The 43,764-nt window shown below is 42.1% G+C and carries 49 protein-coding genes, 1 tRNA gene and 1 riboswitch; of the genes, 41 read left to right on the top strand and 9 right to left on the bottom strand.

What is annotated here, in order from left to right:
- The 4 genes from QSJ46_RS19160 to QSJ46_RS19145 all read left to right on the top strand — a co-directional run.
- The coding region (locus QSJ46_RS19160; RefSeq protein ID WP_285605181.1) for a YwqJ-related putative deaminase at positions 1–611 on the top strand (611 nt) is incomplete at its 5' end.
- Positions 601–1,047, top strand: a complete 447-nt coding sequence (locus tag QSJ46_RS19155) for a toxin-antitoxin system YwqK family antitoxin (RefSeq protein WP_285605180.1) — start codon at positions 601–603, stop codon at positions 1,045–1,047. The genes QSJ46_RS19160 and QSJ46_RS19155, both read left to right, overlap by 11 nt.
- Positions 1,048–1,060: 13 nt before the next feature.
- The gene (locus tag QSJ46_RS19150; protein WP_059376074.1) at positions 1,061–1,762 is read left to right on the top strand and encodes an endonuclease V; all 702 of its coding nucleotides are present in this window, start codon (positions 1,061–1,063) and stop codon (positions 1,760–1,762) included.
- Positions 1,763–1,844: 82 nt separating this feature from the next.
- A complete protein-coding gene (locus QSJ46_RS19145) occupies positions 1,845–2,069 on the top strand; it encodes a hypothetical protein (protein ID WP_047201988.1) in 225 nt (74 codons plus the stop codon).
- 41 nt (positions 2,070–2,110) lie between these two features.
- Here QSJ46_RS19145 and QSJ46_RS19140 read toward each other — a convergent pair whose 3' ends face one another.
- The 4 genes from QSJ46_RS19140 to QSJ46_RS19125 all read right to left on the bottom strand — a co-directional run bounded on the left by QSJ46_RS19140 (position 2,111) and on the right by QSJ46_RS19125 (position 4,875).
- Positions 2,111–2,374: a hypothetical protein gene (locus QSJ46_RS19140; protein ID WP_047201989.1), complete on the bottom strand. Its 264-nt coding sequence runs from the start codon at positions 2,372–2,374 to the stop codon at positions 2,111–2,113.
- A 98-nt stretch (positions 2,375–2,472) separates the two neighbouring features.
- Positions 2,473–3,042, bottom strand: a complete 570-nt coding sequence (locus QSJ46_RS19135) for a GNAT family N-acetyltransferase (protein ID WP_047201990.1) — start codon at positions 3,040–3,042, stop codon at positions 2,473–2,475.
- A 71-nt stretch (positions 3,043–3,113) separates the two neighbouring features.
- Positions 3,114–4,391 (bottom strand): Nramp family divalent metal transporter, encoded by a 1,278-nt coding sequence (locus QSJ46_RS19130; protein ID WP_047201991.1) that lies wholly within the window; start codon positions 4,389–4,391, stop codon positions 3,114–3,116.
- Positions 4,392–4,614: 223 nt separating this feature from the next.
- Positions 4,615–4,875, bottom strand: coding sequence for a GlsB/YeaQ/YmgE family stress response membrane protein (locus QSJ46_RS19125; RefSeq protein ID WP_039176683.1), 261 nt, complete (start codon positions 4,873–4,875; stop codon positions 4,615–4,617).
- A gap of 156 nt (positions 4,876–5,031) precedes the next feature.
- Between QSJ46_RS19125 and QSJ46_RS19120 the strand changes: the two genes are divergently transcribed.
- Positions 5,032–5,862, top strand: coding sequence for an EcsC family protein (locus tag QSJ46_RS19120; protein ID WP_285605179.1), 831 nt, complete (start codon positions 5,032–5,034; stop codon positions 5,860–5,862).
- A 26-nt stretch (positions 5,863–5,888) separates the two neighbouring features.
- On the opposite strand, the gene QSJ46_RS19115 is transcribed toward QSJ46_RS19120, so the two are convergent.
- Positions 5,889–6,986 carry a TRAP transporter substrate-binding protein gene (locus QSJ46_RS19115; RefSeq protein WP_212040535.1) on the bottom strand — a complete coding sequence of 366 codons (1,098 nt, stop codon included), beginning with the start codon at positions 6,984–6,986 and terminating at the stop codon, positions 5,889–5,891.
- Positions 6,987–7,053: 67 nt separating this feature from the next.
- Here QSJ46_RS19115 and QSJ46_RS19110 point away from each other — a divergent pair, with 67 nt between their 5' ends.
- The 8 genes from QSJ46_RS19110 (at position 7,054) to QSJ46_RS19075 (ending at position 15,735) form a co-directional block, all read left to right on the top strand.
- The gene (locus QSJ46_RS19110; protein ID WP_047202032.1) at positions 7,054–8,673 is read left to right on the top strand and encodes an ATP-binding protein; all 1,620 of its coding nucleotides are present in this window, start codon (positions 7,054–7,056) and stop codon (positions 8,671–8,673) included.
- Complete coding sequence (locus QSJ46_RS19105; RefSeq protein ID WP_008361849.1) at positions 8,670–9,353, top strand: response regulator; 684 nt, start codon at positions 8,670–8,672, stop codon at positions 9,351–9,353. Before QSJ46_RS19110 ends, QSJ46_RS19105 begins: the two co-directional genes overlap by 4 nt.
- A 124-nt stretch (positions 9,354–9,477) precedes the next feature.
- Positions 9,478–10,746: a C4-dicarboxylate transporter DctP gene (dctP, locus tag QSJ46_RS19100; protein ID WP_039176689.1), complete on the top strand. Its 1,269-nt coding sequence runs from the start codon at positions 9,478–9,480 to the stop codon at positions 10,744–10,746.
- 199 nt (positions 10,747–10,945) lie between these two features.
- On the top strand, positions 10,946–11,968 hold the full coding sequence (locus QSJ46_RS19095) for an AI-2E family transporter (protein ID WP_285605178.1): 1,023 nt from the start codon (positions 10,946–10,948) through the stop codon (positions 11,966–11,968).
- Between the two features lie 63 nt (positions 11,969–12,031).
- A riboswitch (cyclic di-AMP (ydaO/yuaA leader) is annotated at positions 12,032–12,165 on the top strand.
- 76 nt (positions 12,166–12,241) lie between these two features.
- The gene (locus tag QSJ46_RS19090; RefSeq protein WP_285605177.1) at positions 12,242–13,483 is read left to right on the top strand and encodes a dicarboxylate/amino acid:cation symporter; all 1,242 of its coding nucleotides are present in this window, start codon (positions 12,242–12,244) and stop codon (positions 13,481–13,483) included.
- A gap of 127 nt (positions 13,484–13,610) precedes the next feature.
- Positions 13,611–14,537, top strand: coding sequence for an ABC transporter ATP-binding protein (locus tag QSJ46_RS19085; protein ID WP_285605176.1), 927 nt, complete (start codon positions 13,611–13,613; stop codon positions 14,535–14,537).
- The gene (locus QSJ46_RS19080) at positions 14,515–15,282 is read left to right on the top strand and encodes an ABC transporter permease (protein ID WP_285605175.1); all 768 of its coding nucleotides are present in this window, start codon (positions 14,515–14,517) and stop codon (positions 15,280–15,282) included. Before QSJ46_RS19085 ends, QSJ46_RS19080 begins: the two co-directional genes overlap by 23 nt.
- 117 nt (positions 15,283–15,399) lie before the next feature.
- Positions 15,400–15,735 (top strand): hypothetical protein, encoded by a 336-nt coding sequence (locus tag QSJ46_RS19075; RefSeq protein WP_008359528.1) that lies wholly within the window; start codon positions 15,400–15,402, stop codon positions 15,733–15,735.
- 97 nt (positions 15,736–15,832) lie between these two features.
- Here the strand turns inward: QSJ46_RS19075 and fbpB are convergent, their stop codons facing one another.
- Both fbpB and QSJ46_RS19065 read right to left on the bottom strand, forming a co-directional pair.
- Positions 15,833–15,982: a Fur-regulated basic protein FbpB gene (gene fbpB / locus QSJ46_RS19070; protein WP_065215285.1), complete on the bottom strand. Its 150-nt coding sequence runs from the start codon at positions 15,980–15,982 to the stop codon at positions 15,833–15,835.
- Positions 15,983–16,290: 308 nt separating this feature from the next.
- Entirely contained in the window at positions 16,291–16,611 is a 321-nt protein-coding gene (locus QSJ46_RS19065) for a thioredoxin family protein (protein ID WP_012008983.1), read from the bottom strand.
- A gap of 184 nt (positions 16,612–16,795) precedes the next feature.
- On the opposite strand from QSJ46_RS19065, the gene QSJ46_RS19060 reads away from it, so the two are divergent.
- The 7 genes from QSJ46_RS19060 to QSJ46_RS19030 all read left to right on the top strand — a co-directional run bounded on the left by QSJ46_RS19060 (position 16,796) and on the right by QSJ46_RS19030 (position 24,245).
- Positions 16,796–17,878 (top strand): D-alanine--D-alanine ligase, encoded by a 1,083-nt coding sequence (locus QSJ46_RS19060; protein WP_047201999.1) that lies wholly within the window; start codon positions 16,796–16,798, stop codon positions 17,876–17,878.
- Positions 17,879–17,958: 80 nt separating this feature from the next.
- Entirely contained in the window at positions 17,959–19,323 is a 1,365-nt protein-coding gene (locus tag QSJ46_RS19055) for a UDP-N-acetylmuramoyl-tripeptide--D-alanyl-D-alanine ligase (RefSeq protein ID WP_269773352.1), read from the top strand.
- A gap of 18 nt (positions 19,324–19,341) precedes the next feature.
- Positions 19,342–20,034: an alpha/beta hydrolase gene (locus tag QSJ46_RS19050; protein WP_099662927.1), complete on the top strand. Its 693-nt coding sequence runs from the start codon at positions 19,342–19,344 to the stop codon at positions 20,032–20,034.
- A gap of 127 nt (positions 20,035–20,161) precedes the next feature.
- Positions 20,162–20,500 (top strand): avidin-fold protein, encoded by a 339-nt coding sequence (locus QSJ46_RS19045; RefSeq protein WP_107164171.1) that lies wholly within the window; start codon positions 20,162–20,164, stop codon positions 20,498–20,500.
- A gap of 165 nt (positions 20,501–20,665) precedes the next feature.
- Positions 20,666–22,165 carry a degradosome RNA helicase CshA gene (cshA, locus tag QSJ46_RS19040; RefSeq protein WP_249117798.1) on the top strand — a complete coding sequence of 500 codons (1,500 nt, stop codon included), beginning with the start codon at positions 20,666–20,668 and terminating at the stop codon, positions 22,163–22,165.
- Between the two features lie 114 nt (positions 22,166–22,279).
- Positions 22,280–22,759 carry a PH domain-containing protein gene (locus QSJ46_RS19035; protein ID WP_024425383.1) on the top strand — a complete coding sequence of 160 codons (480 nt, stop codon included), beginning with the start codon at positions 22,280–22,282 and terminating at the stop codon, positions 22,757–22,759.
- On the top strand, positions 22,749–24,245 hold the full coding sequence (locus tag QSJ46_RS19030; protein WP_047202004.1) for a PH domain-containing protein: 1,497 nt from the start codon (positions 22,749–22,751) through the stop codon (positions 24,243–24,245). The genes QSJ46_RS19035 and QSJ46_RS19030 overlap by 11 nt, the downstream gene beginning before the upstream one ends.
- A 54-nt stretch (positions 24,246–24,299) precedes the next feature.
- On the opposite strand, the gene QSJ46_RS19025 is transcribed toward QSJ46_RS19030, so the two are convergent.
- Entirely contained in the window at positions 24,300–24,905 is a 606-nt protein-coding gene (locus QSJ46_RS19025) for a rhomboid family intramembrane serine protease (protein WP_041089200.1), read from the bottom strand.
- A gap of 95 nt (positions 24,906–25,000) precedes the next feature.
- On the opposite strand from QSJ46_RS19025, the gene acpS reads away from it, so the two are divergent.
- From acpS to QSJ46_RS18955, 14 genes are all read left to right on the top strand, one after another.
- Positions 25,001–25,360, top strand: a complete 360-nt coding sequence (acpS, locus tag QSJ46_RS19020) for a holo-ACP synthase (protein ID WP_285605174.1) — start codon at positions 25,001–25,003, stop codon at positions 25,358–25,360.
- A 160-nt stretch (positions 25,361–25,520) separates the two neighbouring features.
- Positions 25,521–26,537: an outer membrane lipoprotein-sorting protein gene (locus QSJ46_RS19015; RefSeq protein WP_087975235.1), complete on the top strand. Its 1,017-nt coding sequence runs from the start codon at positions 25,521–25,523 to the stop codon at positions 26,535–26,537.
- A gap of 140 nt (positions 26,538–26,677) precedes the next feature.
- Positions 26,678–27,859 carry an alanine racemase gene (gene alr / locus QSJ46_RS19010; RefSeq protein WP_064498172.1) on the top strand — a complete coding sequence of 394 codons (1,182 nt, stop codon included), beginning with the start codon at positions 26,678–26,680 and terminating at the stop codon, positions 27,857–27,859.
- 294 nt (positions 27,860–28,153) lie between these two features.
- Complete coding sequence (locus tag QSJ46_RS19005) at positions 28,154–28,435, top strand: hypothetical protein (protein ID WP_003214273.1); 282 nt, start codon at positions 28,154–28,156, stop codon at positions 28,433–28,435.
- 4 nt (positions 28,436–28,439) lie between these two features.
- Complete coding sequence (gene ndoA / locus QSJ46_RS19000) at positions 28,440–28,790, top strand: type II toxin-antitoxin system endoribonuclease NdoA (RefSeq protein WP_024425388.1); 351 nt, start codon at positions 28,440–28,442, stop codon at positions 28,788–28,790.
- 116 nt (positions 28,791–28,906) lie between these two features.
- A complete protein-coding gene (locus QSJ46_RS18995; protein ID WP_041089206.1) occupies positions 28,907–29,737 on the top strand; it encodes an RsbT co-antagonist protein RsbRA in 831 nt (276 codons plus the stop codon).
- Between the two features lie 4 nt (positions 29,738–29,741).
- Positions 29,742–30,110 carry an RsbT antagonist protein RsbS gene (gene rsbS / locus QSJ46_RS18990; RefSeq protein ID WP_003214235.1) on the top strand — a complete coding sequence of 123 codons (369 nt, stop codon included), beginning with the start codon at positions 29,742–29,744 and terminating at the stop codon, positions 30,108–30,110.
- 2 nt (positions 30,111–30,112) lie between these two features.
- Positions 30,113–30,514, top strand: coding sequence for an anti-sigma regulatory factor (locus QSJ46_RS18985; protein ID WP_024425390.1), 402 nt, complete (start codon positions 30,113–30,115; stop codon positions 30,512–30,514).
- A gap of 10 nt (positions 30,515–30,524) precedes the next feature.
- Positions 30,525–31,532: a PP2C family protein-serine/threonine phosphatase gene (locus QSJ46_RS18980; RefSeq protein WP_047202007.1), complete on the top strand. Its 1,008-nt coding sequence runs from the start codon at positions 30,525–30,527 to the stop codon at positions 31,530–31,532.
- A 59-nt stretch (positions 31,533–31,591) separates the two neighbouring features.
- Positions 31,592–31,921: an anti-sigma factor antagonist gene (locus tag QSJ46_RS18975; protein ID WP_017358393.1), complete on the top strand. Its 330-nt coding sequence runs from the start codon at positions 31,592–31,594 to the stop codon at positions 31,919–31,921.
- The gene (gene rsbW / locus QSJ46_RS18970; protein ID WP_003214356.1) at positions 31,918–32,406 is read left to right on the top strand and encodes an anti-sigma B factor RsbW; all 489 of its coding nucleotides are present in this window, start codon (positions 31,918–31,920) and stop codon (positions 32,404–32,406) included. Before QSJ46_RS18975 ends, rsbW begins: the two co-directional genes overlap by 4 nt.
- Positions 32,372–33,160: an RNA polymerase sigma factor SigB gene (gene sigB / locus QSJ46_RS18965; RefSeq protein ID WP_024427378.1), complete on the top strand. Its 789-nt coding sequence runs from the start codon at positions 32,372–32,374 to the stop codon at positions 33,158–33,160. The genes rsbW and sigB overlap by 35 nt, the downstream gene beginning before the upstream one ends.
- Positions 33,160–33,759 (top strand): PP2C family serine/threonine-protein phosphatase, encoded by a 600-nt coding sequence (locus QSJ46_RS18960; RefSeq protein WP_039176718.1) that lies wholly within the window; start codon positions 33,160–33,162, stop codon positions 33,757–33,759. Before sigB ends, QSJ46_RS18960 begins: the two co-directional genes overlap by 1 nt.
- A 76-nt stretch (positions 33,760–33,835) precedes the next feature.
- A complete protein-coding gene (locus tag QSJ46_RS18955; RefSeq protein ID WP_285605173.1) occupies positions 33,836–35,995 on the top strand; it encodes a Tex family protein in 2,160 nt (719 codons plus the stop codon).
- A 19-nt stretch (positions 35,996–36,014) separates the two neighbouring features.
- Here QSJ46_RS18955 and cmpA read toward each other — a convergent pair whose 3' ends face one another.
- Positions 36,015–36,149, bottom strand: coding sequence for a cortex morphogenetic protein CmpA (gene cmpA / locus QSJ46_RS18950; protein ID WP_008346893.1), 135 nt, complete (start codon positions 36,147–36,149; stop codon positions 36,015–36,017).
- Between the two features lie 99 nt (positions 36,150–36,248).
- On the opposite strand from cmpA, the gene QSJ46_RS18945 reads away from it, so the two are divergent.
- The 7 genes from QSJ46_RS18945 to QSJ46_RS18915 all read left to right on the top strand — a co-directional run bounded on the left by QSJ46_RS18945 (position 36,249) and on the right by QSJ46_RS18915 (position 43,764).
- Complete coding sequence (locus QSJ46_RS18945) at positions 36,249–36,722, top strand: SprT family protein (protein ID WP_285605172.1); 474 nt, start codon at positions 36,249–36,251, stop codon at positions 36,720–36,722.
- 200 nt (positions 36,723–36,922) lie between these two features.
- Positions 36,923–37,900: a thiamine pyrophosphate-dependent dehydrogenase E1 component subunit alpha gene (locus tag QSJ46_RS18940; protein ID WP_107164177.1), complete on the top strand. Its 978-nt coding sequence runs from the start codon at positions 36,923–36,925 to the stop codon at positions 37,898–37,900.
- Positions 37,901–37,920: 20 nt separating this feature from the next.
- Positions 37,921–38,958, top strand: coding sequence for an alpha-ketoacid dehydrogenase subunit beta (locus QSJ46_RS18935; RefSeq protein WP_008346887.1), 1,038 nt, complete (start codon positions 37,921–37,923; stop codon positions 38,956–38,958).
- A gap of 17 nt (positions 38,959–38,975) precedes the next feature.
- Positions 38,976–40,115 carry a dihydrolipoamide acetyltransferase family protein gene (locus QSJ46_RS18930; RefSeq protein ID WP_106025671.1) on the top strand — a complete coding sequence of 380 codons (1,140 nt, stop codon included), beginning with the start codon at positions 38,976–38,978 and terminating at the stop codon, positions 40,113–40,115.
- Positions 40,116–40,133: 18 nt separating this feature from the next.
- Positions 40,134–41,513, top strand: coding sequence for a dihydrolipoyl dehydrogenase (gene lpdA, locus QSJ46_RS18925; RefSeq protein ID WP_285605182.1), 1,380 nt, complete (start codon positions 40,134–40,136; stop codon positions 41,511–41,513).
- A 105-nt stretch (positions 41,514–41,618) separates the two neighbouring features.
- Positions 41,619–43,466 carry a sigma-54-dependent Fis family transcriptional regulator gene (locus QSJ46_RS18920; protein ID WP_285605171.1) on the top strand — a complete coding sequence of 616 codons (1,848 nt, stop codon included), beginning with the start codon at positions 41,619–41,621 and terminating at the stop codon, positions 43,464–43,466.
- A gap of 223 nt (positions 43,467–43,689) precedes the next feature.
- Positions 43,690–43,764, top strand: a tRNA-Asn gene (locus QSJ46_RS18915).

The raw sequence follows: 43,764 nt of genomic DNA, 5'->3' as shown, positions 1-43,764 counted from the left end.
AGATCTCAAAAGAACAGCAGGAAGCAAGTATGAATGCGGCGCTTGGAATGCTTTTGCCGTTTGGGGCGAAAGGGTTTCATGGGAAGATGGGGGTTAAAGAGAACACGAAAAGTCGAATTGATTATTTGAGAAATAAATATGGAAAGATCGATTCAAAAGAATTAAATGAAAGAATTAATTTACGCGGAGAAACGGTGAAAGAACTAAGTAAATTAAAAGAAACTGGCATTAGCAAGAAGAAAATGGGTCCTGCCTTTGCTGGAGTTTATGATAAGCAGACTGGAAAATATTCGTATGCAATAAATGATTATGATGGAAAGTTACCAGATTTCCATCCCTTAATAAATGCCAAATATGATAGAATGCCAAAAGAGGTTATAGATTCATATACATTTACAAAAGGTGCGGGGTCACATGCAGAAGTGATCGCCTTGAATAAGGCCTTAAAGGCTAATCCAGGTGCTAGTTTGGATAATTTTATTTTGAATGTTGTTAGGACAGGTCAGAGTAGAGTGAAACCGGCTGGAATGATGTTTCCAAGGTGTCCTCATTGTGCTTATCTTACAGATGGATCTAAAATTATCACGGAGGTTCCTAAAAATGTTAAATGATATATTGCAAAAAGATTTTATTTTAGAGAATGGCACTGAGTTTGAAGAATGTTTAGAATATGGAGGCCCTTACGAACTAGCAATAGTGGAAATTACCGAGGATGGTAAAGAAGAGCTGTTTACGGGATTAGCATATGATATATATGAAAATGGGAATATTGAGAGTTATTTCTATGTTGAACAAGGGGTTAAACAAGGTAAGTATGTTGAATTCTATTCAAATGGAAATGTTAAGAAAATAGGTCATATGAGTAAAAATGCAGCCAACGGCTATCAAGTTGAGTTTTTTGAAAATGGAAATAAAAAGTATGAATCTGAATGTGTTGCTGGTCGAGAGATGACTTATATAAAGTATGATGAAAGTGGAAATATTGTAGAGAAAAAGGCAGAACCTAATGAATCCGATTTGAAATATGCCGAAAAATTCAACAGCTAATCGTGTGGATCTTATGAATAATGATGAAATAAATGATTTATTAGAAAAATTTAAAAGTGAACAAAAAGCGCTCTTGCCTAAAGTGCAATTGAAAAATAATTTTCAACTTGAGAACATAAGGTTTATTGCAGGTGTAGATGTAGCTTATTTTGATATGCATGGAAAAACGAGCGGTGTTTGTTGTATCGTCGTTTATGATTTGATAGAAAAAAAAATCATAGAAAAAGTGCATAGCCATGGAGAAATAAGGATTCCTTATATAGCAGGTTTTCTTGCTTTTCGTGAAATGCCATTAATTAAAGATGCAGTAAAAAAACTGACGAAACAAGTAGACGTCTATATGTTTGATGGAAATGGTTATTTACATTATAGACACATGGGCATTGCTACACAGGCGTCTTTCTTCTTAAATAAACCTACCATTGGAGTCGCAAAAAGTTATTTGAAAATTAATGGTATAGATTTTACCATGCCCCAAAATAAAACAAATGCATACACAGATATTATTATAAATAACGAAATATATGGAAGAGCTCTCAGAACCAGAGTGAATGTTAAGCCTATTTTTATTTCATGTGGGAATTGGATTGATTTAGATACAACTACAAAAATTATTATGAAACTTATTGATAAAAACAGTAGATTACCAATACCCGTAAGGTTTGCAGATATTGAGACGCATGCTATTCGAAAAGAGTTATTAACAAAAGAATAGGGGAAGTGTAACATAGCACATTTTTTAGCTGTATTGAAAAGGGCTAACGACATCCAATCAAATAATAAAAGGAGTTAAAACCATGCTATGGATTTTCACACAAAACCAGCAAAGTTTCGTTCATGTCCACGAAGTCTCAGTAACCGGCAAAAAGATTGAAGGAATGATCGCAGGAAGCGATACTTGGGTAAAGACTCTCGGCAAGTATGACTCAAACGATCGTGCAGCAGAGATCCTACAAGACATTGTGAAAACAATTGAAGCCAATCAAGATGCCACCGTGACTTACAGAATGCCAAATCAATAAAAAAGAAACCACCTTTTCCATTGCAAAAAGGTGGTTTTTGTTTATGATGGTGTTTTTGTAAAGGCTAAAAATAAAGGGATGCTTGTGCCGACAAGGGTTGTGGCAAATAGGAACATACCGCAAATGAATAGAAAATGGCTGGCTGAAAAGACAAGTGCCAGAATGAGAAAAACGATGCTGAGTCCTGCCATGCTATATGATGGGACAAAGCGGCGTTTGTAGGTGACTTTCTTTGTTAAGAATGAGAAGAAAATACCAAATAATAAAGGGACTATCCATAAGTAAAATAAAATAATAAGAGACATACTTCATACCTCGATTTTTCCTTCTATTTTATCAGATGCTGATCGCAACGGATACCACAAAGCTTCACTTTGTAAAATAATTCATGCAATCGACACAATTAAGTGGATTGATTCATATAATGCGCTTTTTCTTTCATATATTCAGGCTGCAACAGGGCGTATACACAATGATCCGTAAAGCGGTCGCCCAGCCATTCACATTCTCTCAAAATGCCTTCAAGCGAAAAGGATAATCGCTCTGCGATGCGTCTGCTCTTTTGGTTATCGACAGCAGCCCTGATTTCAATGCGGTGCAGTCCACATTCTTCAAATAAATATTGAATGACTGCTTTGCATGCTTTTGTCATGAGGCCTTTTCCTTGATAGCCTTCTCCGAGCCAATAGCCAATTGAAACAGTCCTGTCGATCCAATGAATTTGGTGGGTGCCGATGATCCCGACAAGTTCTCCATGTGACCAGATGCCCGCTTGAAAACCGTTGTTCTGCATGGCTTGCTGCATTGCGCCTTGAATGAACGCCATGCTGTCTTCCTCTGTTTTCGTTGAATCCACCCAAAGCATCCATTCACGTAAATGCTTTCTTGACCGCTGGATGAGCAAATATAGACTTCTTGCGTCTCTTGGCTCAAGCAGCCGCATGGCTATCTCTTGATCCTGATAAAAAAACATGTGCCCACATCCTCTCAGGGGAATTTTACCATAACCATATGGAAAGAAAAAGACAGCATCACGACTGTCTTTTACATAAACGTATCCACAATTAAAAAGAGATTGAGTGCGACAACAAGAGCTGCTATCACCCAAGATATTCCTGTCACCCAGCGGGCATTCGTCAATTCGCCCATAATCCTTTTTTTACTTGTAAATAAAATGAGCGGAATTAAAGCAAAGGCAATACCAAATGATAAGACCACTTGGCTCATCACAAGTGCGGATGTCGGATTCACCCCAGATGCAATGATCACAATAGGAGGAATCATGGTAATCAGCCGGCGGACATACAGTGGAATGCGGTATTGAATAAAACCCTGCATAATGATATCGCCTGACAATGTACCGACAGAAGAGCTGGATAGTCCGGCTACAAGCAGGCCTACACCAAATAAGATAGCTGATACAGGACCTGCAAGTGTGCCAAAATGCTGGAACGCAACATCCAGATCTTCAACAAAGAGACCATTTTTATAAAATAGAGCGGCTGCCACAATCAACATACTGGCATTGATGGCTCCAGCAACTAACATCGCAATAAGGATATCGAAAAACTCAAAGCGAAAAATCTGTTTTTTCTCCTTTTCTGTTCTGCCGACGACTCTTCTTTGTGTTAATGCTGAATGTAAATAGATCGCGTGCGGCATCACAGTGGCACCTAAAATTCCAGCTGCAAGCAGTACACTATCTGTGCCATCAAATTTTGGAATGAAAAGCCCGCCTGCGACACTTGCCATATCAGGCTTGGCGACAAAGGTTTGCACAGCGAAAGCGATCACGACAACGAACAGCATGCCGGTAATGCCGGCTTCTAATGCGCGATATCCCCGTCTTTGCAATTCTAAAATCGCAAATGATCCAATAGCTGCAATAATAGATGCTTCAAGCAAAGGAATCCGAAAGAGCAAGTATAAACCAAGTGCTGCTCCAATAAACTCAGCTAAATCTGTGGCAATAATGACGAGTTCGCCCTGAATCCATAAACCGATGGAGACGGGTTTTGGAAACTCTTCACGTGCGATTTCAGGTAAGTTTTTACCTGTCGCTATTCCAAGCTTTGCGGACAAGGATTGGATGAGCAAAGCCATAAGATTTGATATGAGAATGACCCATAAGAGGAGATATCCATATTTGGAGCCAGCGGCAATGTTGGTGGCAAAATTCCCTGGATCAATATATGCAATGGCAGCGATAAAAGCAGGGCCTAGAAAAGGCAGAAGCCTTCTAAATCCTTTGACCTTTCCTTCAAGTGCACGCTCAGCTGCCGCTGACATGTGTGCTTGTGCCTCGATGTATTTGTTTGTCATATGTCATCACCTAGATTCTACAAAGTTTTGCTTGGGCACAAAAAGTTTCCTTCGTGCAATTTTTAATCATCATATGCCCATCTTCATGAAAAGTCAACTATCTGAACTAATAGGTTTGTTTATCATATGTAAGTGAAAAAAATAGATACCTTGTCAACGCACCAACATAAAAAACACCGTCCCTTAGACGGTGTCCCTACTGCTTCCTCTGCTATTCGTTTTTTTAAGATACCCTTGATCCTACGCTGCGGAAGATCAGGCTTAAAATAATGACAAAGATTGCTGCTCCTAAGATCGCTGGAATGATCGCAAAGCCTGCCAGACTAGGACCCCACGTTCCAAGTAATCCATGACCAATCCAAGCGCCTACAAGTCCGGCAATCATTGAACCGATCCATCCTCCTGGTACACTGCCTCCAGCGAGTGCACTCCCAATGAGACCGATGACAATCGCCACAACCAATGAAATTAGAAATCCTAACATGTTGATCACTCCTCTTTTGTTTGTTTATTAAGCAATAACCGTTTTGAAAAAGATTAAAACCTTTCGGAACCGCTTCAATGTTCTATACGTATGATGGACAAGGATTGTGTATAATAACAGACAAATACTTCAGCGGCATCTAAGGAGGCATATGACATGGAGGAAAGAGAATGGCTAAAGGCACAATTAAAGGAGATTGAAAAGTGGGAGAAAGACCAGCAAAAGGTATGGTTTTGGGAGAAACTCAGCCGTCTTCCATTTCAAATGCTGGACAAGCTGACGCCTGCTTTTATTCAGAAAAAAATCGGTGTACTGCTAGACGAAATGGGCCATTACATTCAATCCGGTGGTGCCTATTTGACGTCGGAAAAAGGCATCATTCATCAATTTCAAAAGAAGTGTGCCGATGAATCCATTCAGCGCATAGAGGATATTGGAAAGGCTCCGATTGAAATGATGGATGCCATTAGTGAGCATATGGGGAAAAACAGAACAAATCTCGCGACGGTACAAGGGGCGACAACTGGTGTTGGCGGAATGTTTACACTAGCCGCTGATATTCCTGCGGTACTCGGTCTCTCTCTGAAAACATTACAGGATATTGCCGTCACCTATGGTTATGATCCTAAAAACAAAGAGGAGCGGGTCTTCATCATTAAATGCTTGCAGTTGAACTCTGCAGATGTCGTTGGAAAGAATTCGATTCTAAAAGAGCTGAAAAGCTATCATGCATCTGAAGGGAAGCATGAAAACATGATTTCCCAAATCCAAGGGTGGCGTGAGGTCGTCTATAATTACCGGGATTCGTTTGGCTGGAAGAAGCTGTTTCAGCTTGTGCCCATAGCTGGGATTTTGTTTGGTGCCGTTTCGAACCGCTCACAATTAAAAGGAATTGCCGAAACAGGCATGATGCAATACCGAAAGCGAAGAATTTTAACAAGATTAGAAGAGCTCACCGAGCAAGAACAGAGTGAGTCCGGCGCATAAAAAAATCCCTTATCAAAGGGATTTTTTTATTTGCTCTCATCCTCTTCCTGAAAAGCATGAATAGGTGAGTGTTCATAACGTGCACGAAGTTCGCGGATCTGTTTGATGAGGGTGGAGCCAATCGTTTTTTCGGCTTCGTCATACAAAGGATCAAGGGCTTTCATCCATTTTTGTCTTTCAGCTGGCGTCAATTCATGAATGGCAATCGGCGATTCATGTTTAATGTCCTCCAGCTGATCTTTGTTCATCTGTTCTGCATGCTTTTCATTCCAAGCTGTTGTTTCTTCCATGGCTTCAAGTAAAATTCGTTTCGTTTCGGGTGTCTGGCGGTCAAAGAAAGATTGATCTGTTAAGACCACATAGCCTAAATACCCGTGATTGCTGATCGTCATATAGTCTTGTATATGATAGAATTTTTTTGAATAAATATTTGAAATGGTATTTTCTTCACCGTCTACTTTTTTGGTTTCTAATAGCTGAAACGTTGAATTAAATGATTCCTGATAGGGCTTTGCACCAAGAAGCTTGAATTGTTTTTCAATCATGTCGCTTTGCATAATGCGGAGAGACTGGTTTTTTAAATCAGCCGGCTGTTTGATGGGCCCTTTATTTGAGGTAATTTGCTTAAAGCCATTTGTCCAATAAGCCATTCCCTTTAATCCATCTTTTTGCAGCGTGCCAAACAACCTTTGGCCAATTGCACCGTGCAGGCCTTCTTGAACCGCGTTGTAATTTGAAAAAGCAAAGGGAAGATCAAGCGCCAGCCACTCAGGGGACAGCATGCCGAGCTTCGAGGTAGACGGAGCGATAAATTGAACTTGATTCTCTTTGAGTGCATTAATTTCTTCAATATCAGAATAAAGGCTCCCGTTGGAGAAAATTTGAATGCTGATCTTTCCATCCGATTTTTCGTGCACAAGCTCAGCAAATTTCTTTGCAGCAAGTCCTTTAGGTGTATTGTCTGCCACGACATGACTGAATTTGAACACAAGCTGGTCCTTCAGTCCGGTCTGTTCATCATCAAAGGTTGTCGCTGATTTTGGCATCATATGATAAAAGCCAAAGTATAAAGCGGTTACAAAACCGATCATGAGTAATAGCGTATAAGCGAGTAAATTCTTCATGCGTCAGATCCCCCTTATGTCAAGCATACTTGACAGAGGAAGAATTCGTAAAGATACAGGTGAAAAAATGATGAGAAATCGATTGAAATTACAACAATTATCTATTAGATGGAAGCTTACCATCCTCACATATTTCGTTGTCATTTTCGCCCTTTTAATCGGAGGGATTGTCCTTGTTGGGGGAATTCAGCAAACAGAGGAACGGGAGCTTCGAAAAAGACTCATGAACACGGCGAGAACCGTGGCAGAAATGAATGAGGTGAAGCAGGCGTTAGCTGATCAGACAAAGGAACGTGATCGATTACAGCATGCAATCGAAGAAATTCGGATTATTCAAGACGCTGACTACATTGTCGTGATGGATATGGATCATGTGAGATTAACGCATCCAGTAAAAACAAGGATTGGCCAGCGCTCAGAAGGAACAGATGAAGAGCCGGCTTTTGCAGAGCATATTTATTTCTCAGAAGCAGAGGGAGAGCTTGGAACAGCCATCAGAGCTTTTTATCCAGTGAAGGATGATCAATTTAATCAAACAGGGGTTGTGCTTGTAGGAAGAACCCTGCCAAGTATGGCAGATATATTAGGAGAAATGAAGCGGGATATCCTCATGATTCTCCTGCTGACGCTCAGCTTTGGGCTTGTGGGTTCATTTTTGCTCGCCCGCCATATTAAACAGCAAATGTTTAAGCTGGAGCCGCATGAGATTGTTAGAATGCTAGAGGAACGCACTGCAACCTTTCACTCTATTAATGAAGGGGTCATCGCCATTGATAATCAGCACATGATCACCATTTTTAATGAGAAGGCGAAGCAGATTTTTGGCGTGACAGGTGATGTCGTGGGCCAGAATATTTGGGGTGTGCTCTCTGATACACGACTTCCTGAGATCATCGATCGCGCAGAACCCGTCTACAATGAAGAAATTCATATGAGCGGAAAGCGGATCATGAGCAGCCGGATTCCGATTGTGATGAAAAAGAAGATCATCGGAGCGGTCGCCATTTTTCAGGACCGGACGGAAGCGGCAAAATTGGCAGAGGAGCTCACAGGGGTTAAAAACTTTGTGGACGGTTTGCGGGTGCAAAACCATGAGCATATGAATAAGCTTCATACGATTGCCGGGCTGATTCAGCTTGGTAAAGCCGATCAGGCGCTCGATCTAGCCTTTCAAACGACAGAGGAGCAGACACATGTGACGGACTTTCTTCATCGCGTCATTCAGCATGATGCGGTCGCAGGATTATTGATGAGTAAAATCAGAAGGGGCAAGGAGCTTGGCATCAAGGTCGAAGTAGATGAACATAGCAGTCTCCGTCATTTCCCTGAGCGGCTTGATCAGCATGATATGACAAAGCTGCTCGGAAATCTCATTGAGAACGCCTTTGCTTCGTATGATACTGTAGAAAGATACACAAAAGTCATTTCCATTAGCATCGATCAAACGGAGGATGTCCTCGTGATTTTAATTGAAGACAATGGCTCCGGAATCGAAGAGGAACTAATTCCTTATATTTTCGATAAAGGCTTCACACACGGCAAAGAGGGCGGAACAGGCTATGGCCTGTATATTGTAAAAACGATTATTGACAAAGGGATGGGAAATGTAGAAGTCACATCAAGCATCGGCAGTGGTACCACCTTCTCAATCGAATTCCCAATGACCATAGAGGAGAGAGACAGATGACTCAGATTAAGGTGCTGTTAATTGAAGATGACCCAATGGTGCAAGAAGTGAATAAAGAGTTCATTATGAGTGTTCCTGGCTTTCAAGTGGCAGCTGTCGCTGGAAATGGGGAGCAGGGCATCCAGCTGATTAAAGAGATTCGTCCAGATCTCGTGGTACTTGATGTGTATATGCCAAAAAAGGATGGCGTCAAAACGCTGCAAGACATCAGAAAACAGAAGATGCAGGTGGATGTGATTGTGATTTCAGCAGCGAAGGACAAAGAGACCATCGGCATCATGCTTCAAAATGGTGCGCGGGATTATATTATTAAACCATTCAAATTTGAACGAATGAAAGAATCCCTTGAAAGCTATAAGGCGTTTAAATCAAAAATACGAACCGCCGCAGAATTTTCTCAGGAGATGCTCGATGATATCATACGAAAGCCTGCTGTTAAGCAGGAAGATACTTGGCTTCCTAAAGGGCTGAATGTGCATACGATGAACGAAATTAAAGCGTATATGGGCTTGCAGGAAGGCGCGCAATCTGCGGAAGAAGTTGCCAATGCACTTGGCATTGCCCGTGTCACGGCACGCCGGTATTTAGACTTCCTCGTAAAAGAAGGCGAGTTGAAATTAGATATGCAATATGGCGGGGTAGGACGGCCCGTGAATAAATATATCGTACATTCTGACTAAGAGACCAAAAAGACCAAAATGTACGATATGTCCATAAGCTTCACAGTCTTTGATGAAATCGCTATCATTTACCTACAGATAATAGTTAAGCGTTTACATCAAAGGGTGAGGGAGTTGATTTTTTATGAAAAGGCTTTTGAAGAACCTGACATTTCAGGTGATTGCAGCTGTCATCATCGGGATCATTGTCGGGATGGTATGGCCAAACGTCGGAAAAGAAATGAAGCCACTTGGTGATACCTTTATCAATGCCGTTAAAATGGTTATTGCACCAATTATTTTCTTAACCATTGTTCTTGGTATTGCCAAGATGGGGGATATGAAAAAGGTTGGAAAAGTTGGGGGAAAAGCATTTATTTATTTTGAAGTCGTCACGACACTTGCTCTGGTCATCGGTCTTTTTGTTGTGAATATCATGAAGCCAGGTGCAGGTCTTGACTATAGCAAGCTTGAAAAAGGGGATGTCTCGCAGTATACCCAAAATGGGGGACAGGGCATCGACTGGATGGAATTTGTCACACACATCGTTCCATCTAACATGGTTGATGCTTTCGCAAAGGGTGATATTTTACAGGTCTTATTCTTCTCTATTTTATTCGGTGTTGCGCTCGCTGCTCTTGGCGAGAAGGGGAAAGGCATCATCGAATGGCTTGATAAGCTGTCACTCGTTTTCTTTAAAATCATTGGATATATCATGCGTGCTGCGCCGCTCGGTGCATTTGGGGCAATGGCCTATACGATCGGACACTTTGGGCTGGCATCGATTAAACCGCTCGCGAGTCTGATGCTCTCCGTTTATATGACGATGTTCATATTCATCTTTGTTGTGCTGAATATCATTTGTAGAATGTATGGTTTTAGTCTGTTCAGTTATCTGCGATTCATCAAGGATGAAATTTTGATTGTTCTTGGCACAAGCTCTTCAGAATCTGTGCTGCCAAGAATGATGGATAAAATGGAACGCTACGGTTGCTCTAAGTCTGTTGTTGGTCTTGTTATTCCAACAGGTTATTCCTTTAATCTAGACGGAACTTCAATCTATTTATCGATGGCCGTCGTCTTCTTGGCGCAAGTGTTTGGTGTAGACCTGTCCATCGGTCAGCAGATCACGATTATCCTTGTTCTGATGCTGACATCAAAGGGAGCTGCTGGGGTGACAGGAAGCGGATTTATCGTGCTTGCCTCTACACTTGCAGCACTTCAGGTCATTCCGTTAGAGGGGCTTGCACTGCTGCTTGGGGTTGACCGCTTCATGAGCGAAGGAAGAGCCATCACAAACCTCATTGGTAATGGAATCGCAACAATTGTTGTCGCGAAGAGTGAAGGTGAATTTGACGAATCGAAGAGCAAAACAGCACTTCAGGAAATGCGGAATATGAAGCAGGCTGTTTAGTATAAAAACAACCAAAAACCGAAACCTTATGTTCTACATAGGTTCGGTTTTTTTCTTGTGTAAAAAGAAAAATCAATAAAATGACTACGAATCGTAGGACCTCGTTGACCTTTTATTATATAATTTACAGAAAGATCCGATATAATGTATATCAGATACGATGAAAAATAGACTTTAGTCCTGGCAGGTGTGTAACGTAATGGCGGCATTTTTAAAATTGTTCGAAAAACCCGGTGTTAAACGGTTTTTAGTATTTGTAGTATTAGCCACAGCATTATATCTATTAAGAGGAATGATGAATTTAATTCTTCTGACCTTCATTTTCACCTTTTTGATGAATCGGTTAGAAGAAGTCATTAGAGGCTTTTTAAATCGCTTCCTGAAAATAGGACAGAAATCGGTCATTACTATCTTGTATATTCTTCTGGCTGGTGGTTTGACATTTGGCGGTTTCGTTTTTGTACCAATCATCGCCAAACAGGTGGAGCAGTTATTCCATTTAGGAAAGAAAATTGCAAATCATCCACAAGATTTACCCTTCTTTGACGTCATCACGAACGTATTTGGTGATTTCAAAATATCAGCTTTCTTTGAGAAAGGGTTTAATTTCCTCTATACATACTTAACAGATTTCAGCACGTTCAGTATCCAGGTCATTATGTCCTTAATATTAAGCATGTTCTTCCTGTTCGAAAAGGAACGCCTCATTCAATTTATGAACAAGTTCAAAACGAGTAAAATCTCCGTGTTCTATCATGAAATTGCCTTCTTTGGACGTAAATTTTCCCGAACGTTTGGAAAAGTACTCGAAGCACAGTTTATTATTGCAACCGTTAATTGTGTGCTAACGACAATTGCGCTAGGCATTATGGGTTTCCCGCAGTTATTTGGCTTAGCGGTCATGGTCTTTTTGCTAGGCTTAATCCCAGTAGCGGGTGTGGTTATCTCTCTTATTCCACTCAGCATCATTGCGTATACACTTGGAGGCGGAATGTATGTCCTCTATATTGTGCTGGTGATCGTGATTATCCATGCCATTGAAGCTTATTTCTTAAATCCGAAGCTCATGTCAGCTAAAACAGAACTCCCTATTTTCTTCACGTTTATTGTGCTGATCTTCTCTGAACACTATATTGGCATTTGGGGACTTATTATCGGTATCCCAATCTTTGTGTTTATTTTAGACATTCTTGAGGTCACAAATAGGGAAGAAAGTAATTAAAAAGTTCATATGAACCTGTTTACAATTTTCAAAAAATAAGGTATAAATGGTATGAAAATATCATATTACCACACGCTTAATCCTTCTAAAGGAATGGGGGACCCAAGTTTTTGGGGTGAATTTTTCTTATCTGAGAAAAAAGGACATCTCTTCGTCCTAACCCGTCAGCTAACCTCATCAGCGTGAAGAGAGTAGACAGTGGTACACGTATGGACACGCAGGCCCACGAGAAGACTCTCTCGTGGGCTTTTTGACGAGGAAGGGGAGATTTTATTGAAGTTGGCGACGAAAATTATTATTGCCTTGTTTGTAGGTGCCATCACAGGATTGCTGCTTAACCTTTTTGCTCCAAATGTATTCAAAGTGTTAAATCCTTATTTATTTACACCTCTAGGTCAAATCTTCTTAAACCTGATTAAAATGCTTGTTGTGCCCATTGTATTCTTTTCGATCACGCTTGGTGTAGCAGGCCTTGGTGATCCGAAAAAGCTAGGCAGAATCGGCGCAAAAACCATTACTTACTTCCTGCTCACTACGACTTTTGCCATCATCATTGGCATTTCATTAGCTGTATTAATCAAGCCGGGAGCCTTTGGCAATTTTGATACAAAAGCAGCTGATTATTCCGCAGAGGAAGCCCCATCAATGGCAGAAACACTACTCAACATTATTCCAACCAATCCAGTCCAATCGTTAGTTGAAGGAAATATGCTTCAAATTATTGTCTTCTGTGTATTTTTAGGTCTTGGTATCGCCATGCTCGGTAAAAAAACGGAAGGCTTGCTAAAGCTGTTTGAACAAGGAAATGAATTAATGATGTATCTTGTCGGTGTTGTGATGAAATTTGCACCGTACGGGACATTCGGTTTGATTGCAACCGCAATCGGCAGTCAGGGGCTGGATGCCATGAAAGCGATGGGACTTTACTTCTCGGTCGTGTTAATTGCGCTCATCCTGCATTTTTTCCTGACATATGGATCAACCATTGCTATCTTAGCTAAACGAAATCCAATGGCATTCTTTAAAGGATTTTCCCCGGCGATGGTTGTTGCATTTAGTACATCAAGCAGTAACGCAGTGCTGCCGGTATCAATGGAAACAGCGCAAAAGCGTTTAAAGGTACCAGAGCCGATTTCAAGCTTTGTGCAGCCGCTGGGTGCAACCATCAATATGGATGGCACGGCCATTATGCAAGGTGTTGCGACCATTTTTATCGCTCAAGTATATGGGGTTGAACTGACGTTTGTTCAAATGCTGACGGTTGTGTTAACGGCTGTATTAGCAAGTATCGGTACAGCAGGCGTGCCAGGGGTAGGGCTCATCATGCTGGCCATGGTTTTAAATTCCGTGAACCTTCCTGTTGAGGGAATAGCGCTGATCCTTGGCATAGACCGCTTATTAGATATGGCGAGGACCGTAGTGAATATTACAGGTGACGCAGCATGTGCGGTAATTGTTTCTGAAACCGAAAAGAAACATGAAAAAGAAGCGCCGACACCTAACTTATCACTGTAATAAGCAAGAAGGGCTGACTGGATCAGTCCTTTTTTTCATGGATTGGTTTGTCTCGCGTGATATACTTTTTACAGGATGAGCGGTCGTAACTGCCGCCATAGGCTTTACATCAGAAGGAGGAACCACTTTGCAGTCTGCTGTTTTAAAAGTAGAGAAAGTCGATAAACAAATTGGCCGGAAAATGATCTTGCAGGATATTTCTATAGACATTGGGCGGGGAGAAATTGTCGGATTACTTGGTCCCAACGGGTCTGGAAAAACAACCTTGATTCGATTGATCGTTGGTTTGATGAAAAAAAACAATGGCCGCATCATGATCAATGGATATTCACAAGATGAGGATTTTCTCCAGGCGATGTCATCTGTTGGTGCGATCATAGAAAACCCAGAATTTTATTCGTATTTAACAGGCTTTGAAAACCTTGAAATGTATGCAGCGATGCACGACGGGGTGACGGAGGAACGCATTCAGGAAGTAGTGGAAAGAGTTCGCCTAGAGGATGCTATTCATCAGAAGGTCAAGACGTATTCGCTAGGGATGAAACAAAGGCTTGGGATTGCACAAGCTATTTTGCATCGGCCAAACCTGCTCATTTTAGACGAACCGACAAATGGACTAGACCCTGCAGGCATGAAGGAATTCAGGGAGCACTTGCAAATGCTTGTAAAGGAAGAAGGAACATCGGTGTTATTTGCGACGCATTTATTGCATGAGGTAGAGGAGCTATGTGACCGCATGATCATCATTCAAAAGGGACAGATCAAAGCTAGCACTCATCTCCGTGATATGGAAGGGAAAGAGCAGGTGCTGATGAATATTCAGCCAATAGAAAAGGCGGTTTCATGGCTTGACGCACAAGAGTATACATATGAACGAGAAGGAGCGCGCGTACTGCTTCAACTGAACAAAGAACGTGTGCCAGAACTGAACAAACAGCTTGTGCTGGCGGGGTTTGATGTACTTGAAATGACGCCTCAAAAGCAATCAATTGAAGAGGCGTTTATGAAATGGACGGAAGGCGGGAAGACAGATGCTGAACCTCATCAAGAATGAGCATAAGAAAATTATGAGGAAAAAAATCACATTCATTGCTCTTGGGTTGATCGTTGTATTTCAACTAGCAATGGCTCTCACCTTGAAACGAGTCATATTAAGCTTTGGTGGACAAGACACAGTCGCAAACTATTTTGCTTATTCCACGAATGTCGTGTTTATTTTACAGGTGCTTGCTGTCGTTATTGGCGCAACCTTGATCTCAACAGAGTTTCAGAAAAGGACGATCAAGTTTTTATTGATCAGGCCAAAAACAAGACTGCACATTTTTCTGTCAAAATACATCACACTTCTGCTGACAGTCATTTATTTGTTTGTTTTTTATTATGTGTTAGCTTTTCTATTTGGTCTTATTTTCTTCGGTACTGATTTTGATGAAAGAACGGGGCAATTATTTCAGCATACGTTTGCCGTCATTGGATCTCAGTGGGTGGAAGTGGTCATGATGGCAAGCTTTGCTTTTATGTGTTCCAGTTTGTTTAGAAACAGTCTTGTTGCACTTGTGACCTCGTTTTTTGTTTTATATGCGGCCAAATCACTTGTACCGATCATGTCGCTCTTAGAAAATCAGTGGGGCAAAATCCTCCTTTTTGCGAATACGGACTTTACTCAGTACAGCTTTCAAGGACCGCCGCCTTTTCAAGGGATGAGCCTTTTGTTTTCTCTATTTATAGTAGGGGCACATTTTGTTTTCTTTGTTGGATCGGCTTGGATTCTTTTTTGGAAACGTGATGTAAATGTGTAAAAATTGTGTCAAATAACAAGAAAAATTCGTGACATCTTTGTGAAAATGAGTCTGTATTTCACGATAACCGGCTGATTTTGTCTTATAATAAGAAGGAGTCATGGAGGTGGCACTATCGTGAAAAATTTCATTACGGCTTTACCAATTTTGTTGCTGCTGTCGTTTTCGTTTGTGTCTTTTGCCTTCCAGTTTGATCATCTTGTTTATTTCAGACTAGCGCTAGGGATCTTTTCGTTAGCGGGTCTTTTCTTTCTGTATACACTTAAAAGAAACATGAAATGGTTCATGGTTTATTTATATGCGAGCTGGATCATTCTTGCTGCCGTCACAACATTTGAGGAACCAGTCTTTTCTCAATTTTTCTTCGGTGGTTTAACGATGACAATGGGTTATCTCACATATATGCTCATTTATTTAGGAATGAAGCAGGACCGTGTAGCGAAATCACATTAAAACAAAAGCCGATAAAATCGAATAACAGATTTTATCGGCTTTTTTATTTTATTGAAGCAGACAAAAGAGCAGCCAGTGATGACTGCTCCTCTTGTAGTTATGATTCACGCCCAGCAGCCGCAAGCTGCTTCTGGTGTTTTTTGTCGATGGTTTCGTATATACTTTCCATCATTTGAGGATCGCGCATAATCGCCTTTTTGTTCTCTTCAATCAATTGCTGATAGGTTTTGATCTTCTTCTTAGACATGTGACTCATCGCTCCTTTATTAGAATGGCCGTCTATAGGATTTCACATAGATGAAATTGATAATCATTTTCAATTAGCAACTCCATTATACAAAGACAAATGTCAGAAGTAAAGATTCAATTCAGAAAATTCACGTAACCGACATATTCCAAGCTGTATCGACGCTGCATTCTTTCCCAGGAAATAATTTTGTCATGACTTGTCGTAAGGGAAAACATCAATTTGAAACGTTTTGGCTGCGCAGCTCGTCTTATGAAGAGATTTAAAAAGAAAAAAGACATCAGCAAAAGTTTGCTGATGTCCTTCAATTAAGAAACGTGCTCTTGAAGAAACTCTGTCACTTCTTCAGGCGATTTTGCGTTTGCACTGTGTAAATGACCTGTTTTTTCACCATTTTTGAAAATTAACAAGCTTGGAATACCCATTACCTGATACGTTTCCGCTAATTCAGGGAAATCATCTTTGTTTATTTCAAACCATTCATGGTGAGCATAAGCTTCTAGGATGTCTGGAATGAACATGTCCATTCTTGTGCAGTCAGGACACCATGTTGCAAAGAATTTAACGATGACTTCTTTGTCTGATTGAATTATTTCATTGAATTGTTCAGTACTTGTGATTTTTTTCAATTTGTCACAACTCCTTTTCAATGTCATTTTAATATAAAATAAAGGCGAATGACATACAAATGCTCGGGAGGCGCTTACAACCTTTACAAATCATTTCAATTACGTAACAACAAAAATTAATTAGAGCATTTTTGCTTGAAAGTGATAAGATAGTAAAGATGAATTTTAGTGGGGGGAGTATCCATTGAAAATAAGTTTAGGATTGATTTACGGCGGAAAGTCAGCCGAACATAATGTATCACTGCAAACAGCCCTTGCAGTTACAAAAGCACTTAACACTGAGAAGTTCGATATACATCCAATTTATATTACAGAAGAGGGTGAATGGTTAAGAGGAGAAAAACTCACTGAACCAGTATCAAACGTCAAAATGCTTCAATTTGAACAGAACGCAAAGACGTTTTTACCAACTTCTTTAAATGAAAGCATGTTTCCACAGCCTGCAACGGCTGATGAGAAAATTGATGTTGTCTTCCCGTTGCTGCACGGACCAAATGGAGAAGATGGCACAATGCAAGGATTACTTGAACTGTTAAATATCCCGTATGTCGGCAACGGCGTTCTCGCGTCTGCTGCGGGTATGGATAAAGTCATGATGAAAGATGTTTTTGCACAAGCAGGACTTGCACAAGCAAAGCACCTTTCCTTCAATAAAAAAGACTTTGAGAAAGCGACAACAGAAAGCTTAGAACAGGTGGAACAAGTACTTGGCTATCCATGTTTTGTGAAACCTGCCAACATGGGATCAAGTGTTGGAATTAGCAAATGCCGCAGCAAAGAAGAGCTGCAGACTGCATTCGACCTCGCTTTCCAATATGATCGTCGTGTGGTCGTAGAAGAAGGCGTTGTTGGAAGAGAAATTGAGATTGGTGTATTAGGCAATGATGAGCCAAAATGCTCTGTCGTTGGTGAGATTGCACCTAAAACAGATTTTTATGATTACAAAGCAAAATATGAAGATGGCGATACAGATTTGATCATTCCTGCTAGTGTGTCAGAGGATGAATATAAGACGATTCATGACATGGCGATTAAGGCATTTAAAGCCCTTGATGGATCTGGTCTCGTACGTGCAGACTTCTTCCTTACAGAAAAAGGTGAAGTGTTGATCAATGAAGTGAATACAATGCCTGGATTCACACCTTTTAGTATGTTCCCATTACTTTGGAAGCACACTGGTGTAGAGTATCCAGAGTTGATTGAAAAGCTGGTGTCACTTGCAATTGAACGCCATCAAGAAAAACAAACCATTAAAACAACTTTTTAATGTGAGCAGCAAGCAGACACTATCCTTAGGTAGTGTCTCTTTTCCTTCAAACGTGAAATGAGAAAGAGAGGCGAAAAATCATGATCAAACGTACAGTGAAACAAATCGCCCAAATGGCTGGTGGAACCCTATCTAATCAAGCTTTTGGCGAAGAGCAGATTCACGGAGTGACAACAGATACACGAAAAGTATCAGGCGGCGCACTGTTTATCCCGCTTATTGGAGAACATTTTAACGGTCACACATTTGCTTCGAAAGCAGTAGAGCTTGGAGCAGCAGCTGTTCTTTGGAATCAAAAAGAAGCCAATCCGCCAGAAGGCGTTCCTGTTATTCTTGTAGAGGATACACTAGCTGCGCTTCAACAACTGGCGAAATCATATTTAAAAGAAGAAAACCCTCGTGTTGTCGGTATTACAGGAAGTAATGGGAAAACCACAACAAAAGACATGATTCATTCCGTCCTGCAAACAGCGTATCAAGTTCATAAAACAGACGGTAACTTTAATAATCATATCGGTCTTCCGCTCACCATTCTCGCAATGCCAGAAGGAACTGATATTGCGGTTTTGGAGATGGGGATGAGTGCAAAAGGCGAAATCGAATTTTTATCAGACCTCGCTGAGCCGGATGCAGCAGTCATCACAAATATCGGAGAATCTCATATGCAAGATTTAGGATCAAGAGAAGCCATTGCCGATGCAAAATATGAGATCGTAAAAGGCTTAAAAGAAGACGGCATCTTTTATTACCTAGGTGATGAGCCTTTGCTTCGAGAAAGATCAAGTTCACTTTCTCAGCGTGTAAAAACCTTTGGAGAAGCAGAGGACTGTGATATCAAGGTAACGCACATCAACCAGCTTGCAGAAGGAACAGAATTTCAAGTAGAAGGGTATGCCCAGGGTTTTCTCATTCCTGTATTAGGGAAACATAATGTGAAGAATGCACTTGCTGCTATTGCAATAGGCCAGCATTTTGGGCTGAATGAAAGACAAATTGCCCAAGGACTGATGCAAACGAAGTTGACAGGGATGCGTCTTGAGCTGTTTAAAACAGACAAAGGAATCACTGTCATCAATGATGCGTATAATGCAAGTCCTACTTCTATGAAAGCGGCCATTGATCTTGTGGGGGATATGGACGGCTTCGCCAATCGTATTCTTGTACTTGGAGATATGCTCGAAATGGGCAGCGAAGAAGAAACGTATCATTATGAACTTGGCCGTTACATTAAGCCAGAATTTATTGATCATGTCATGACGTATGGCCGCCTAGGTGCATTCATTGCTGAAGGAGCGAAAAAATCATTCGGGGCTGAGCACGTATTTTCCTTTATGGACAAAGAGGATCTAAAGAAAAAACTAGCTGAAGTGGCAGGTCCTGACGATGTTGTGCTTGTCAAAGCCTCACGCGGTATGCGATTGGAAGAAGTCATTACTGCACTATAAAAGTGAGAAGGTGACAGAATGATTGGCTGTTTATGTATTCACGGTTTTACTGGTGCCCCTTATGAAGTAGAACCGCTGGCCCAATATTTAAAACAGGCGGCAGATTGGCATGTGCAGTCTGTCACGCTTCCGGGGCATGGGGATGAGCTTCAGTTAAAAGGCATTCTTTATCAAGAATGGATAGCGACAGCTGAACTCGAACTTCTATCTCTTTATCGGACTTGTGACACCGTGTATTTGGTCGGCTTTTCTATGGGCGGAATGATTGCTTCTTACTTAGCAGCGAAGTACCCAGTTGCCCGCCTTGTCCTTTTAAGTGCTGCGGCCAAATATGTGAACCCAAAACAAATGATGCAAGACACACGGCAGATGGTAAAGGAGTCCCTGTCAGGGATCGTTGATACAAACCCTTTATATGATCGATATCGCCATAAGCTCACAAGCACGCCGCTGTCAGCTGCGATAGAATTTATGAAGCTGGTAAAGCAAACGAAGAATTCGCTTGAGAAGCTTCATCTGCCTGTGTTAATTGTTCAAGGTGAAAGCGACGGGATTGTGCCTGCTTCAAGTGCAGAATTTATTTATCATAAAGTCCCGTCTCGCCAGAAAGAAATGTTTTATTTGCCGGATTGTAAACATCATGTTTGTCATGAGCCGTGTGCCCAGCAATTGTTTGAGAAAGTAGAACATTTTCTAAAAAAAGCAATTTAATATATAGAAAAGCTAAAATGTGGCTAAACTAATATAAATTGAATCCCACTTGTTAAAATTTGCATCATTTTTGTCGAATGAGTGACAGGCCTATGGTACAATAGGAAAGAAAAGGTGGTTGATTCGGTTGTTTCAATATGACGGAAAAACCTTTATCCCGCAGTCTAATTCGAGTAACGGAGAAGTATCAGCAGGAACCATATTTCAATATCATCAGGACGGGAATATATTAACGGGCACATATCAAGGCGGCAGTATTGTATCTGGTGTACTTGTAGGAACTGTGAATGAGGATGGAACACTTCATTTTAGATACCACCATGTAAGCAAGGACGGCAGCATGAGAAGCGGGGCTTGCGATTCCACTCCAAAGCAGCTGGATAACGGAAAAATTCAACTGTTTGAAAAGTGGAAATGGATGGACGGAGACCAAAGTGAAGGTGAATCTGTCATTGTCGAGCAGTAGATATATCCATTTCTGTCTTGTTGAAAAACAAATAGTGTAATGGTAAGATATAAGGTAGGGTAATTCGGGCTTTGTATATAATGGACCTGTCCTTTCAGAAAAGGGCAGTTTTTAATGATCATTCACGAGATTACTGAAACAGCAATTAGAAGGAGTTTGAATAAATTGACTATAACGTTTCAAGATTTTCAATTAAGCGAAAGTCTCATGAAGGCTATTAACCGCATGGGATTTGAAGAAGCAACACCGATTCAAGCAGAAACGATTCCTCTCGGTCTTCAAAATAAAGATGTCATCGGACAAGCACAAACAGGAACAGGAAAAACTGCAGCATTTGGTATTCCTCTTGTAGAAAAAATCGACCCAGCGTCTCCAAATATCCAAGCGATTATCATTGCGCCAACAAGAGAATTAGCGATTCAAGTATCTGAAGAGCTATACAAAATTGGCCAAGACAAGCGTGCACGCGTACTTCCGATTTACGGTGGACAAGATATCGGCCGTCAAATCCGTTCGCTCAAGAAAAATCCTCATATCATCGTAGGGACTCCAGGACGTTTACTCGATCACATTAACCGTCGTACAATGCGTCTTCAAAATGTTGAAACAGTTGTGCTAGATGAAGCAGACGAAATGCTAAACATGGGTTTCATCGAAGACATTGAAGCGATCCTTTCAAATGTACCAAGTGAACACCAAACACTTTTATTCTCTGCGACAATGCCTGCACCAATTAAGCGCATTGCAGAGCGTTTCATGACAAACCCAGAACACGTAAAAGTTAAAGCGAAAGAAATGACAGTCTCTAACATCCAACAGTTCTACTTGGATATCCACGAGCGTAAGAAGTTTGATACATTGACTCGTCTTCTTGACATTCAATCACCTGAGCTTTCAATTGTCTTCGGCCGTACGAAACGCCGTGTTGACGAATTGACTGAAGCACTTAACCTTAGAGGTTATACAGCTGAAGGAATTCATGGTGACCTGACTCAAGCAAAACGTATGGTTGCGCTTCGTAAATTCAAAGAAGGTTCAATCGATGTGCTTGTCGCAACAGACGTTGCAGCACGTGGACTTGATATCTCAGGCGTCACACACGTGTATAACTTCGACGTGCCGCAAGACCCAGAAAGCTACGTACACCGTATTGGACGTACTGGACGTGCTGGACGTACAGGTATGGCGATGACATTCATCACACCACGTGAAAAAGATATGCTTCGTGCGATTGAGCAAACGACTAAACGTAAAATGGATCGTATGAAAGAACCTACACTAGATGAGGCAATTGAAGGACAACAGCAAGTAACAGTTGACCGTCTACGCACGATCATCAGTGAAAACAACTTGAACTTCTACATGACAGCTGCTGCTGAATTGCTGGAAGATCATGATTCTGTCACAGTGGTTGCGGCTGCTATCAAAATGATGACAAAAGAGCCGGATGCAACGCCTGTTCGTTTGACAGATGAAGCACCAATGATTTCAAAACGCAATCGTAACAACCGCAGCTCTTCTAAACGTAGAGACGGCGGCGGTGGCGGAGGCTACCGTGGAAAAAGCAAGAACAGCCGTTCATCTTATGGTGATAAAAAGCGTTCTTCAAATGACCGCAATCGTTCTTCTAACGATCGTCGTCAAAAGAAATCTTATAACAACTAATATAAAAGAGCGAATCCTTTGCAGGGTTCGCTTTTTTTAACAGGCTAAAATTGAAACTTTTTAGGCTTTGTTACGTAATATATTGATAGAAAAGTAAGAGAATGGGGGAAGAATGTGAGAAAACAGCCGCAACGTCAAATTAGTTTAAATGGTTTAAAGGTATGGCGTCTTCAAAATGGAATTATCTCATTGATATTCTTACTCATCATCATTGGGGTATTTGTTGCTAGCTACTATTTTCAATGGCCATATTGGATTGGAGCGATTCTTTCTGGTTTATGGGTCTTACAGGTCATTTTTGGCATTTGGCTCATACCAAAAATCCGCCATCACATCTGGCGCTACGAAGTATTCGAAAATGAAATTGAAATACAGCATGGACTCATTCGTGTCACACGTGTCATTGTGCCTATGGTTCGTGTTCAGCATGTTGATACATCTCAAGGACCGCTTTTAAGGCGCTACCGTTTAGCCTCTGTTCAAATTTCGACTGCTGCCACAGTTCATGATATACCGGCGTTAGAATTAGAAGAGGCAGATGAGCTTCGTGATTACATATCTCGTTTAGCAAGGGTGACGGAAGATGATGTCTGAACCAAAACGTGTACATCCCATCTCGATGTTCATTGATTTTATATCAGATGCTGTGTCCATGATTAAAAACTTCATTATCCCTTTTTTCGTGTTGATTTTTGTGAACTCGAATTCAAGCATTCGCTTTTATGCATTTATCATTCTTGGTGTGCTTCTTTTATGGAAAGCCGTTTATACCATTTTAGAATGGAGACGATTCACCTACCGGATGGAAGATGATGAATTTCGTGTGGAATCGGGCGTAATCACGAAAAAGAAAAAATATATCTCATTAGAACGAATTCAAACAGTCAATACAAGTGAAGGCATTTTCCAGCGGATTTTTGGTTTAGTGCGGGTCCAAATCGAAACGGCAGGCGGAACGGATGGTCCAGAAGTGAGCCTGACCGCTATTACTAAAGCAGAAGCAGAACAATTAAAGCGGTCGATTTTCAACCGGAAGAAACGCTTGCAGGAAGAAGAAATGACGGATGAAGCAGGAGATCTGCATGGCCATTTGACTGCTCAGAAACCTGTGCAGGAAGAAATCAATGTCTCCTACCGTATGGGTGTGCCAGAATTACTTTTGGCTGCGACCACTTCAAGCGGTATCGGGGTCATTATATCTGGGTGTCTTGCCATCTACACGCAAATAGATGAAATTCTCCCTTTGGACGGGTTCTTCAAGAAGTTCTCTTTTTTAAGTCATGCGAGCGTTGAAATTTATGCGATTTTGATATTTCTTGCCGTATTGATCGCGTGGATCCTGAGTGTTGGGGTAACAGCGCTTCAGTATGCGAATTTTGCTGCAAAGCGAAAAGGGAATGACATCATCATTACAAGAGGACTCATCGAGAGACATCAAATGACCATTCCACTTGCGAGAATTCAAGCAGTGAAGATCAAAGAGAATATTATCCGTGAGCCTTTTGGCTTTGCGACAGTGATGCTTGTTAGTGCAGGAGGTTCGATTACAGAGAAAGAAACCTCTTCCGTCTTATTTCCGCTCATTCGGAAGAAAAAAATAAATGAATTGCTGTCCCAATTCACGGATCATTATCATGTAGCACCAGAAACTGAGCTGAAAAAGGTGCCAAAGCGTTCACTCAAACGCTACCTGATCTCATATGGCTTTGTGCCGTTACTTGTAGGTGTTATCCTGTCGGTGCGCTTTCCACCATGGGGGTATTTAGGACTCATTCCGTTACCACTTGCTCTATTCTTTGGCTATTTAGCTTATAAACAATCAGGATATACAATCAAAGATTCATTGATTCAACTGACATCAAGAGGTATTGGCAAGACCACTGGCATTGTCTTGAGAAAACGAATGCAAAACTATACGATGACGCAATCTTTTTTCCAAAAAAAAGGCCGGGTCGCAAGTATTCACACCTTTGTGAAATCCTCTGCGCTGCTTGATTCCTTTGGTGTGCATCACCTTGAGGAAGAAGATGCTGCACGTGTATTTGATTGGTATTCGTATGAAAAAAATCAATCGTCTTAAACGAAAAATGTCGATCAGCTCCAGCTCAAGGAGGGATCGACATTTTTTATGAGGTTAATAGCGTCTTTTTTTCGAATGGAAGAACAGCGTAATAGGTGCTAGAATCATACCGCCGATCAATCCAAATAAGTGAGCCATGATATTGATGTTCGAATTGACGAAGGTCATGATGACAGAAACAGCCAGAATCGTTAAAATCACTTGTGAATTGCCGCGGTCCATCATGTGCGGTTTAAATAGGACAAGGTATAGATACACCCCAAATAAACCAAAGATCGCACCAGAAGCGCCAACGTGTACATACTCTAAAGGCTCCACCCAATAGGTCCCGAGATTGCCAATGAACCCTGCACCAAGATAAATGATTAAAAATCGAACCTTCCCGAGCAAATGTTCAAGCGCTGGGGCGAATAAGAAAAGGGACATAGAATTAAATAAAATATGCGTGAGACTTCCGTGGAGAAAAATAGGTGTGACGAGCCGCCACCATTCCCCAGCCGCTACACCATAGTTGAAACCGACGAGATGATCTTGTCCAAGCTGTATAATAGGGATAGGAATCGCAAATATAAGCCACAGGCCGATTTGTAAAGCAAGGATCGCTGTTACGATTGGATACGATCTAATAAATTGTTGAAAGCTCTCCGTTCGAATAAACATAACAAACCCCTTTTTGACTAGATATTGGTAAGTTTATAGTAACACGTTTATGAAGCGAACACTCAAATTAGTACGAGTATCATAGGAGGTACCTCATGATCAAAGGAATAGGCATTGATATTGTAGAGATTGACCGGCTATCGCGAGTGCTCAGCAGACAGCCCCGTTTACCAGAACGCATTTTGACTTTAAGTGAACAGGATGTCTTTCGTACACTCAGTGAAAAAAGACAGCTGGAATTTTTGGCAGGACGTTTTGCGGCAAAGGAAGCTTTCGCTAAAGCATACGGAACCGGTCAGCATTTAAGCTTTCATGACATAGACATTCAAAAAGACGATAATGGAAAACCCTTCATCAAAAGCGAGAAAGCGGAGGGAGATCAGGTTCATGTGTCCATTACTCATACAAAGGAATATGCTGCTGCACAAGTTTTAATTGAAAGGTTGTCAAGCTAGTCTGCATATTGTTTGTCCCCCCTTCATATATTGGGTAGTGCGATAAGGAAGGGCGAGTTGCTAACAGGCTTTGATGGTTCGCGGTACGCAGTTAACTCTTGAGGCGTACTGTTAAAGTCAAACAAGCGGTTTCTTCCTTTTAACACAATTAACGAAGGGGTTGAAAAGGGTGAGAAAAAGCTTTGTTTTGCTTGTAACGGGAATCCTTTTTGTACTGATTCTCTCCGCATGCGGTCAAAAATCTCAGCAGGATATCGTTGGAGATTTAAACAAAAAGGCAGAGGAAATGACATCATACAAAGCCAAAGCAAAAATGACCATTGAGACAGGAAATGACCCGCAGGAGTACCAGGTAGAAATTTGGTACAAAAAGCCGGAGCTTTACCGTGTCTATTTAGAAAATCCGAAAAAGGATCAGAGTCAAGTCATTTTAAGAAACGGCAATGGTGTGTTTGTGCTGACACCTTCATTGAACAAGAGTTTCCGTTTCCATAGCGATTGGCCGAATAATAGCAGTCAAGTCTATTTATTCGAATCACTCGTGAAGGACATTAAGAATGACAGTGCAGCTCAGTTCAAAGCGAAAGAGTCAAAGTATGTATTCGAAACGAAGACCAATTATCAGCACAATCAAATGCTGCCTACCCAAGAGATTACCTTTCATAAGAAAACAATGGCGCCTGCCAGTGTAAAAGTGCTGGATAGCGACAAAAAGCCAATGGTGAAAGTGGAATTCTCTCACTTTGAATTCAATAAATCCTTTGACAAAGATGCATTTGATGAGAAGAAAAACATGACACTCTCTCAAATGGATGTTGCCACAAGTGCAGACCCATCTGACAGCTTTGCGGTGAAAACACCAGTTGATATGCCAGAAGGCGTGAAGAAGATGGAAGAGAAAGAAATGACGACAGATGCTGGGAAGCGCTATGTGATTACGTACGGCGGCAAGAAATCCTTCACACTCATTCAGGAAAAAGCGAGAGTAGCTGAAGCATCTACGCCTGTCACGATGAACGGCGAGCCGGTCGATCTTGGTATGACAGTAGGGGTTCTGACAGATCAATCCCTCTCATGGACATCTGACGGAGTTGACTACTTAATTTCCTCAAGTGATCTATCGAAAGAAGAGCTGTTGATGGTCGCAAAGAGTGTAGAAGGCCAGTCAGCTAAATAAATGAGGTTCTCAGGCCGAAAGCCTAATAAATGAAGCATCAGCCCTGTGCAAGGGCTGATTTTCTTTGATTTGTTTCACATTATTCTTGATTTTTAGTATCATATGAGGGGATTGAATCATTCAATAGGGAAGTGTGACTGATGGACACAAATGCCTTTTATAGAGACACATGGGCAGAAATTAATTTAACAGCAATCAAGCACAATGTTTCACATATGAAAGATCATATCGGTCAAAATGTTCAACTGATGGCTGTTGTGAAGGCCAATGCATATGGACATGGAGATATAGAAGTGGCAAGAGCTGCCCTCAAAGCAGGTGCAGACTTGTTAGCTGTAGCCTTTTTAGATGAGGCCATTTCTTTAAGAAATAAAGGTATCAAAGCACCGATTCTTATACTCGGCGCAGTACCGCCGGAGTATGTCAAAACCGCTGTTCGATACAATGTCATCATGACCGCTTACTCCACCAGGTGGCTGAGGGAAGTCGTCGATATGGTGAAAGGACAGATGGGACAACCCATTCGTTTTCATTTGAAAATAGACAGCGGAATGAACCGTTTAGGTGTGAAAACGTTAGAGCAAGTGAATGAAGTAAAGAAGCTTGTCAGCGAGCATTCTTATTTACAGCTGGAAGGAGTATTTACTCACTTTGCGACCGCGGATGAAAAGGATGAGAACTATTTTGATCGGCAGGTCGACACCTTTCAAACCTTGCTTCAGCCGCTTCATACGGAAAAACTGCTTGTTCATTGTGCCAATAGTGCAGCAGGCTTAAGGTTTAAAGAAGTGTTATTTAATATGGTTCGCTTCGGCATCAGTATGTACGGGCTGTCACCGTCAGAGGAAATCAAAGATGAACTTCCTTTCAAGCTGGAAGAAGCCATGTCGCTTCATACAAAGCTTGCCCATGTAAAGCTCATTCAAAAGGGTGAGAGTGTCAGCTATGGGGCGACGTATACAGCTAATCAAGATACGTGGATCGGTACGGTACCAGTCGGCTATGCAGACGGGTGGATTCGGAAGCTGGCAGGTACGGAAGTACTTGTTGGCGGAAAGCGCCGGAAGATTGCCGGAAGGGTATGTATGGATCAATTCATGGTTGAACTGAAAGAGAACCTTCCAGTAGGGGAGCCAGTCGTTTTGATTGGTGGACAAGGTGAAGAAATGGTATCAGTCGATGAAATTGCAAAAAGGCTTGAAACCATTAACTATGAAGTCACATGCTCCATTGGACACCGCGTCCCAAGAGTATATATAGAGGACGGCAAAAGGGTGCATGTGCGGAATCCGCTGCTTCAAGGCGGGCCAAGCTTTTTCTAAACAGCTTTCACAGGAACGATCGTCAAACTGACATCGTTCCTTTTTATTCTACAAAGAAGGCGTAAACATTCTCCCTTTTTTAGAGATTTTGGAAATACCGTATGATTTTCGGAAAAAAGCGTATAATGTGAAAGAGGAACTCCATTATCATCTTTGATTTACGGGTGAACAGCCGCTTCATGTTCTAATAAGAAATCATGAAAAAACAGCTTTGCTTGCGCATTGAATAATGGTATGATTAGTCTTGGAATGGATCGAAACGGTATCCGTAAGTTTTGTGGAGGTGTATGTTTTTTGTCTGAATCCAGCGCAACAAACGAAATGAAGATTCGACTACCGGAGGCTTTGATGTCTGAAATCGAACGAGTAGCAGAGCAGGATAAGGTAACAAGAAATGAATTGATCTACCGAGCGACAAAAACGTATATTCGTGAACGTAATATTCGACAAAATCGTGAATCGATGAGACGCGGCTACATGGAGATGGCGAAAATTAATCTGAATATCTCTTCAGAGGCACAATACGCAGAATTTGAGGCTGAGAATACAGTTGAGCGATTAGTCAGCGGGGGTTAAACATTTGATTGTTAAACGCGGTGATGTTTACTTTGCTGATTTATCTCCTGTTGTTGGCTCCGAGCAGGGCGGGGTTCGCCCAGTATTGGTGATTCAAAATGACATTGGAAATCGCTTCAGCCCGACTGCTATCGTTGCAGCCATAACAGCCCAAATACAAAAAGCGAAATTACCGACTCACGTCGAAATTGATGCAAAGCGCTACGGCTTTGAACGAGATTCTGTCATTCTCTTGGAGCAGATTCGTACAATCGATAAACAAAGATTGACAGATAAAATCACACATCTTGATGATGAGATGATGGAGAAGGTTGATGAAGCCTTACAAGTTAGTTTGGCTCTTATTGATTTTTAATATGGTGAGATTTGGTTGCTCTCTTGGGAGCAACTTTTTTTTGTGTTCAATTTTTATTAACGTTATAATGAAGAAAGAATAAAAGAAGTGCTGTTTATGTACGTAGGGGGTAAAACATGTCGAATCATATCGTGTTAGCTTTCGCAAGGGAGCATCAAGAGGAATTACAAAAAGAGTGGACGGACATTTTTAGACGACTCGGAGAAAAAGAAACGGACATGATGCTGAACGACAAAATGTATGAAACCATCTGTTCGGAATATGTTCAACTGATCATTACATCTCTTTCAGAGGGGTATAATGAGGATTTTGAAGAAAAAGTGCAAACTCTTGCTTTAAACATTGTTCAAATGGGTATATCACTTAAGTTACTGGCAAATGGTCTAACTGAAATCCGTACACATTTATATCAAAAAATGAACGATGACAAAGATACAACAGAAGAAAGTCATGACCTCATCTGGCAAATCGACCAATTCATCACACCAATTCATAACGAGATCTTAAACCAGTATTCCATCTCATGGGAGAAAACAGTCAACCTTCAAAAAATTGCGCTGCAGGAACTTTCAGCCCCGCTGATCCCTGTATTTGAGCACATCACCGTCATGCCGCTTGTTGGAACAATTGATACAGATCGTGCCAAAAAAATTATGGAGAACCTGCTCAATGGTGTCGTCAAACATCGCTCACAGGTCGTCTTAATTGATATTACAGGTGTCCCTGTCGTTGACACAATGGTAGCCCACCATATCATTCAAGCGTCTGAGGCTGTGAGATTAGTAGGTGCGAAGTGTTTGCTTGTCGGTATTCGCCCAGAAATAGCCCAAACCATTGTGAACCTTGGAATTGATTTATCGCAAGTTACAACAAAGAATACCCTTCAAAAAGGAATTCAAACTGCTTTGGAAATGACAAATCGAAAAATTGTTTCATTGGAGGGATAACCTAGTGAGAAATCACCCGAAGATTCCAATCTTAAAACTATATAACTGTCTTCTGATTTCAATACAGTGGGAGCTTGATGATCAGACGGCTCTCCACTTTCAAGAAGACTTGCTGAATAAAATTCATGAAACAGGAGCAAACGGTGTTGTCATTGACCTCACATCCGTCGACATGATTGATTCCTTTATTGCAAAGGTATTAGGCGATGTCATCACGATGTCCAAGCTCATGGGGGCAAAAGTTGTATTAACAGGAATACAGCCGGCAGTCGCTGTGACGCTGATTGAACTTGGAATATCGCTTGAAGAAATTCAGACAGCACTAGATCTTGAACAAGGGCTTGAGACACTGAAGCGGGAATTGGGGGAATAGATATGAAAGACCAATCCTGTGTAAGAATATTGACGGAATGGGACATAGTCGCAGCAAGACAATTGGGGCGCAATGTTGCAAAAGAACTTGGATTTGGAACAGTTGACCAAGCAAGAATTACGACGGCCATTTCAGAATTAGCTCGAAACATCTATTTATACGCTGGTAAAGGTCAGATTTGTATAGACGAAGTGATGGAGCGCGGAAAGCGTGGACTCAAAGTCATCGCAGCCGATGAGGGGCCGGGTATCATGGATATACGTAAAGTAATGGAAGACGGATTTTCAACATCAGGCGGACTCGGAGCAGGTCTTCCGGGTGTCAGAAGACTGATGGATGAATTTAAATTAGACTCTGCACCAGAACAAGGAACGGAGATACAAGCTGTTAAGTGGCTTCGCTAGGAGGGAAACCATGGATTTTAAGGAGGTAATGGAGCAGCGGTACCATCAGCTGCTCAGTCGTTATATCAGTGATTTAACTGAAACATCGCTTTATCAAGCTCAAAAATTTAGCCGTAAAACCATTGAGCATCAAATACCTCCTGAAGAAATAGTGAGTGTTCACCGAAAAGTGATTCAGGAGCTTTACCCTGATTTGCCGGAAGATGTTTTTCATTCACTAGACTTCTTAATTGAAGTCATGATTGGGTACGGACTTGCCTACCAAGAACATTTAACACTCAGAGGCATCCAGCAAGAAATAAAATCTGAAATCGAAATTGCTGCAAATGTTCAGCAAACCCTTCTGGAAACGAAAATTCCAGAAGGAGATACCTTTGATATTGGTGCGATTAGTGTACCGGCAAAACAGATGAGTGGGGATTATTACCACTTTGTAACGGATCACGATACAATCAATATCGCGATCGCAGATGTCATTGGAAAGGGAATCCCGGCTGCGCTCTGTATGTCGATGATTAAATATGCGATGGATTCCTTACCAGAGTCAGGGAGCGGCCCAACAAAGGTGCTGAAAACCCTGAATCGTGTTGTCGAGCAAAACGTAGATCCAAGTATGTTTATCACAATGTTCTATGGCAGCTATAATAAAGAAACGCATGAGTTTAAATATGCATCGGCTGGTCATGAGCCGGGCTTTTTCTATTGCAAAAAAGAGGACAAATTTTACGATTTAGAAGCGAAAGGGCTTGTCCTTGGGATTGCACCAGACTTTGATTACAGACAGTATGAGAAGCATTTAGACATAGGAGACATGGTGATCTTATTCTCTGATGGGGTCACAGAATCCAAGTCAGAGGAGGGTTTCCTAGAGCGGGAGGACATCAAAGCACTCATATCAGAGCACCTATCCTACTCAGCTCAAGAAATGGTGGATGCCATCTACGCCAGCTTACTCAAACTGCAGGATTTTCAGCTGCACGATGACTTTACATTACTTGTTCTCAAAAGAAAGGTTTAGAAAGTGAACATGCGGGTATATAAAACTTTAGGAAACAAGAATTTCGAGGTGAATGCATAATGAATATGTCTGTAAAAGAGCATCAAATAGATCAAAAAACGAAAATCAGTGTCAGCGGAGAAATCGATGTGTACTCCGCTCCTCAGCTAAGAGAAACGCTCATGCCTAAAGCAGAGGCGGGAGAGCATCTTGAAATCTGTCTAAAGGATGTTACGTATATGGATAGTACAGGTTTAGGTGTATTCGTTGGGCTGTTTAAAGCGGCTCAAAAAGCAGGTGGAACATTAAAGCTTGAGAACTTGTCAGAACGGCTTGTAAGGTTGTTTGAAATCACTGGATTAAAGGACATCATTGACATTTCTGCAAAGTCAGAGGGTGGGGTACAATGAACGAATCAGTAGATCTAATCGAGATGAAAATACCGGCAAAACCAGAATATGTAGGCATCATTCGTTTGACTCTTTCAGGTGTAGCGAGCCGAATGGGCTATGCCTATGAAGAGATTGAAGACTTAAAGATTGCCGTCAGTGAGGCCTGCACAAATGCAGTTCAGCATGCCTACAAAGGTGAAAACGGCGAAGATGGAGAGGTAGCTGTTCGCTTTCTTGTCTACGAGGATCGTCTAGAAATCATTGTCGCTGACAAAGGCGGTAGCTTTGACTTTAAGCAAAAACAGGAAGACTTGGGACCGTACACATCTGCTCATACGGTGGATCAATTGGCAGAAGGAGGTCTTGGTTTATACTTAATGCAAACATTGATGGATGAAGTCGAGGTGCAAGCAAACTCCGGAGTTACCGTGGCGATGACAAAGTTTTTAAACAGGGAGCGAGTTGACCATGACACAACCATCCAAAACTATGAAACTAACTAAAGATGAAGTAGATCGCCTCATCCAAAGCTATCAAACCAATCAAGACGAGCAGGCGCAGCTCACGCTGGTCGAATGCTATACAAACTTGGTTGATATGCTGGCGAAAAAATATTCTAAAGGAAAAAGCTTTCATGAGGACCTCAGACAAGTTGGAATGATTGGTTTACTTGGCGCTATTAAACGATACGACCCGCTCGTCGGTAAATCATTTGAAGCCTTTGCTATTCCAACCATCATCGGGGAAATCAAACGCTTTTTACGAGATAAGACATGGAGTGTCCATGTACCAAGGCGGATCAAAGAGCTTGGACCAAGAATCAAAATGGCAGTCGATCATTTGACAACAGAGACACAGAAATCACCTAAAGTCCAAGAAATTGCAGAATACCTAGATGTAACAGAAGAAGAAGTACTTGAAACCATGGAGATGGGCAAAAGCTATCAAGCACTGTCTGTTGACCAAGGCGTAGAGGCTGATTCTGAAGGAAGTACTGTGACGATTTTAGACGTTGTCGGCTCACAGGAAGAAGGCTACGAACGTGTGAACCAAAAAATGATGCTTGAGAGTGTGCTTCATGTGCTGTCGGATAGAGAAAAAGAGATTATCAATCTGACTTACTTGCAAAATAAGAGTCAGAAAGAGACAGGCGATTTACTTGGCATATCCCAAATGCATGTATCAAGACTGCAGCGGAAGGCAGTGAAAAAACTGCGAGATGCATTATCAGAAGATGCGTCTATGGAGCTAGGGTAATGAAACAGATTGAACAGCATGAGCATGTAAACGCCATTATCTATCAATCGAATAAAGAAGGAAAACCATGCTGCGGGGACAGTTTTTTTATTAAAGCAGATGATGAAGAACTAATTTGTGCTGTAGCAGACGGATTAGGCAGCGGCCAGTACGCCAATGAATCATCTTCTTTAGTCAGCGAAATTGTCGAAGAATATGGACATGAGGATGTGGCGACCCTCATCGACAGATGCAATCAGGCCATGAAAAATAAACGCGGTGCCACAGCTGCGATCTTAAAGGTGAATTTTTCCCAGCAGCAATTTACCTATTGTTCGGTTGGTAATATTCGTTTTATCTTGAATGCACCTTCTGGCGACTATATTTATCCACTTCCGACATCAGGATACTTATCAGGCAAACCTAGAAAATATAAAACATACACCTATTCCTACGAAAAAGGATCGATATTCATTATGTATTCAGACGGACTGAATGTGCCAAACATGCGCATGTGTTTAAAGCATGGACATTCAGTTGAAGACATCGCCAAACAGCTTGAAACATACACACAAGACAAAAAGGACGATCTCACCTATGTACTTGGTCAGCTCACGTAAAATAGCTGACCTTTTTTCTGTTTTGCCGGTTTTTTTGATACACTAAAAGAGAAGACACAGTGAGAGGATGCAAAGTATGAAGACATCTGACTTTTTATTGAAACAAATTGCGACAGAATTAAAGCTTTCAACGAAACAAATTGAAAGTGTGATCAAGCTTTTAGAGGATGGCAACACCGTCCCGTTTATTGCCCGTTATCGGAAAGAGCAGACAGGCTCACTGGATGAGGTGCAAATCCAAACCATTTCAGAGCGCTATACATATATCCAAAATGTCACGAATCGAAAAGAAGAAGTCATTCGCTTAATTGCTGAACAAGACAAACTAACCGATGAATTAAAACAGAAAATTGAACAAGCTCATAAACTGCAAGAGGTCGAAGATTTATACCGGCCATTCAAACAAAAGCGCAAAACAAAAGCGAATGTAGCCAAAGCAAAAGGGCTGGAGCCGCTGGCGGAATATTTACTCACGCTGCCAAGCGATCAGATCGAGAAGAAGGCAGCTGCTTTTATGAATGAAGAAAAAGAAGTGACGAATGTAGAAGAGGCACTTGAGGGTGCGCAGCACATCATTGCTGAACAGCTGGCAGATGATCCTGATATGCGAAAATGGATTCGCAGTGAAACGTACCAAAAGGGCAGTCTGGTCACATCAGGAAAAGACGTCGAAAGCGATGAGAAAAACGTCTATGAAATGTATTACGATTATCAAGAGCCAATCAAAAAGATTGTCCCGCACCGTATATTAGCGGTCAACCGCGGAGAGAAAGAAGGCATTTTAAAGGCAGCCATCGAACCACCTGCTGAAAATATTCGCTTCTATCTCGACAAACAAGTTCTAAAAGGCAAACAGACGACGGCGAGACCGTTTATTGAAGCAGCAATCGATGATGCCTATAAACGCCTCATACAGCCTTCCATCGAACGAGAAATACGAAAAGAGCTGACAGAAAAGGCAGAGGAACAAGCGATTCATATTTTTGCTGAAAACTTAAGAAAACTGCTGCTTCAACCGCCGATGAAAGGGAAGCGTGTACTTGGAGTCGATCCCGCATTTCGGACAGGCTGTAAATTAGCCGTCGTGGATGATACGGGCAAAGTCCATCATATTGGCGTTATTTACCCGCATCCGCCCGTGCAGAAAAAAGCGGAAGCGAAACAAAAAGTCAAAGAGATCATTCAATCATCCAACATCGAAGTCATTGCGATTGGAAACGGAACAGCCTCAAGAGAGACCGAACAATTCATTGCAGACTTGATTCAAGAGCTGGATCAACCGGTGTCCTATTTAATCGTGAATGAAGCAGGAGCAAGTGTATACTCCGCATCTGCACTTGCGCGAGAAGAGTTTCCAGATCTGCAAGTTGAAGAACGAAGCGCCATTTCAATCGCTAGAAGATTACAAGATCCTTTAGCAGAGCTCGTGAAAATTGATCCGAAGTCTGTTGGTGTGGGCCAATACCAGCATGACGTCAGCCAGAAGCAATTAAACAGCTCGTTAACCTTTGTCGTTGAGACAGTCGTCAACCAAGTTGGTGTAAACGTCAATACAGCATCACAGGCGCTGCTGCAATATGTATCAGGCCTTTCAAAAGCCGTCGCTGGGAATATCATCAAAAGGCGCGAAGAGATTGGGAGATTCACAAGCAGAAAAGAATTGAAGGATATTCCAAGGCTCGGTGCTAAAACATATGAGCAGTGTATCGGTTTCTTGCGTATTACAGACGGACAAGATCCGCTTGACCGTACAGGCATTCACCCAGAGAGCTATAAAGAAACAAAACAGTTTTTACGCATGATCAACATGACACCAGACGATCTTGGCACAGAGCAGTTAAAAGAGAAAATTGCTGAAGTGAAACTGGATGAAGCAGCAGAACAGCTAGATATTGGGACAATTACACTTCAAGATATCATCGATCAGCTTACAAGACCTGAGCGTGATCCGCGGGATGAAGTACCAAAACCGCTGCTCAAAACAGATGTATTGAAATTGGAAGACTTGAAGCAAGGAATGGAGCTGCAAGGAACAGTGAGAAATGTCGTAGACTTCGGCGCATTCGTTGATATTGGCGTAAAGCAGGATGGGCTTGTGCATATTTCCAAACTAAGCAATCGTTTTGTGAAGCATCCGCTTGACGTTGTATCAGTTGGTGACATTGTGACCGTCTGGGTGGACTCCGTTGACCAGGCAAAAGGCCGCGTTGCCCTCTCCATGCTGAAACCAGAGTAAACAAAAAACGAGGCGCACCTTAGGATGGGGTGTGCCTTGATGTGACTGAATGTTTTTTTCTATAAAAGTACCAGCATTGATTCAGCAATTTGATTTGATAATGATTTTTCTCATAAAATGCCTTCTGCATCTGATTTTTCAGCCAGTTGGGCATCGCCCATTCCTCCTTTGATCGAAACAGTGGGTGTATCTTCAATGTATGCATAGGGGAAATTGTCCCGTTCGAGGTTTTTATAGAAAGGAACGATCTTGATTGAACGAGAGAGAGTTACAGCAGTTAATAGAGCACATTTCCCAGCAGTTCTTTGGCAAGACATTCCGCCATCAGGCTGTTTTTAATGACCGGTTAAAAACGACAGGCGGGCGATATTTACTTGGTACACACAATATCGAACTGAACCGCCGATACCTAGAGGAGCATGGTCGAGAAGAATTAATTGGGATCATCAAGCATGAGCTGTGTCATTATCATCTGCATCTTGAGGGAAAAGGCTATCAGCATCGCGACCGTGATTTTAAAGAGTTATTAAAACAAGTAGAAGCCCCGCGTTTTTGTACACCGCTTAAGACCTTACAAAAGAAGCGACGTGCGGGGAAACGCCATGAATACATTTGCACAGGATGCGGCCGGTCTTTTATCAGAAAAAGACGGTTTGATACCTCTCGTTATGTATGCGGCGTCTGCAAAGGGAAATTAAAGTGGCAGAGCACAACCGATTCATTGTGATAAGCATTCCTCTAAGGGGGTGCTTTTTTTATTCGATTAGATGTGTGGACATATGGAGACAAAAAGAGACGCATGTCTCATTTTGTCTCTTTTTTCATCGGTGTGATTCGGTCAAAGCCAAAGTGTTCAAGTATCTTCATGTTGGCACGATTTTTGCTTGTATAGAAGTGCAAGCAAAAAAGGATAGGAGGTTTTACCAAATGGAAAAGGCATTGACTAAAGAAAAAGCCATATGGATGTATCAAAAAATGCAGGAAATCCGCCAATTTGAAGATCGAGTACACGCGCTTTTTACAAAAGGAATCTTGCCAGGGTTTGTCCATCTTTATGCTGGCGAAGAAGCTGTTGCCGTAGGAGTCTGTGCACATCTGAATGAAAAAGACAGTATTACAAGTACCCACCGCGGCCACGGCCATTGTATAGCGAAGGGCTGTGATCTAAAAGGAATGATGGCAGAAATCTATGGAAAAGCCACAGGTCTTTGTAAAGGCAAAGGCGGATCCATGCACATTGCAGATTTTGATAAAGGAATGCTTGGTGCCAACGGAATTGTTGGAGGCGGCTTTCCTCTTGCGTGCGGGGCAGCCCTCACAGCCAAATATAAAAAGACAGAAAATGTAAGCGTTTGCTTTTTTGGAGATGGTGCAAACAATCAAGGGACTTTCCACGAAGGAATCAATCTCGCGGCCATCTGGAAACTGCCCGTCATTTTCATCGCAGAAAACAATGGGTACGGAGAAGCGACACCATTTTCCTATGCTTCAAGCTGCAAATCAATCGTCGATCGAGCGGCCGGTTATGACATTCCTGGGATTCAAGTAGATGGAAAAGATGTGATGGCCGTTTATCAAGCCGCAGAACAAGCAATTGAACGAGCGAAAAATGGAGAAGGTCCGACATTGATTGAATGTATGACATATCGGAATTATGGCCATTTCGAAGGAGATGCCCAGCGTTACAAAACCAATCAAGAAAAAATAGAACATCAAGAAGAGAGAGATGCGATCACTCTTTTTAAAAATGAATTGATCAAGCAGCAGCTGCTGACGAATGGAGAGCTATCAAATATTGAAACGACTGTAACAGAAGCGATAGATGAAGCCGTTCAATTCAGTGAAGAAAGTGAATATCCAGATCAGACCGAATTATTGACCGACGTGTATGTTTCGTATCAATAAATCAGAAGGAGGAGAGGAAAATGACAAGAGAAATCAGCATGTCTAGTGCATTGAATGAAGCGATTAAACTTGCCATGAGAAGAGACGAGGATGTCATTTTAATGGGGGAAGATGTTGCTGGAGGCGCTCATGTAGATCACTTACAGGATGATGAAGCATGGGGCGGTGTGCTCGGTGTAACGAAAGGAATCGTTCAGGAGTTTGGACGTGAGCGAGTCCTTGACACACCGATTAGTGAAGCTGGCTATGTAGGTGCGGCCATGGCAGCTGCTTCCACAGGGCTAAGGCCAATTGCAGAACTCATGTTTAATGATTTTATCGGCACTTGTCTGGATCAAGTGCTGAATCAAGGGGCTAAATTTCGATACATGTTTGGCGGAAAAGCAGAGGTGCCAATCACGATCAGAACGACACATGGAGCGGGTTTTAGAGCAGCTGCTCAGCATTCGCAAAGCTTGTATGCGCTATTTACAAGCATCCCTGGATTGAAAGTGGTGGTGCCTTCTTCACCATACGATGCCAAAGGATTGCTGCTGGCAGCCATCGAGGATCAGGACCCTGTCATCTTTTTTGAAGACAAAACGCTTTACAATATCACAGGAGATGTTCCGGAGCGATATTACACGTTGCCGCTTGGCAAAGCAGATGTGAAAAGAGAAGGCTCAGATGTGACCATTTTTGCAGTAGGCAAACAAGTTCATACAGCACTCGAAGCAGCAGAGCAATTAGCTGCGCAAGGAATTGAAGCAGAGGTGATTGATCCTAGAAGCTTGTCGCCGCTCGATGAAGAGGCCATTCTGACTTCAGTAGAGAAAACAAATCGGCTTGTCATTGTGGATGAAGCAAATCCAAGATGCGGAATTGCCGCAGATATTTCTTCTCTGGTTGCGGATAAAGGATTCGATTTACTCGACGCACCAATCAAAAAAGTGACGGCTCCTCATACACCGGTCCCATTTTCACCACCGCTTGAAGATATCTATTTGCCGACACCTGATAAGGTTGTGAACACTGTCTTAGAGATGGTTGGAAAAAGTCATGACAAGATCTTGAACTAAAGAAAGGAGAGAGGGAGATGGCTGTCGAGGTTGTGATGCCGAAATTGGGCATGTCAATGAAAGAAGGAACGGTATCTGTCTGGAATAAAGAGATCGGAGAGACCGTGAATAAAGGAGAAAGCATTGCAAGCATCAACTCTGAAAAAATTGAAATGGAGATCGAATCACCTGCAGAAGGAACCATATTGGATATAAAAGTGTCTGAGGGAGAAGGTGTACCGCCTGGCACGGTCATCTGCTATATCGGTGAAGGAAATGAACAGGTCGAGGAAAAGAAAGAAAAAGACCTGCCGCCAAAACAAAAGAAAGAGAGAATAAAAATCTCCCCTGTTGCACGTAAGATTGCTCAAAGTGCTAATTTGGATATTCATACACTAGTGGGAACAGGTCCAGATGGGAGAATCACGAAAGCGGATGTGCTTCGGGCACTTCCTGATGAAAAAGAAAAAGAAAAACAACATAATGAACCAACAAAGCATCAGCCAGCCAGCATGATGCGGAAAACCATTGCCTCGCGAATGATGGAAAGCCTGCAAACAAGTGCACAATTAACAATAACGATGAAAGCGGATGTGACAAAACTTACAGCTTTACAGTCTGAGTTGAACGAAACAGCTGGAGCACAACACGATATGAAATTAACCATGACCGATTTTGTAGCCAAAGCAGTGATTCTTTCTCTGCAAAAGCACCCTGCAATGAACAGTCAATATCAACATGATAGAGTCGAAACTTTTGAGCATGTACATCTTGGAATCGCTGCTGCTTTAGATCACGGGCTGGCAGTGCCGGTTATTCGGCATGCGGAAAAGCTTTCACTTATTGAGCTGGCGAAGAGCATCAAATCGTATGGCAAAAAAGCACGTGAAGGCAAACTTCTCCACGATGAAATTGAAGGCTCTACCTTTACAATCACTAACTTAGGTGCTTATGGTGTGGAACATTTTACCCCGATTTTGAATCCGCCAGAAGCAGGTATTCTTGGCGTTGGAAAAGCGGATCACATGCCTGTTTATCAGGGGAATGAATTATGTAAAGGGACGATCCTGCCACTCAGTCTGACATTTGACCATCGCGTGCTGGACGGGGCGCCGGCATCACAATTTTTATCAACTGTTAAAGCCTATTTAGAAAAACCAGTATCCATTCTTTTATAGGAAGAAGGTGAAATGACCATGACGCTAGTCATTATAGGAGGCGGGCCAGCAGGATATGTGGCGGCAATAACAGCCGCCCGTTTTGGCAGAGAGGTTGTATTAATCGACCAAGGCCTGTTAGGAGGGACCTGCCTGAATGAAGGCTGTATTCCAACGAAAGCCCTTTTGCAAAGCGCCGATATGTACGAGCATGTGAAATCAGCAAAACATTTTGGAATTGAGCTTTCAGAAAAGGAGCCTATCATTCATTGGGAAGCTGTTCAAAAGCGGAAGCGGTCAGTCGTCAAGCAGCTGACTGATGGCGTTCGTTATTTGATGAATAAAAACAAAATCACCGTGTTAAATGGGAAAGCATCATTTCTTTCGGCACATGAGCTATTGATAGAAAGTGAAGGGAAATCTGAAATCATTCAAGCAAAACAAATCATTATTGCTTCAGGATCAGAACCTGCTGCTTTACCCTTCGCCCCATTTGACAGGGAGTGGATCATTGATAGTAAGGATGCCATGACGCTCCCTTCAATACCAGATTCGCTTTGTATCATTGGCGGAGGGGTGATCGGCTGTGAGTTTGCAAGCATCTTTAGCAGAATGGGATCAAAGGTTGTCATGGTTGAACAGGCAGCACACATTTTACCTGAAGAAGATCACGATACCGCTAACTGTCTTCACGATCAGCTTCAAAAAGCTGGTGTGGAGATTTTGACATCAGCAGCAGTCAAACAGCTTGATGCAATCTCAAAAAAAGTGGTGGTTGAGAAGGAACATGGAGAGCGCTGTGACATCAAGGCCGATCATTGTTTAGTCGCCATTGGCAGAAAGCCGAGGCTGGGAGAGCTGAATCTTGAGCAGGTCGGCATAGAATTTGACAGAAACGGGATCTGCGTCAATGAGCATATGCAAACCAATCTCCCGTATATCTATGCGTGCGGTGATGTGACAGGCGGTGTTCAGCTTGCTCATGCTGCTTTTCATGAAGGAACGATTGCGGCATCACATGCATCAGGTGAAGATGTAAAAGTCAATGAACAAGTGATTCCAAGGTGCATCTACACGTCTCCAGAAATCGCCAGTGTCGGTTTAAATGAAGAGAGTGCTAGAAAACAATATGGGGAGATTCGGATAGGGAAATTCGCATTTTCTGCTAATGGAAAAGCACTCATTTTAAATCAGCCAGCAGGTCAAGTAAAGGTCATTGTCGAACCGCAATATCAAGAAATATTAGGTGTATCCATTATCGGGCCAAATGCCACAGAACTGATTGGACAAGCGGCAGTGATGATGCATACAGAGTTAACAGCTGATACATTAGAGCAGTTTATTGCGGCACATCCGACACTCTCTGAGGCGATACACGAAGCCTTGCTGCAAACAAATGGACGAGCGGTGCACTGCTGATAGAGAAACATTTTATCCGAATGAATGTTCCTGGGTCAGCCAATAATTGAAAGCGCTTTTATAATTATCTATAATGGATAAAAAGCCCCCAGAGGAGAGGATGGAATGAATCCGACGCCTTGTTATTTAAATACTTGGAAACGCTTTGTTCGTGAAGGTTTACTTGATAGGTCTCGTCTGGACAAGAGAGTGATGGAGTCATGGCACAGATGTAAACAGGCAAATGTGAACCCGTATTTAGATAAAGGACAGTCGTTGTTAGAAAAGGAATTATTCAGTATTCAAAAACAGAAGTACTCACTATTCCTAAATGCCGCTCTTCCTTACTTAAATAAAATTAGTCAGCAATTAAAAGAATCGGACATGATGGCCTTACTCATCGATGCAGATGGCTATGTGCTGAGTTTGACAGGAAGTCAAAGGACGCTGGTAGAAGCGAAAAAAATAAATTTTATGGAGGGCGCTCGCTGGACCGAAGCCGATGTGGGGACGAACGCTATTGGAACGGCACTGGTCATTGGGGAAGCTGTAGCGATCAACGGAACTGAGCATTTTTCAGTCGCTTCCCACCATTGGAGTTGTTCAGCGGCCCCTATTCGTGATGCAGACGGCACGATCATAGGAGTCATTGATATCTCCTGTATGGCGGATCAAAGGCATCCTTTTATGCTTGGCATGGCTTCAACAGTTGCATATGCCATAGAGAGAGAAATTCAGGTCCAGCAAAAAAGGAAAGAGATGGAGCTGGTCAGTCATTGTCTCCAGCAGGTGGAAGCGGACGAGCCGTATGTTATCTGTAATGAGAAAAAGCAGATTGTTTCGGCAAGCAAACCGATTAGAGATCGGTTTTCAAACTGGTACGGAATGGATGTTGAGCTGCTCATGGACGAGACATTTGTTACACGGGACAAGCAGATCATTCAGTCAGAACAAGACGGAGAGCTGCTTGGGATGTCTTTTTCTCTTGAAGAAGCAGAGAAGAGACATATCACCGTTTCTTTTCCTCAATTTCCCGGGGAATCTGGAACAAGTACAGTATTTCAGCAGACGCTCAGCGAATTGAAACGAGCGGCACAAACAGATGTAAATGTATATATTTGGGGAGAAACAGGTACAGGGAAAGAACTGGCCGCTCGAGCAATTCACTTAGCTAGTGAAAGACATAAAGGACCGTTTATTGCCGTTAATTGTGGAGCCATACCAGAAAGCCTGTTAGAAAGCGAACTATTTGGTTATGCTGAAGGAGCTTTTACAGGGGCAAAACGTCATGGAGCAAAGGGGAAATTTGAACAGGCTCAGAAAGGAACTCTCTTTTTAGACGAAATTGGCGAAATCCCTTATGCGATGCAAGTGGCGCTTCTTAGGGTCATTGAAGAAAGAAAAGTCGTACCGCTCGGCGGGACACAAGAAATCCCTTTGGATATTAGAATCATTACAGCGACACACCGGAATATGAACGAACTGCTGAAGGAAGGAAAAATACGTGAAGATTTGTATTACCGTCTTCATGTCTATCCAATCAACATCCCGCCGCTTAGAGAAAGAAAAGAAGACATTGTTGATTTCTATCGCTATTACCAAAAGAAACACCAATGGAATGCGACATTTCCTGAATCTTTTTTTCGTAAGCTAGAAGCGTACCACTGGCCAGGAAACATACGAGAGCTTTTTAATCTGTTTGAACATATAAGGGTACTGTTTCCTAAAGGAGGTTGGATTGGTGAATCGCAATATGCGGCGGTTTTAGAGGCGATGGATCAGAAAAAACAGAAGCTGCATCTACCAGAATATACCGAGAATCCAAAAGAACTCACGCTAAGGGAACGCATTCAAAAGCAAACGGTGATAGAAGCACTGCACAAAACGAAAGGTCATGTGTCAGAAGCAGCGAGGCTGGCAGAGGTGCCAAGAAGCACCTTTTATAAGTGGATGCGAAAGTATAAGCTGTCATGAACTCATAGGGATCACAGCAGCAAGGAGACCTTGGTCTTTCAGTTAGAGGTCGGGGTCTTTCTGTCATGTCTAAACAGAAAACAAAAAGGAAGGAAGAAAGGCTTGACTGTTATATTAGTATATGTTAAATTATAAAAGCCGTCGCTAATGAGACAGGAATGAAACACTTAAAAATTCTTGACACATTTTTCTGGCATAGATATAATGAAACATGTCTTATTATTCCGCAGTAGCTCAGTGGTAGAGCTATCGGCTGTTAACCGATCGGTCGTAGGTTCGAGTCCTACCTGCGGAGCCA

Origin of the sequence: Bacillus sp. YKCMOAS1, assembly GCF_030268125.1 — a bacterium.
Taxonomy (GTDB): Bacteria; Bacillota; Bacilli; order Bacillales; family Bacillaceae; genus Bacillus; species Bacillus safensis.
This window is presented reverse-complemented; position numbering and strand designations above follow the sequence as displayed.

Coding starts and splice junctions, on each gene's coding strand:
- QSJ46_RS19125 (WP_039176683.1), bottom strand. CDS start 4,875: ATGTTAGGATTTCTAATTTCATTGGTTGTGGCGATTGTCATCGGTCTC.
- QSJ46_RS19095 (WP_285605178.1), top strand. CDS start 10,946: ATGGCGGCATTTTTAAAATTGTTCGAAAAACCCGGTGTTAAACGGTTT.
- QSJ46_RS19105 (WP_008361849.1), top strand. CDS start 8,670: ATGACTCAGATTAAGGTGCTGTTAATTGAAGATGACCCAATGGTGCAA.
- dctP (WP_039176689.1), top strand. CDS start 9,478: ATGAAAAGGCTTTTGAAGAACCTGACATTTCAGGTGATTGCAGCTGTC.
- QSJ46_RS19145 (WP_047201988.1), top strand. CDS start 1,845: ATGCTATGGATTTTCACACAAAACCAGCAAAGTTTCGTTCATGTCCAC.
- QSJ46_RS18930 (WP_106025671.1), top strand. CDS start 38,976: ATGGCTGTCGAGGTTGTGATGCCGAAATTGGGCATGTCAATGAAAGAA.
- QSJ46_RS19030 (WP_047202004.1), top strand. CDS start 22,749: ATGATGTCTGAACCAAAACGTGTACATCCCATCTCGATGTTCATTGAT.
- QSJ46_RS19135 (WP_047201990.1), bottom strand. CDS start 3,042: ATGTTTTTTTATCAGGATCAAGAGATAGCCATGCGGCTGCTTGAGCCA.
- fbpB (WP_065215285.1), bottom strand. CDS start 15,982: ATGTCTAAGAAGAAGATCAAAACCTATCAGCAATTGATTGAAGAGAAC.
- sigB (WP_024427378.1), top strand. CDS start 32,372: ATGACACAACCATCCAAAACTATGAAACTAACTAAAGATGAAGTAGAT.
- QSJ46_RS19150 (WP_059376074.1), top strand. CDS start 1,061: ATGAATAATGATGAAATAAATGATTTATTAGAAAAATTTAAAAGTGAA.
- rsbW (WP_003214356.1), top strand. CDS start 31,918: ATGAACGAATCAGTAGATCTAATCGAGATGAAAATACCGGCAAAACCA.
- QSJ46_RS19080 (WP_285605175.1), top strand. CDS start 14,515: ATGCTGAACCTCATCAAGAATGAGCATAAGAAAATTATGAGGAAAAAA.
- QSJ46_RS18955 (WP_285605173.1), top strand. CDS start 33,836: ATGAAGACATCTGACTTTTTATTGAAACAAATTGCGACAGAATTAAAG.
- QSJ46_RS19120 (WP_285605179.1), top strand. CDS start 5,032: ATGGAGGAAAGAGAATGGCTAAAGGCACAATTAAAGGAGATTGAAAAG.
- cmpA (WP_008346893.1), bottom strand. CDS start 36,149: ATGCCCAACTGGCTGAAAAATCAGATGCAGAAGGCATTTTATGAGAAA.
- QSJ46_RS18980 (WP_047202007.1), top strand. CDS start 30,525: ATGGATTTTAAGGAGGTAATGGAGCAGCGGTACCATCAGCTGCTCAGT.
- QSJ46_RS19025 (WP_041089200.1), bottom strand. CDS start 24,905: ATGTTTATTCGAACGGAGAGCTTTCAACAATTTATTAGATCGTATCCA.
- QSJ46_RS19155 (WP_285605180.1), top strand. CDS start 601: ATGTTAAATGATATATTGCAAAAAGATTTTATTTTAGAGAATGGCACT.
- QSJ46_RS18985 (WP_024425390.1), top strand. CDS start 30,113: ATGAAAGACCAATCCTGTGTAAGAATATTGACGGAATGGGACATAGTC.
- QSJ46_RS19110 (WP_047202032.1), top strand. CDS start 7,054: ATGATGAGAAATCGATTGAAATTACAACAATTATCTATTAGATGGAAG.
- alr (WP_064498172.1), top strand. CDS start 26,678: ATGGACACAAATGCCTTTTATAGAGACACATGGGCAGAAATTAATTTA.
- QSJ46_RS18940 (WP_107164177.1), top strand. CDS start 36,923: ATGGAAAAGGCATTGACTAAAGAAAAAGCCATATGGATGTATCAAAAA.
- QSJ46_RS18975 (WP_017358393.1), top strand. CDS start 31,592: ATGAATATGTCTGTAAAAGAGCATCAAATAGATCAAAAAACGAAAATC.
- QSJ46_RS18920 (WP_285605171.1), top strand. CDS start 41,619: ATGAATCCGACGCCTTGTTATTTAAATACTTGGAAACGCTTTGTTCGT.
- QSJ46_RS19050 (WP_099662927.1), top strand. CDS start 19,342: ATGATTGGCTGTTTATGTATTCACGGTTTTACTGGTGCCCCTTATGAA.
- acpS (WP_285605174.1), top strand. CDS start 25,001: ATGATCAAAGGAATAGGCATTGATATTGTAGAGATTGACCGGCTATCG.
- lpdA (WP_285605182.1), top strand. CDS start 40,134: ATGACGCTAGTCATTATAGGAGGCGGGCCAGCAGGATATGTGGCGGCA.
- QSJ46_RS19055 (WP_269773352.1), top strand. CDS start 17,959: ATGATCAAACGTACAGTGAAACAAATCGCCCAAATGGCTGGTGGAACC.
- QSJ46_RS19130 (WP_047201991.1), bottom strand. CDS start 4,391: ATGACAAACAAATACATCGAGGCACAAGCACACATGTCAGCGGCAGCT.
- QSJ46_RS18960 (WP_039176718.1), top strand. CDS start 33,160: ATGAAACAGATTGAACAGCATGAGCATGTAAACGCCATTATCTATCAA.
- QSJ46_RS19115 (WP_212040535.1), bottom strand. CDS start 6,986: ATGAAGAATTTACTCGCTTATACGCTATTACTCATGATCGGTTTTGTA.
- QSJ46_RS18935 (WP_008346887.1), top strand. CDS start 37,921: ATGACAAGAGAAATCAGCATGTCTAGTGCATTGAATGAAGCGATTAAA.
- QSJ46_RS18995 (WP_041089206.1), top strand. CDS start 28,907: ATGTCGAATCATATCGTGTTAGCTTTCGCAAGGGAGCATCAAGAGGAA.
- QSJ46_RS19140 (WP_047201989.1), bottom strand. CDS start 2,374: ATGTCTCTTATTATTTTATTTTACTTATGGATAGTCCCTTTATTATTT.